This window comes from Ruegeria sp. BJ6 (assembly GCF_056537885.1).
Genome location: NZ_JBQFSG010000004.1, coordinates 223901 through 280937, shown reverse-complemented (window position 1 = coordinate 280937; position 57037 = coordinate 223901). Strand labels below are relative to the sequence as shown.

Here is a 57037-nt window from a genome sequence, read left to right as displayed (position 1 = left end):
GATTGAAAGGCAATTGTCAGATTTGGCTTACCGGCGGCGAACCTTGCAATCTCACCGGGCATAAATCCAAAGGCCATCGCATGGTTGGTAGCCACCTGTAGCTGCCCTGCTTTTTGGTTCTGCAAATCCAGCACGGCCTGATTTACGTGATCAAGGCCGCGGACAACCGTATCTATCTCCTCATACAGAACCGTTGCCTCGGGCGTTGGCAGCAACCGACCACGGCTGCGCTCGAACAGAGTAAGCCGAGTGTGGCGCTCCAATTGCCCCAAAAGGTTTGAAATTGCGGGCTGAGATACACCAAGCAGCTCGGCAGCGCGCGTGACGGTGCCGCTTTCGATGGTGGCGTGAAAGGCCTGATAGTGGCGGAAATATGAGGACATGCAGAACGTATATCAGTAAAACTTATGGTTTGTGCATAAATTTATATTGGAAATGATAGATCTGACTCATCACACTACCCTCAACTATAGGGAGGACACCGTGGGCGTGTTGCAAACCATCACAGGCTTTGACCTGTGGCATTTGGAATTGCCGGTCGTTTCGGCGCGCGATCATGGCATCGGGCGGGTCGAGGGATCTTGTGAAATCGTGGTGCTGCGACTTACGGCGGAAGGCGGAGCGCAAGGATATGGCGAAGCCTCACCTTGGTCCGTATTCACCGGGACACCCGAGGCGACCTATGCGGCGCTGGACCGGTATATCCGGCCCTTGGTGATCGGGCGGCGGGTCGGAGACCGCGCTGCCATCATGGCAGAGGCGACCCGGGCGGTCGCGCATTGCACCGAAGCCAAGGCGGCATTGGAAACCGCTTTGCTGGATCTTGCCGGACGCATCACCGACCAACCCGTCTGGTCATTGCTGGGTGGCAAATGCCGCGACACGATCCCCCTCAGTTGTTCCATCGCCAATCCGGATTTCGACGCGGATATTGCCCTGCTTGAGCGGCTGCGCGAAGACAAGGTCGGCCTGATAAAGCTCAAAACCGGGTTCAAGGATCACGCCTTCGACATCATGCGGCTTGAGCGCATTGCACAGGATTTTCCCGAGTTTCGTGTGCGGGTCGACTACAATCAGGGGCTGGAGATTGAACGGGCCATTCCACAGGTTCTGGATGTCGCCGGGTTCTCCCCCGACTTTATCGAACAACCTGTCCGCTTTCACCACTTTGACATGATGGCGCAGTTACGAAGCATGACCGATGTGCCCCTGCTTGCCGACGAAAGCGTATTCGGGCCAGAAGATATGGTCAGGGCCGCGCGCGAAGGCATCTGTGATGGCGTTTCGGTCAAGATCATGAAGTCCGGCGGCCTGGCCCGTGGCCAGACTGTTGCGCGAATGGCTGCCGCAAATGGCCTGATGGCTTATGGCGGTGACATGTTCGAAGCTGGGCTGGCGCATCTTGCCGGTACCCACATGATTGCTGCAACGCCCGAAATCACACTGGGATGCGAATTCTATCAGGCCTCGTATTTCCTGAAGGAAGATATCTTGGAAACGCCTTTTGAGGTCCGCGACGGTCAGGTCGTTGTGCCGGATGGGCCGGGCCTGGGGCAGCGGCCCGATACTGACAAGCTGAATCATTACGCTGTTCGGAGGTCAGCGTGAGGCCCGTTGCCTCAAAACGCGGTGGCCGCACGCGCGGCCTGGTCGTACTGGCCCGACATCAGACGCAGCAGGCTGGAAACACGACCAAGCTGTTCGGGTTCGATTCCGCATTCCTGCATAGCCTCAAGCAAAAGGGTCTCGCGTACCTCTTTATAGCGCGCGCAGGCGGTGACACCTTCGGGCGTCGCCTCGACCGTCTTTTCCTTGCCTTGACGGCCCACCTTCACCAATCCGACCTTGCTCAGTTTCTTGACCGAATAATTGACCGTGTGCGTGTCCTCGACGTTCAGGACAAGACAAATATCGGCCAGCTTTTTCGGCTTGTCCCGGTGCCGGACAGTATGCAGCACCAGCACATCCAGCGCAGAAAAGCCGGAATAACCTGCTGCATCCATCGCCCTCACCATCCAGCGCGCGTTTGCATGGCTTACAACGATCAATCCAAATTCGAATTCGGACAGTTCCGGGAAAGGTCCGTCGGCAAGATGGGCAGAGGACACGATTGGGCCAAATGTAGATCCAGACATAGGTGGAGCCTATGAGATGCGCGCATTTTGTCAACAATTTGTTGACGTATTGTCAAAGTGTGTCACTCTGCCCGGAACGGATTCGCGAATTGGGCGCAAAATGTGCGCTCGGAGAAAGCAATGACTGAGCAACCCAAGACCATCGCCATCATCGGTGCCGGAATTGTCGGCGTATCCACGGCCATCTGGCTGCAGCGCGATGGTCATCAGGTTGTGCTGATCGACCGCAAGGGACCGGCCGAGGGGACCTCGTTCGGTAACGGCGGAATTCTGGCATCCTGCTCGATCGTTCCGGTAACGGTTCCGGGCCTACTTAAAAAAGCGCCACGGATGCTTTTTGACCCTAACCAGCCGCTGTTTCTGAAATGGGGGTATCTGCCGAAACTGGCGCCGTGGCTGATGAAGTATCTCAGCCATGCCAATGCGAACGAAGCCAGCCGGATAGCTGCCGCGCTTGCTCCCATCGTCGGCGACAGCCTTCAGGATCATCTGGCCTTGGCGGAAGGCACAGGCGCCGAAAAGTGGATCGTGCCGTCAGATTACCTGTTCATCTACGACGACAGGAACCATTTTAAGGGTGATGCCTTTGGTTGGGGATTGCGGCGGCAGCACGGATTCACCTGGGACGAGATGGAGGGGGCGGAGTTTCACGAATATGATCCGGCCTTCGCGTTGGATCTCAACTTTGCGGCGCGGCTGAAAGACCATGGAAGGATCGCGGACCCCGGTCAGTATGTAAAAGATCTGGCGGGCCACTTTCAGGAGCAGGGCGGCCAGCTGGTCAAAGCCGATGCCGAGGATGTTGTACATGAAAACGGCAAGGTCATTGCCATACGCGCGGCAGGGCAGAATATCCCGTGTGACGCGGCAGTGATCGCCACCGGGGTCTGGTCTGGCCCATTGGCAAAAAAGCTGGGCCTGAACGTTCCGCTTGAATCTGAACGCGGATACCATCTGGAGTTCTGGGACCCGTCGATCATGCCGAAGGCGCCTGTCATGGTGGCTTCCCGAAAAATCGTGGCCACCCCGATGGACGGCCGTTTGCGGCTGGCCGGTGTGGTTGAATTCGGTGGTACCGAAGCCGGCGCATCGGACGCCCCGATCGAACTGCTGCACAAAAGTGCAAAGGCGGTATTCCCAAATCTGAAAGCCTCGAATGTCACTGACTGGTTGGGCCATCGTCCGGCACCAGCCGACTCCATTCCGGTGATCGGCGAGCTGCCTCACATAAAGGGCGCGTTCACTGGCTTTGGACATCATCACATTGGGCTGACAGGCGGACCAAAAACCGGCCGTCTGCTGGCTCAACTCATCTCGGGACGGCAACCCAATGTTGACCTGAGCGTCTATTCACCGGCACGGTATACGAAGGCCGGAAACTGAAAACAGGCACTAAGAACTAACCAAACAGGGAGAAAAGCATGAAGAAGATTGCTCAACTGATGACCGCAACGGCGTTGACCGCAGCGGCAGCCGCACCGGCATTTGCCGAAAAATGGGATATGCCCATGGCCTATTCCGGTTCGAACTTTCATTCGGTGACCGGTGCGGAATTCGCCAAATGCGTCACCACCGGCACGCAAGGCGAGATCGAGATTGTCACTCACCCGTCGGGTTCGCTGTTCCCCGGCGCACAGATCAAACGCGCAATCCAGACCGGCCAGGTGCCGATTGGTGAGCGTCTGCTGTCCGGCCACCAGAACGAAAACGCCATCTTTGGTGTGGATTCGATTCCGTTCCTTGCAACCTCCTTTGACGACGCTGACAAGCTGTGGCAGGCGGCAAAACCGACACTTGAAAAAGTGCTGGCCGATCAAAACCTGACGCTGCTCTACTCGGTGCCGTGGCCGCCGCAGGGGCTGTATTTCCGGGACGAGGTGAACTCGGTCGCAGACATGGAAGGCATCAAGTTCCGTTCGTACAACAACGCCACCGCGCGTCTGGCCGAACTGACAGGGATGCTGCCGGTGACCATCGAAGCCGCCGAAATCAGCCAGGCCTTTGCCACCGGTGTAGCGGATTCAATGGTCAGTTCGGGGGCAACCGGATATGACCGCAAGGTCTGGGAGAGCCTGAACTACTTCTATGAAGTGGATGCGTGGCTGCCGCGGAACTACATTATGGTGAACTCGGAGACATGGTCGGGCGTGTCCGACAAGAACAAAGCCGTGATTCACGCCTGTGCCGAGTTGGCGGAATACGCCGGAACATGGCGCGCCGTACAATATACAGACTTCACGCTCAAAGGTCTGACGGACGGCGGTATGACCGTATCCAAAGCCAGCGATCAGATGAAGGGTGAGCTGCAGCAGATCGGCGAAACCATGACCGCCGAATGGCTGGAAGCCGCGGGCGATGATGGCAAGGCCATTGTCGAAGCGTTCCAGGCATCCAAGTCGGAATAATTCCGGACCGGGGCGGGCCACGGGTCCGCCCCCAATCCCAAATAAAACAAACAGGGGGGCATCATGACCATGGCCCAGCGGCTTCGCTCCGCCCTTGATTTTCTGTACCTCGGCGCCGGTGTTATGGCTGCACTCTGCCTGATCGCGATCCTCGCGTTGATCGTGATCCAGATGGTGGCCCGCTGGACGGGTGAGGTATTTCCCGGCGCGCCGGATTATGCAGGCTATGCGATGGCAGCAGCCTCGTTTCTGGCCTTTGCAAACGCGCTCAATCGTGGCGCCCATATCCGCGTGTCGATCCTGCTGAATGCAGTCGGCCCCAAAACGCAAAGGATCATCAATATCTGGTGCTTTGCAATCGGCACGGCAATCGCCTGGTATTTCGTCCGCTACTGCGCCAAGTTCGTCTACTGGTCGTGGAAGTTCAACGATATCAGTCAGGGACAGGACAGAACCGCGCTTTGGATACCGCAATCCATCATGCTGATCGGCGCGGTGATCCTTGCCATTGCGCTGACGGACCACCTGATCAGCCTCATCTTCAACGGCGACCACCGGATCAAGCGTGATCTCGTCGATCAGAGCTTTGGAGAGTAAATCATGGAAGATTTTTCGATCATCATCCTGTTTCTCTTCGTTCTGTTCCTTCTGCTGGGCAGCGGCGTCTGGGTTGGCCTTGCCCTGATGGGTGTCGCCTGGGTTGGGATGGAACTGTTCACCACGCGCCCTGTCGGCGACGTGATGTTGACCACAATTTGGACGTCGTCGTCCTCGTGGACCCTGACCGCCTTGCCGCTGTTCATCTGGATGGGTGAAATCCTGTATCGAACGCGATTGTCCGAAGACATGTTCAAGGGCCTCGCCCCGTGGATGGCAGGCTTGCCCGGAGGGCTGGTTCATACAAACATCGTGGGCTGCACCGTGTTCGCTGCGGTATCGGGTTCATCCGCCGCAACGCTGACCACGGTCGGCAAGATGTCGATCCCCGAATTGCGCAAGCGCGAATACCCCGAGCCGATGATCATCGGCACGCTGGCGGGCGCAGCAACGCTGGGTCTTATGATCCCGCCCTCGCTGACGCTGATCGTCTATGGCGTGACCATCAACGAGTCGATTTCCAAGCTGTTCTTTGCAGGGATTTTGCCCGGTCTCGTCCTGGCGTCGATGTTCATGGCCTATGTGGCGATCACGTCGCGGGTGTCGAAGAACTGGAACCCGGCACAGGAGCCGCCTCTGACATTTGGACAACGACTATCGAATTCGCGCTTTCTGCTGCCAGTGATCTGCCTCATCCTTGTGGTGATCGGGTCGATGTATCTGGGCTATGCAACTGCGACCGAAGCTGCCGCGTTCGGCGTCATTGGAGGCCTGATCCTCGCCGCGTCACAGGGTTCGCTCACCTGGCAGACCTTCACGGAAAGCCTGATGGGGGCCACCCGCACCAGTGCGATGATCGCACTGATTCTGGCGGGTGCGGCATTCCTGTCGCTTTCGATGGGCTTTACAGGGTTGCCACGCGGATTGGCTGATCTGATCGCACAGCTGGAGCTCAGCCGGTTCGAACTGCTGATGGTGTTGCTGGTCTTTTACATCGTCTTGGGTATGTTCCTCGATGGCATCTCATCGGTCGTTCTGACGATGGCGGTTGTTGAACCGATGGTCCGACAGGCCGGCATCGACCTGATCTGGTTTGGCATCTTCATCGTCGTCGTGGTCGAGATGGCCCAGATCACTCCGCCGATCGGGTTCAACCTGTTCGTGTTGCAGGGCATGACGAACCACGAAATGGGCTTTATCGCCCGCGCGGCCTTCCCGATGTTCCTGATCATGGTCCTGATGGTCTTTGTGCTGATCGCCTTCCCCGAGATCGCGACCTGGCTGCCCGAGAATATCAGACAGGCGCCCGGCGGGGGCTGACGCGCTGACAAACGACACACGCTGGCCCCAATGGGGCCAGCGCATTCTTAATTCATCGGCCCGGGGCCATGATCCTTTCCTGCCTTACTTTCATCGCTCGCCACGGGAAACTTGGCCTGATCGCAGGTCTGGTTGCTGGTGTTGCATTCCCGGGCATGGCGGAAACGCTGCGACACTGGATTCCAGAGCTTGTGGCGCTGCTGCTATTCCTGACTGCATTCCGCATCGGTCCGGTGGAAACTGTCGAAAACCTTGGTGCGCTAGCCCGGACCACCATAACTGCATTGGCATTGCAACTGGCGCTGCCGGTGCTTTTCCTATCCGGATTTCTTGTTTCAGGACTGCCTTTAACACCACTGGCCCTTGCGGTCGCATTAATGCTGGCCGCCCCCTCTGTCACCGGCTCGGCCAATTTTTCGATCCTCCTGAATCATGAGCCCGCCCCGGCGTTGCGCCTTCTTATCGTAGGAACCGCCATTCTGCCGCTTACCTGCATTCCAGTTTTCTGGCTGTTGCCGCAGTTCGGCGCGTTGTCTTCGGTACTACTTGCCGCCATCCGCCTACTGGCGGTGATCCTGTTGGCCGCATCCTTAGGCTTCGCTTTGCGGCACTGGGGGTTTCGATCCATGAATGTCGATCAACGCAGGGCGACCGACGGTCTGACCGTCATCGTGCTGGCAATCGTAGTCGTTGGATTAATGTCCGCCATCCGCCCCGCATTCGAGCGCGACCCCGCCGAACTTGGCTTCTGGCTGGCCGCAGCGTTTGGCGTCAATTTCGGAATGCAGATTGTGACCTATGCCGTCCTGAAGGCGAAGGGGCGATCAGACGCGGTTCCTACAGCAATTGTCGCGGGAAACCGAAACTTTGCCTTGTTCTTTGTGGCCCTGCCGCCCGCAACGACTGATCCGCTGCTGATCTTTCTTGGCTGCTACCAGTTCCCGATGTATCTGACCCCTACCCTCATGCGGAGGCTGTATGACCCACGCTGATCTCTTTCCCATGGTGCGCAATGTCGGGCTGGACGGCATGCTTGTCACCTTCGCCAACACAATGACGGAAACGTCGAACCGGGCGGCGCTGGCGTTTCGCGGCGCCTTGGAAAGCCATGCGCTGGATGGTGTGATCGAAACCTCCACCTCACTTGCTTCAGCCTACCTGCGTTTCGACGTCACACGGGTGTCGCACGATACGATCAAAACGCAGCTGGCCAAGATTCTGACCCAGCGCGACTGGTATGCGGCACCCCTGCCCACGGGGCGCAAACTGTGGCGGGTTCCTACGGTCTATGGCACGGATCTAGCCCCACAACTGGATGAAGCCGCCGAAGCCGCCGGACTTTCCAGCGACGAAGCCGTGCGCAGGCTCAGCCAGACCCGGGTTCGCGTTCTGACAATCGGTTTTGCCCCGGGCCAGCCTTACCTTGGCCCATTGGGACCTGAATTCAACATTCCCCGCCTAAAGGAGTTGAACCCGATGGTGCCTGAAGGCGCTTTGGTTCTTGCGATCTCACAATTCGTGTTGTTTTCGGGCCCGACACCGACCGGCTGGCGGCACATCGGACAGACGGCGTTCCGGTGCTTTCGACCCGAAATGGAGCAGAGCTTTGCCCTGAATCCCGGCGACGAGATGCTGTTTGAACCGGTCAGCCGGGACGAACTGGAACGCATTCGCGACGACAACGGCGATGGTTTTGGCGGCGCGACCTTTCAGGAGATTGCAGCATGAGCCTGATCGTCCACCGAGTTGGCCCAGCCTGCACCATTCAGGATCAGGGGCGACAGGGTTATCTGGATCAAGGCCTTTCACGCTCGGGTGCTGCCGATATTCTGGCGTTGCACGAAGGGGCCGCCCTGCTGGGTCAGAGCCCGACACTCGCCGCGCTGGAAATGGCTGGAATGGGCGGAGAGTTCGAGGCCACCAAAGACACACGCATCGCATTAACCGGCGCGCCGATGCAGGCCAGCATTGATGGCTCACCGGTTCTCTGGAATGCCTCGCATCTGCTGACCATGGGTCAAAGACTGACGATCGGTTCGGTGCTAAAAGGCAGCTATGGCTACCTGCATGTTGGCGGCGGAATCGCCAGTGACGTTTTTCTTGGCTCCCGCTCGGCACATCTGACTGCCAAGGTCGGACGTGCAGTTGAGGCCGGGGACCTTGTTCCAACTGGCCGGGATTCAGGCGAAACTGGCATGAAGCTTTTGCCGTCCGAACGGTTCTCGGGCGGGGTATTGCGTGTCATCCCTAGTTTCCAGACAGCAATGTTCGACGAATCGACACTTGAGCGTTTCACCCAAACCGAGTTCAGTCGCGGACCACGTGCCAACCGGATGGGAATGCAACTGGAGAATGACGGAGAAGGCTTTGCCGCTACAGGTCAACTGAACATCCTGTCCGAGGTCATCACCCCGGGTGATATTCAGATGACGGGTACAGGTAACCCGTTCATCCTTTTGCCGGAATGTCAGACGACAGGCGGCTATCCACGAATTGCAACGGTTCTACCCTGCGACATGCCGCGCGCCGCTCAAACGCCTGCCGGAAACAGGGTCAGGTTCCAGTTCGTCACGCTGGACGAAGCAACGACGTTGCACACAGGGTTCACCAAAGACCTTGACCGGCTGGCGCGCCGCGTTGAACCTTTGGTCCGCGACCCGCATGACATCCCGGATCTTCTGTCCTACCAATTGATCGACGGAATGATCTCTGCCAACGACTGAGGAGTGTGCCGATGAGCCGCGTCGATTTGAATGCCGATATGGGGGAAAGTTTCGGCCCTTGGAAAATGGGTGACGATGCAAGCCTTCTGAAAATCATCACGTCGGCCAATATCGCCTGCGGCTTTCACGCAGGCGACCCGGACGTTATGTCGACGACGATGAAACTGGCCGCAGAAAACGGTGTCGGAATCGGTGCGCATCCCGGTTTTCCTGATCTGCAGGGGTTTGGGCGCCGCAACATGAAGGTGCCGCATGAAAGCCTGCGCAATCTGGTTCGCTATCAGTTGGGCGCGGCAAAAGGGATGGCTTCGGCAGTCGGAACCAGTGTACGACACCTGAAACTGCATGGCGCACTGGCCAATATGTGCTCGGTCGATATCGATATGGCCCGCGCCTGTTATCAGGGCGCTCTGGATGTGGACCCCGATATCATCATCATGGTTCTGGCCGTCACCAAACAGGAAGAGGCGGTTCGTGAACTGGGATGTAAATGGGTGGGCGAGATTTTTGCCGACCGCGCCTATAACGACGACGGCACTCTGGTCGACCGCAGCCTGCCCGGCGCGGTAATCCACGACCCCGAAATTGCCGGCCCGCGCATCCTGAACATGGTGCGTCAGGGCGCCATCATCACAGAAAGCGGCAAGCATCTGGAAACGTCGATCGACACCATCTGCCTGCATGGTGATGGGCCAACGGCCGTCCAGATAGCCCGTTCGGTGCGCGACTGCCTGATCGGAGGAGGCGTCGAGGTGACAAAGTTCACGCGTTGAGTTTCGGGTGTTTCACAGACGATTGGCACGACCAAACAAGAAACTGGCACCAAATCGAATGCAGGCTTCTGCATGGCGACCCAAATCTCTGGCATTGGTCAATTAATCCTGATGCCGGAGGTGCTTGATGAACCTGAATGCGGATCAAAATCTTTCCTTCCAAGACGGCCGGATGGAAATTGAAACCCTTACCTGCCAGCCTGACAAACTGCGAAGAAAACTCGCGTTGGTTCACCTGTCACGCGACCTTCAGGCCAGAGTATCCGAAGGCGACATTGTGCGTATCAAAGCCTCGCAAAAGACGGGCGCAAGCAGTTTGCCGGAGTTTTGGCAGATCGCGATGATCGAGAACAGAAAGGACCGGACATATGCCTATTGTGTTCCCGAACTCGCATTGAACTCTCGGGCGATGTTGTTGGTCTAACCCCTGCAAAAAAAGGGCTGCGAAATTTCTTTCGCAGCCAATGTTCTTCAGGAGAGAATGCCGGGTCTTATGATGGCCCGATCATGAAACAGGTGACGTTGCGGGCCTTCAGTCGGCGACAGGCCAGATCAGCCTGCTCCCGTGTCATTCCCTGGAACGTCGCATCAAAGCCACGAGAGCTTTGGTTCACTTTTCGCAGAGTGCCATCCAGTGTGGTCATTTCGGCCAGCGCTGTTCGCAGCAGAATTTTCTCGGCTTCATACCGCGTGGTGTAGCGACCGACATTCACACCCCAAAGATGGCCGCCCGATGTGGACAGGCGGGTAACGACCTCTTGTTCGGGCTCGGGCTGAGTGGCCGGATCGGTCGAAGCCAGAACCAGATTTTCCGGCCGCAGCGCCGGACGGGTGTCAGAGCTTTCGACCGGCGGTGCAGTGGGCGCGATGTCCGCAGCCGCAATTGCTGCGGCAATGCCCGCCTGAATGCGCGTGCCGTTCTTGGCGGCGGTTTCTGCAACCGTCCCAGCAATCTGAATCGGCGTACCGATGCCCGGCCGCAGAACAGGGCGAAGGCTTTTTTGTGGGGCGCCGACAAGACGCACGGCATTGCTCAGACCTTCCAGCCCGGCATTGCCCGCATAACGGGGCCGCGCAGGTTTGCGGATGGGCGCCCGCGAAGGAGCCCGGCGAAACCCGAGGTCGAGCAATTCAGCGACCTTGGCGTTACGGGACGCGCCGGATTTACCGCCAAAAACAGTTGCGATGACCCGTTCGTTCCCCCGTTTGGCTGACGCGACCAGATTAAAGCCGGCTGCACGTGTGTAACCTGTCTTGATCCCATCGGCACCTTTGTAGGCGGCCAAAAGGCGGCGGTTGGTGTTGGGAACCGTCTTGATCCCCGCGTGCGTCGATTGCCGCGAAAACAGGTTGTAGTATTGCGGATAGTCATACAGCAAATGACGACCCAAAGTGGTCATGTCACGGGCCGAGGACAGATGCCCGGCCTCGGTCAGACCATGCGCGTTCTTGAAGGTCGTTCGCGTCATGCCCATCGCCTTGGCCGTCCGTGTCATACGGCGCGCAAACGCCGCCTCGGACCCGCTGAGTGCGATACCAATTGCTGTCGCCGCATCATTGGCGGATTTCACTGCCGCGGCGCGGATCAAATACCGAAACGCAATGGTCTGGCCGCTGCGCAGACCCAGCTTAGACGGTGGCTCTGACGCGGCCTTCTGCGTAATACGAACCGGCGTATCCAACGTGATTTCACCGTTTCGCACCGCTTCAAACGCGATGTAGAGCGTCATCATCTTGGTCAGGGATGCCGGGTGAAGCCGCGCGTCAGCATTTCTGGAATGCAGCACCTCACCGGTGCGCGCGTCGATAACCATGGCCGCATATGGCGCGGCCATAACTTTCACCGGCATGATAAGAACAAGCCACGACAATACTATGAGAAATAGGCCCATTCGGGCCGGAACTGTCCGCCGAATCTGCACGATCTTTGCCTCTGTCTGCCTCGCGCCGCCAGGTTTTCCTGGTCGGCAAAATTGATTTTATTGTCTCAAGGCTATCACAGCAAAGCTGCGAAAGAAACTGTAAGCTGTGTTTTTGGGGATCAAATTATGTATTATGGACCTACGAAATCTTGTGCGTGTTACCCGGCAACACACAAAACCGGGGATGATGGCAGGATTTTGACCGAAGTCCGGTACATTTCCTGACGGATGGTACAGAACTGCAACAGGTCATGATAACGCCTTTACCAACACGGAGAGGCCTTTGAGGTCAGGCAATTGCCGATACCGTTGCTCGCCGTCCGGCACCTCGGCATGTTCGATTTCCCAAACCAACCCGTGCGGAACGTGAACAGCCCAACATCCAGCCCTAAGGGGTGCGACCACATCTGATCGCATAGAGTTTCCCACCATCATGGATGCGGCCGCGCCATGACCATGCCGCCGGAAGATGGTTTTGTACGTTTCCGGCGTTTTTTCGGAAACGATTTCAACTTCGTCGAACAACTCACCCAATCCTGACTGTGCCAGTTTTCGCTCTTGATCAATCAGATCGCCTTTGGTGATCAGAAGAACACGGTGTGTTTCCGCCACTGCTTCGACCGCCTCGCGGGCGTGGGGCAACAGTTCGATGGGATGTCTCAGCATCTCTTGCCCCGCTTCGATCAATTGTCGGATGACCGAGGCGGGAACCCGGTTGTCTGTCACGTCAATGGCGGTCTCGATCATCGAAAGCGTAAATCCTTTGACCCCATAGCCATAGTGGCGGATGTTTCGTTTTTCAGCCTCCAGCAGACGATCCATCAGATGATCCTTTTCTGCATAATCCGCCAGCAACCCGGCGAAATGAGTCTGAGTCAGCTGAAAGAACCGTTCGTTGTGCCAAAGGGTATCGTCCGCATCGAAACCCACAGTCGTGAGCTTTTGTCTCATACCGAACTCGCCTGCTTCCTCTTTTCTCTCGTTGCGCTAAGGTTATATAAGCGCTCTATCAATTCGAACCCTGAATCGGACAGTTGCAATCATGCTGCCAGAGCCTTGGAAAATGTCGGATAATCCGGACGACGATGACAATACGTCCGTCCTTGTACAGACGCGCCCCAAGACCAAGCGGCCTCCGCTTTACAAGGTGCTGCTGCTGAACGATGACTATACGCCGATGGAATTCGTGGTTCACGTGCTGGAGCGGTTCTTTGGCATGTCACATGCGCAGGCGTTCGAAATCATGTTGACGGTCCACAAAAAGGGCGTGGCGGTGGTTGGCGTCTTCAGCCACGAGATTGCCGAGACCAAGGTCGGGCAAGTCATGGATTTCGCCCGCAGGCATCAACATCCCCTGCAATGCACCATGGAAAGGGAAGACTGAGGCGGTTTTAGGGGCCGCACCGGCTCACCCCGAATGTCTTTGCGGAAATGATTATGTCCCCTCGTCTGAGTCTGGCTGTAGAACGCGGTCTGAACCTGCCCGGCCCCCTGTCGGTAATTTTGCCGACTCCGGCGCATGATCTGTCGTCCCTACCCCTCGGAGCCCAGATCGTTCAGCCGTTCAAACCCTTCCACGATCATTTCGCAGCGCAGGGTTTTGAAGTTGTACCCGAAACGGCCGAACCTTGCCGCGACGCAGTTCTATTCCTGCCGCGCGCCAAGGCACTGGCAAAGGCAATGATTTCCGATGCGTGTCGTCGGGCCTCGGGCCTTGTTGTTGTTGACGGTGGCAAGACGGACGGTGTGGACAGCCTGCTAAAGGAAATTCGCAAACGGGTTGCCGTTGAAGGTCCAATTGCCAAGGCACATGGCAAGATTTTCTGGTTTCCATCCGATGCCGACGCTTTCACAGATTGGGCCGCACCGGACACAATGTTGGCGGATGGGTTTCGGACCGCACCCGGAGTGTTTTCTGCTGATAGTCTTGATCCCGCCTCGGCCCTGTTACTGAAGGCGTTACCAAACAAACTCGGCCCCCGGATCGCCGATTTAGGGGCTGGGTGGGGGGCACTGTCGGCAGGGCTACTGCACGATGAAAGCATCACGTCCATTCATCTGGTCGAAGCTGATCACACTGCACTGAATTGCGCACAAGAAAATGTTCGGGACCCCCGCGCCCGGTTTCACTGGGCGGATGCCACAACTTGGACCGCGCCAGAACCCGTCAATACGATTGTAATGAACCCGCCTTTTCACACATCGCGGAGTGCAGATCCGTCATTGGGTCAGGGATTTATTGCAGCCGCCGCACGCAACCTGACGCGATCCGGCAACCTGTGGATGGTGGCCAACCGTCACCTGCCTTATGAAACCAATCTGACCGACGCTTTTGCACAAGTCGAGGAAGTGACCGGCGACAATCGGTTCAAGGTGCTTCACGCCTCTCGCCCCCGGCGGTGATCCCGGCTAACCTGCGCCGCAACTCAGGAGGAACTTCATGTCGTTTTCCATCGCGGGCAAAACCGCCATCGTCACTGGCGGAGCTAACGGCATCGGGCTGGCCATCGGTCGCCACTTTGCAGATGCCGGGGCGAATGTGATGTTCGCGGATATGGACGAAAAGCGCCTGACCGAGGAACTGGGCGAGCAGGCGGACGATAGCAATATCCGGTATTTTGCAGGCGATCTGCGCGAAAAGCTGACCATCGCCAATCTGCTGTCGGCCACCATCGACGCGTTCGATCAGGTAGACATTCTGGTGAACGGAGCCCGGCAAGTTATCCAGTCCGATCCGCTGGATGTAGAAGACGACTCGGTCCGAACCCTACTGAACCAGAACTTGATGCCAGCCCTGAGGCTGAGCCAACTGGTCGCCAGACGCATGATCAAGCAAGCCGGCGATGACGATGAGGAACCGGCAGGATCAATCATCAACCTGTCGTCTATTGCCGCGCGCCGCACACACCCCGACCTGATGGCCTATTCGGTTTCCACGGCGGCGCAGGATCAGATGACGCGCTCGCTTGCTGTAGCTCTGGCCCCCAACCGCATTCGCGTGAATTCCATTGCCTTGGGTTCGGTCATGAGCGCCTCTCTGCGCTCGACCTTGAAAGACAACCGGGACTTTCGCGAGGATATCGAAAAGCACACGCCCCTGTCGCGTATTGCAGCACCCACCGAGTTGGTGGAAACCGCGCAGTTCCTTGCCTCGGACGCGGCGGGTTTCATGACCGGTCAGATTCTCACAATTGACGGTGGGCGCACTCTGCTTGATCCCGTCGCAGCACCGGCACACTGATCCACGATGTTTGATACCGAAAAATCCACTGCAGCCGAGTGGTTCCGTGACCTGCGCGATGAAATCGTTTCCGCCTTTGAGGCTCTGGAGGACAGCCACGACACCGGGCCGTTCTCTGACGCCGATCCGGGCCGGTTCGAGGTCAGGGAAACCAGCCGCCAGTCCGATGACGGCTCAGATGCGGGTGGCGGCCTGATGTCGGTCATGCGGGGCGGACGGGTGTTCGAAAAGGTCGGCGTCAATGTCTCAACCGTTTTCGGTACACTCGGAGACCGGGCACAAAGCGCGATGGCGGCCCGAAAAGGTATTCCGGGCATGCAGGAAGATCCGCGTTTCTGGGCTTCGGGCATTAGCCTTGTGGCACACATGCAAAACCCGCATGTGCCCGCCGTCCACATGAACACACGCATGTTCTGGACACCGCATGCCTGGTGGTTCGGCGGAGGTTCCGATCTGAATCCATGCATCGAGTATGATGAGGACACCGCGCATTTCCATGCAACGCAAAAGGCCCATTTGGACCCTCACGGCCCGGGACATTACCCGCGCCTCAAGGACTGGGCGGACGAGTACTTCTATATTCCGCATCGAAAGCGTGCCCGGGGCGTCGGGGGCATTTTCATGGACGATTATTGCACCGACGACTGGCAGGCCGACTTTGCCCTGACGCAGGATATTGGCCGGGCCTTCCTGCCCGCATACCTACCTTTGGTTGAAAAACGCAGGGTTCAGGCGTTTTCGGATGAGGACAAGACCACCCAGCTGGTGCACCGCGGGCTATATGCCGAATACAATCTGGTTTACGATCGCGGAACCAAGTTCGGCCTGGAAACCGGCCACGACCCGGATGCAGTTCTCATGAGTCTGCCACCTTTGGCAAAGTGGGTTTGAATTCCCAATCGCCCAGAGGGTTCAAATCACCTAAAGCGTTTCGGGCCTAATTTGAGACACGAACACCGTGCCACACCCACGGCGTTCTCGGTCCATTCCTGTCGCAGAATGATTCAATTAAAAGCCGGAACGGTTTAGTTGAACCAGATTTCGTCCGCAGTGTTGTCGTAGCAATAATTCTGCGCCATCGCCGCGTTCATATTGTCGCCAATGCGTTTCACCTGCACTCCGAACCCGGGTTTGGTGTCTGAATCAGGGGGGGCCTGCAACGCGAACTGAACACCCTTTTTTCCAGGCTCGGAAACCGAAGGACCAACGGCCTTCCAAAGATACACACGCTGCGTTGCCGAAGTTCTCAAAATGCGGATCGCATAATCCCCTGCCCCGCACCAATAGTCGCGTGGCACCGACCCGTGATAGTTCACGACCTCAAAAACACCGCCATTCAGCGCATAGACCCGCGCCTTGTTCCACGCTTGAAAGGCCAGCGCCAGCCCGGGGGCAGCTATCAGAAGGGAAACCGCAATTGCCTTGACTACTCTGTTCATGATTGCCTCCGGCCAAACCACTTTCTTCAATTCCAGTATCGTAGCGTGATTTGCGGCAGGCGCCACTCACAATCGCTTGCAAAATCGGTCAACCCTTGCCGGAACAACAGTTTTTCAAAACCGGACCAGCGATGATCGAAATCGAAAGAAACATTTTTCAGATTGCATATTTAAGGCTATCGTAAACAGAAGCGTCCAAATTGGTGAGGGTGATTGAAAGGCTCCTTTCCAAAAGACTGGTTCGATCTGTCGCCCGAAACCTATGCTGATTTTGGGACCTTGTTCTATTTGGCATCTCTGACCGATACGCACAGACAGCGCAGCCTAGCACAGGTGCTGTACGCGTTCGAGACGCCTCTGCGACTTGGGCAATATCACATATTCCGGCAAAACGGCTTTCCTCGCGGCTTTGTGACCTTCGCGGGCCTGAGCCCGGAGGCCGAGTACAGATATGCCATTCAGGATCAACCTCTGACCGATGCCGATTTTACCAGCGGCCAATCTTTCTGGATCATCGACATGGTCGCGCCCTTTGGGCAATCCCGGCAAATGGTCGAAATCCTCAAGCGTGAGATACCGCATCCGCGCGTCAGGACAAACCGTATGGACAGTGACCTCAAGAACCAGCGGATCGTCGAGTGGACCCGCGATCAGGACGGAGACGTACAGATGCGGCTGATCAAAAAGAAGGTTTTTGAAAGGATGCTAAAGCAGGAGGGTCTCTGAAATGGTCTCGATCACCGGCACAACAACAGGGATCGTAACCGGAGATCCCCCCAACGTCGCGACAGGCGATCTGGACCCGAGCAGTCCCTTCACGATTAATTCAGAGGCTTGGTCAATCAGCAGCCCGCCCGCTCATGGTACGGCCAGCATCGACCCGAATACGGGAGAGTGGACGTATACGGTTGATCCCGCGTTTTTTGACTCGCTGGATTTCGGGCAGACTGTCCAAGACACCTTTACCGTGAGATTGGATGCCGTCGTTCAGACCTTATTGGGCCCATTCGCGGCCAGTGATACCGTAACCATCACGATCGACATTCAAGGTGTGTGCTTTACTGCCGGAACTTTGATTGAAACCGGTTCGGGACCGCAGTTGATCGAACACCTTGAGGTTGGCGATCTGGTCAGAACTGCGGATCACGGGTTGCAACCTATCAGGTGGATCGAAGCGCAGGAAATGACGACCAACCGATTGAAGGACAACCCGTCCCTACGTCCGGTGCGTATTTCCGCCGGAAGTTTGGGGCCGGATATTCCCAGACGGGATTTGTTTGTTTCGCAGCAACATCGCATGCTTCTGCGCGGCCCCAAGATCGAACTGTTATTCGGCACCAATGAGGTACTGGTCGCCGCCAAGCATTTGTGTTCATGGCCCGGCATTTCGATAGTGACGTCCCACCAACCCGTTGAATACATGCATATCCTGATGGACAGGCATGAGATACTGTTTGCCGAAGACGCACAGGCAGAAAGCTTGTATTTGGGTGAAGAGGCCCTACACGCCATGTCTTCCGAAGGGTTACAGGAACTGGCTGAGATTTTTTCAGGTGTGGAACACTTCAGTGGCCGGATATTCGGCCCGGCAGCCCGGATGATCCTGCGAGAGCGTGAGGCAATCGCACTGGCCTAGTTGTCGCTAGCAGCGATATGCCCGCCAACATCCTGAGGCGCGATTGCAACCGTCTTGATGACAGCATGACATTCTGCTCCTTCGGTAAGGCCTAAGGCAGCAGCGGAACGGCGTGTAACACGTGCCAGAATCGTTCCGGCGCGACACCGGACCGAGACAATCGCTCCGGGGCCTTCACCGGCACGGATAGCTGTGACGCGGCCCTCCAGTACGTTCAATGCCGACAACCCTTCGGGCTTTCCTTTAGAAAGGATGACCTCTTGCGCCGCGATCCGGACACGAAGACTTTCACCAACCCGATGAGGAACTTGCGGCAGGAACAACCGGTCACCGCCCGCATCCAGTTCCGTCAAACCATCGGTGTGGTGCGCAATTACTCTGGCCTGAAGAACCGCGCCTACCGCGCGAACACCAGCCGGGGCAACTGCGGGATCAGACAGGACTTCGGCTGCGGGTCCGTGTCTGGCCACCTTACCGTCCTGCAACGCTACGACGGATGTTGCCAGTCTGGCGACTTCGGCGGCTGAATGGGTGACATAGAGGATCGGGATCGAAACCTCGTCCCGCAACCGTTCAAAATAGGGCAAAATCTCAGCCTTGCGGGCGTCGTCGAGGGCCGCAAGGGGCTCATCCGCAAGGATCAGACGGGGCGAGGCCAGCAAGGCACGGCCAATGGCCACCCTTTGCTTTTCACCACCGGACAACAACGCGGGTCGCCGGTCCAGCAGATGACCGATACCCAGCATTTCGACCACATTGCTCTGGCTTTCCCGCCGCGCGTTTCGGGGAGCAAACCATCGGCCATAGGCAAGGTTCTGGCGCACCGTCAGATGCGGAAACAGGCGGCCTTCCTGAAAGATATAACCAAGCCTTCGACGATGTGGCGGCAGCCAAAAATCCCGCTGGATATCGAACAGAACCCAATCACCAACCGCAACCCGTCCCGCCGTCGGCTTCATAAGCCCTGCCACTGCGTTCACGACTGTCGTTTTGCCGGAACCAGACCTGCCGAACAGAACCGTCACGCCCGGGGGCGCATCAAACGTCACGTCAAGGTCAAGGTTCGGTAACTGTTGGGATACGTGAACGGATAAGCTCATGCCCCGGCTACCCTCTGCGCGGCGCGGCGACCGACGTATTCAGACAGCAAAAGTGCGCCCATGGCGATCACGATGGATATGATCACCAGCCGCGTCGCGGCAGTTTCTCCGCCCGGAACCTGCAAAAAGGCGTATACCGCCGAAGGCAGGGTTTGGGTCTGACCGGGAATGTTCGAGACGAAGGTGATAGTTGCTCCGAACTCGCCCATGGCCTTGGCGAAGGCCAGAATTGCACCGGCAACTATTCCGGGAAGGATCATCGGAAGGGTGATCGTCGCGAAGACAAATGGACGGGACGCCCCCAGTGTGGCACCCGCCTGTTCAAGTTTGGGATCAACCGCCTCAATCGACAACCGGATGGCACGCACCATCAGTGGAAAAGCCATGATGCCCGCGGCAAGCGCGGCACCGGTCCAGCGAAACGCAAAGACAATCCCGAACTGGGCCAGCATACCGCCTAACGGGCCTTGCAACCCGAATGTCAAAAGCAACAGATACCCGGTCACGACAGGCGGCAGGATCAATGGAAGATGCACCAGACCGTTCACCAACTGCCGCCCCGGAAACCGCCATCGCGCAAGTGCGTAGGCGACAAAAACACCAAAAGGCAGCGAGATGACCGTCGCCCAGAACGACACGCGAAGCGATAATGCAAGGGCATCCCATTCTGCCGGGCCAAGCCAGTTCATGGGCGTCACACCCCCGGCAGGGTGAAACCCTGCGCGGCAAATACGGCTTGGGCGGCGTCGCCTTGTAAGTAGTTCAAAAAGCCCTTTGCTGCGGCCTCATCAGATACAACTGCCGCCGGATAGACAATTGGCTGATGGGCGTCGGCGGGGAACTTCCCCACAACCCTTACCCGCCCGTCAGCCTGAGCGTCCGAGGCGTAAACCACCCCTAACGGTGCGGCGCCGGTTGCAACCAATGCCAATGCCGCGCGCACATTATCGGATTGTGCAACGCGGTCACTGACATCGTTCCACAACCCCAGATTCTCAAGCGCGGTACGCCCGTAGATTCCCGCCGGGACAGCATCCACCAAAGCCATCGCCAGATACCCTTCGCCCAGTCGGTCCTTCAGATTGAAGTCTGGCCCAAGCTCTGCTGTTTCCGTGCCTTCTGAGGTTCCTATCAGGACCAGAGTATTGCCCAGCAAGTCCACGCGCGCGGATGGATCAACCAGCTCTTGCGCCTCAAGCTCATCCATCCAATCCGTGTTGGCCGAAATAAAAACATCTGCCGGTGCACCAAGCTGAATTTGGCGGGCCAAAACCGAGGAGGCCGCGAACGACACCGTGATCTTGTTACCGCTTTGCTCTTCGTAATCCCGCGCAACCTGATCCAGCGCGTTTTTCAGACTGGCCGCCGCAAAAACAAGCACATCATCAGCCTTGGCCCGCAGCGCAGTCGCAAAAACGGTCAGGAAAACAAGCAGCGCGGCAACGCAATAACGCGCGCGGAACAGCGTCATGGATACTCCCATCGGGATCAATGTCTTTACTTGGGAATATCGGAGCCGGGCAGCAACAAGCAAGTTCATTTCTCATCGACAGGACAATGGCACGCCGCCGTGTCTCTGGCCCGTCAGAACCAAAACGTTGGCGCGGGCTTTTCTTTTGGTGTCGCAAACGGCATTGAGTATGGCAATCCTGCGGGTCAAAGCTGCTGCAAGGCCGCCGGTTCCGGTTGGCAGGAACACCGATTTCAACGACAGGACCTTGAGATGCTGCATGAAAAACCCGGCCTGATAGATGCCATTCGCGACCGCTTTGCCCATGTGGATACTTGCCCGTTTCAGGGACCCCGGATTTTCTTTGAAAATGCAGGTGGCGCGCTGACGCTGAATTCGGTTGTCGAAACATCGGCCAAGTTTGCGGCAATTCCGGACAATCAGGGTCGGGACAATACCGCCAGCCATGCGCTGGTCGATATCATCAACAAATCCAAAAGTGATCTGGCGACATTCATGAACGCCTCGTCAGGCCAGTTCTTTGTTGGTGAAAGCGGCACCGAATTGTTGTTTCGTATGATCCGAACGGCCTGTGTAAATGCCCCCAAGGGCACTAAGGTGATTGGTAGTTCGATCGAGCACCCGGCCAGCCGCAGCGCCGCGCGCCGCTGGGCAGATATCGCGGGGCTTGAGTACGTCAACGTCGAACACGACGATGAAACAGGCTCTGTAACCAAGGAAGATTACCTCGCCCAACTGACGCCGGATGTGTCAGTTGCCACGATTTTGCACGCCTCCCCGGTGACGGGCATAGGTATGGATGTCGCGGCCATTGCAAAGGCTATTCGGGAAATTGCTCCGGACTGTTTTATCATCGTAGATGGTATCCAGCACGCTGCGCACGGGCAACTGGACATCGACAGCTATGGCGTGGATGGTTACGCGATCTCTCCGTACAAGGTGTTTTCCCGCCACGGATACGGAATCGCCTGGATTTCGGACCGGCTGACAAATCTGCCCCATGATATGCTGATTGATGCCCCCGCCACGGGGTGGGAATTCGGCACCCGCGACACGGGTTCTTATGCCACCATGTCCGATGTGGTCACCTATTTCGATTGGCTGGGCGGCGAAGTATCGGATGCAACTGACCGGCGATCCCGAATCGAAGCAGCCGGGCAGGCAATACACGCTTATGAGACACATCTGACCGACGCCATGATAAACGGTACGGGAAACCTGCCCGGGCTGCGGGATATGGAGCACGTTTCGATTCTGTCTGGCGCTGATAACCCCGCGCGTGAGGGGCTGGTTTCAATCGTGGTGGACGGAATCCCTTCGGCGGATGTCGTGACCAGGCTCAACAACCATGGAATTCGTACACATACGCGAAAGGCGGACCATTACAGCGGAAACGTGCTGAATCCTCTGGGTTTGAGCGACTGTATCCGCATATCCCTTTGTCACTACAATACGGAACACGAGGTCGCACAGTTATTGGCCGTATTGAAGGACATCCGGGACTGATCGCGATTTGTAATTGGACCGGGGCCAATCCAGCGCAATATTTTGTGTCAGACCCTCTTGCGTCTGCGCGCTGGCTTGGCTACATCCCCCCTCACGGGTGATTAGCTCAGTTGGTAGAGCGCTTCGTTTACACCGAAGATGTCGGGAGTTCGAGTCTCTCATCACCCACCATCCTTTCCCCGCAATGTATCAAGGTCTTACGCGACTAGCACCTTTTGCTGTTCTGCGCATGAAACTGTGTCCGCTGCGCCTCCGCTGCACTTAAACGGAAAAGATGTCTCCAATACAGGAGATATGGGCCATGGCAACAATCGTAAAACGGCCTAGCGGAAAGTGGCAGGCGACGGTTCGGAAGGACGGGCAATCCCGATCCAAGTCCTTTCTAAAGCGTGCTGATGCGACGAAGTGGGCTCGTGAGACGGAGTTGAGCGCCGACAGGGGATTACTAACCCCAGACCTAAGTGTGAACGCATCCGAGATGACACTTGGTGAAGTGCTGAGAAAATACCGAGACGACGTCACGAGCGAGAAACGGTGCGCGGACAATGAAAGTTATGCAATCAACGGGTTCCTGCGTAAGTGCTCCAAGTTAGCCACCAAGAAGGTCGGCAAGCTGCGATCCGCTGATTTAGTCCACTATCGTGACCAGCGCATTAAATCCATGAAGGCTGCAACTGTAGTGAGGGAACTGGGTTGGTTGCAGCACGCCCTTGATGTCGCCTGTGAGGATTGGGGGCAGACCCTGCCACATGGGAACCCGGTCAAACCTGTCCGGCGGCCCAAGATCGACAACCGCCGCGAGAGACGATTGCAGCAAGGAGAATGGCAGGCTTTGTTGGAAGCCGTAAACCAAGCCCGGTCTCCGCTGATGAAACCGTTACTGACGCTGGCCTTGGCAACCGGAATGCGACGAGGAGAATTGCTGTCGATACAATGGAAGCACGTGGACCTTGAGCGTCGGACAGTTTTCTTGCCCCAAACCAAAAACGGTCGCGCCCGTACAGTTCCTCTCAGCCCAAATGCCGTTGCCGTGCTGATGGACCTGCCACGCAGTGACGACCGGTGTTTGCCCTTGTCTGGTAACTCTGTGCGATTAGCCTTTGAACGTCTCAGGCAACGGGCGGGCGTGGTTGATCTTACTTTTCATGACATTCGGCACGAGGCCGTGTCCCGCTTTGTGGAAAGTGGGTTATCGCTTGCACAAGTCCAGATGATCAGCGGGCATCGCGATTTGAGGATGTTGATGCGTTACACCCACCTGCAGACCGATGACATCGTGGCAATGTTGGCAGCCGTCGAACATGCCTAAATCGGCGTGATGCTGTGCAGGGTGGTTAAACTCTCCCCAGTGCGTCAGCACGGGCCACCCTCACCTGCGTCCAACGACAACAAGTGCCCCTTGTGTATTTTGGCTGTGCGGTTGCAGGAAGAGCAGCCCTCAAGCACTGGCACTCACGTTAGCCCTCCGTCTAATGAACATACAGGCGCTAACCCTTCCTCTAATGAACTAACAGGCGTCACCCCTCCCTCAATTGAGCAAAACCCCTCCGTCAATTGAGCAAACAGGTTGCGCTCGGTCAGCGTTGATCGGGGTACACAATCATCTTCGACTTTCCTCGCTCCAATGCGAGTGGAGCGGGCGGTCGTTAAGTATCTATAAATAATAACAAAATCACGCCGACCTGTAAGCAAAGGTACTGAATAGAGGGCTATTAATCCCTCCAATTTAGCCATTGTGTGTTCACCGGGATTTTTTCCCAGTCGCCCCAATGGGGCAAATCCATCTGCTCGGCACCCGTCAGAGCACTATCCCCAAAATAGGTCCAATGGACCAAATACAGGAGACCTTCATGTCCAATATTCGTCTTGTCGACATGCCATGTGGCTATGGCAAATCCACGCAGATCAACCGCAGCTTCAAAAAGCAGGAGAAGTACATAGCGGTTGTGCCTTACCTGAGTGAGGTGGAACGGTTCATCGAAGATGCCCGAAAAGGCTCCGATTTCATACTTACACAACCCGTTAACAAAGGTAGCAACAAAAGCGATCACTGCGAGAAGTTGATCCGGGCAGGCAAATCAATCGCTTGTACTCACGCACTTTTCTACCGACTTGGAACTCTGGCAACCCAAGACACAGGGATTGCGAGATGTACTAAGTTCGATAGCAACGGCATACCGACCATCAAAGTCGATCACCTACTTGATGGATACAACCTCATCATCGACGAGGTCATTGATCCCTTGAAGGTGGAACAGACAGTCCGAAAGGTTGACTTTGACGCAGCTTACCTCGGCCTTGGCATGGCAATAGAGGAGCCTGACGGACGTATTGTTCCAACGGGAAAGTGGGATGAGCTATACCGCATTGGGGACAAGACATTTGACCGATCACTCTATGACAAGGCCAAGTCGGGTGCACTGTATCGCATAAGCGAGAAGCTGTTCGTCCTCGCCATTCCCAAAGAACTCTTGCTCAAGCCCAAATCCGTGACGATTTACACGTACCTTTCGGAAGGATCGGTGCTGCTGCAGTACCTGCAAAAACTGCAGAAAGGCCACCCCGAATGCTTCACATTGGAGGTGGAGCGTCTGGATGCAGTAGATGAGGCAGCATGGCGAGAAGATGTTGCTAACGCGCTAACGGTTCTACCCATGCCCGAGTTAGGGAACCAAAAGTGGACGCATTGCGCACAGCTAAAAACGATCAAAACGCACCGTGAATGTTCTTCAGTTGGTCAGAAGCTACGCAAGTTCAAAGACAGAGAACTGTATGGAGTAAACCTCAAAACCGTTATGCTGACGTGTGCACGTGACCTGTGGCATGGGGCAGTAACAGGCCAAAAGCCAAAGGCAGGCAGGCTTTCAAAGCATACACGGCTGTTCGGTCGAGCGGTGAAGGAAGAAGTGTACAACAAGGACACGGAGACCTTTGACGAGGAGTGGACCACAAACGGTGTCAGCTTTGTGCCCAACACTACACGCGGGACCAATGACCATATCGGATGCACAACAGCGGTGTACCTATATGACCAAAACCCCAACCCACAACTGCTCACTTTCCTGGGCATGAAGCGCGACAGCGATGAGGCGCGTCGGTTCTCAGATGCCTATGCGTTGACCGAACTGGTGCAGTGGCTATTCCGATCCGCAATACGTGTAGGTGGGCTAAACAACACCGGACGAGCTTACTCGCCTAGGCGTCCGGTAACGCTCTACATGCCATCTCAGAGGATGCGGAACCTACTGCTGAACTGGCTGCTATCGGGTGAGGTCAATAGTGGACAGGTTTGTGCCAAGGGGCAAAGGCAGAAAGAGTTGCTTGCCCGGTTGGAGGGTCGCCAGGTGGCGGCAGCAGCATAGTGCCGTTTGACATAACAGCGGAACAGACATTCCTAACTCGTGAAGAGGCCGCCCTGCGCGGCCTTTCTCGTTTCTGGACGGGTCGTCCGTGTAAGTATGGGCACGTGTCCGAGCGGTACGTTAGCAATCGCCAGTGTGCGCAGTGTAATGCAGAGCAAACGGCGCACCGAGATCGGAGATGTCGAGCAGTCGACCCATCTTACCGGATGTACAGGTCGGTACTAAACCGGTCGGGACAAGTGCTGATGGGGCGGGCGAGCCCGTCTAATTCTGTTGGCTGCTCTCAGGAGGACTTGAAACAGCACATCGAGGTCCGGTTCTCAGACGGCATGACATGGGATCGGTATAGTCATTGGGAAGTGGACCACATTATCCCTCTCACGGCTGCCCGGTCTTTGGAGCACCTCATCGAACTTTGTCACTACAGCAATCTGCAACCTCTTTGGAAGCGGGACAACCTAGCAAAGGGCGGGGCGTAAGCCTCGCCCGTGCGGGCTAGCATCTATCTTCTTTGGATAAGATGGCTTTCCAAAGTGGGTCAGGCCACACAGATAAAGATAGCGAGTATTCAGCCAAAAAAAGGTAAAGCTGACCTTCGTCGAGTTTACGCCGAACTTCCGTTCTGCGGACAAAGCTGCCGCTCTTGACTCTGGAGGCAATGGTTGCGCTCAACTCGAAAGGGAGCCTTTATTACGCGGTTTTGCGTGTCCTAAGCGCATTGTCATCCACATAGGTAAAATGCCTGAAACGCGACTTAACCTCTCGGTTTTTTGGCGGATGAGCTACTCCGAGATCAATAGGTGAATGCTTCAACAATATGCGCCTTGAGTTTATAAATGGATTCCACGTTTGTAGCGCCGTCGTAGAAGGTAACATCGCTGATTTTGAGCTCATCTGACAGTTCACCTTCGATCCAAAATGCTTCGAAAATCGATTTAAATTCGACGCCTTTTGGGTAATCAACATGAATGATCTGGTTGGGTGGCGGCGAAGGTGTATGAACGCAAGAACCTGCAACCGGGACAAACAGGAATTCGGTTACAGTTCCTCCGTCGATTGTCAGTGGTACTATGTACCCGGGTAGCCTGATTGTCGTGCCCAGTTTTTCTAAATTTGGACCGCGCCCGATTGAGTTGTTTTGCGCAATGATTTTTCGGCGCTCTAGCATTAGCTTTTCTACGTCGACGTCATTTGCGGCCAGAACACCATTGGCCGCCTTGTATTCTTTAATTAGATCAGGATCAGAGCGCTCACTGGTACTGGATGTTCGCCAACGAACTTGCGTTCGCATAGCGTTCAACAACGGATCTGGCAGCGTTTCAAATGGGGTTTCCAGAGACTTTAGGGTTGGCTTCAAATCACGCCAACTAACCGCAACATGCTCCTGAATAGATTCATCTAACGTTTTGGAGCTAGCGGCAATAGCCAAATCAAGTAAGCGCTCAGACATGTCAAAACGCTTTGCCCCTGAAGGAGACGCTTGGGTAGCAGATTCTTGTGGGCCTTGGGCAACCTCTGCCTGAGCAGCTTGAATGTGTGCGAACGCAAAAACTGTAATTGCCAGAGCGATCAGGTTACTTGTCATTTCAGAGCTCCAGTTATTACTCCAAGTCGCGACGGGTCCAAGTTTTCGACCTAGGTCTAATATGCACGGGATCGTTCACTCTCGCGGTTTTTGTTGTTCTCAATCGCTGAAAGCCGTCTCTTAAATCATGCTTCCAAAGCGCCAATCAAAAAAAGAACGATAATCCTAGCTTGAGTTGTCTGTCTGGCCCGCCGTCAGGTTTGCGCTCCAATGTGTAATACCCAACACTTACATCCATCGCAGTACCTTTGGCCTCATTGATGATCGACGTTTTGCCAGCGGTCAAACCCAATGGAATTGCCCATGCTTCATCATTGCTGGCGGAATTCCAGTTGTACGAAACGACGTTGTTGTACCCAACGTACCAACCCTCTCCCAAACCATAGTTCAAAATAGGTTGAAGGATGGTCACGTTGAAATCGTTCTCACCCCACATATGGGCGATGACACCACCCCACGACAAGTCACCGGTTTGCCCAAACATGACAAAGGCAGGGCCAGCGCCCCAACCTGCACCTTGCAATGCGTCATTCGTGTGCGTTGGCAGGGAAACTTGAAGGCCGTAGCCGAGTGCGATTCCGCTTTCTCCCGGTGTAGGTGAATAAAACGCCTGAACAGTTGAATCGCCGATGCCCCAGGTCAGATCATCTTCTTCCGAGGGGTCGACAATTCCAGGCGGCAACACGGCTCCGGGCTGGACACCTTGAATCGGCACAATTCCCCGAAGCACCAATGTGGCGTCAGTCAGTGGAACTGAATAGACGGGCTGTAGCTGAAAATTGTAGCTGTCGTCATCATTCGTCCCGGTCCTGAAAGCGATCGTGTTGTCGGTGATCAGCGCTTTTGTGTCCGCAAGCGGGTTCGCGGCCTTCCGCGCTGCCTGACAAGCCGCGTCACAAGCTTGAGCTTCGTTGGGTTGAACACTCATCAGCCCAGCGAAGAAGACAGCACAAGTGCAAAGTCGGCTTTTCATCATTTGCTCCCGTGTTCCGCTTAGATTTTTCTGTAGACTTTTTCTGAACCTTCTTTGCCACCGCGCATTCATTTGGATGGCCCTTGCGCTGCAGCGGCAATTGGTTGGCCAATCTCTGCCCCAATGCTTCGGAACAGTTCCTGATGGTCATCCGTAAGCTGCGATAGGGTGACAATCTTCTCGAACTGCGCCAACTCAACCAACTGTGGAATGAAGGGCTCGATCAACGCTTCGTGCCGGGCGTGGGCAGCCACATCCACATAGCGTTCGTAGCCGTACACCGTCTCGCCAACTCGGGCGAACTCGTAAACTAAAAGCCCGTCATCGGTGGCAGATGCCTCAACCATGTCTCTGGCCAAAGCATCGAAATCCTGTGCGTTTTCAGCCGGAACGCTCAGTATGGCAATGAATGCGACTTCTTCTGCCTGAGCATGAGTCACCATTGAAAAACTTGCAGCCACCCAAAAAGCTGTACAACGAACCAGTTGTTTCAATTTTGGCCTCCTATCCGGAGTTTGCACGAGACGGCCAAGGGCGTTGTACGCCCCAGCCGTCAAATGCCGTCCCGATGCGTGAACCGCCCATCCATTAGCGTGCCCAACACCTTGATGTTCGAGATTTCGCGCGGTTCGACTGCAGTAATGTCCTGATCGAGAACAACAAGGTCGGCATATTTGCCCACTTCGATGGACCCTATCTTGTCCTCCATTGCCTGCTGCGCGGCAGGATAGATTGTGACCGCTTTCAAAGACTCTTCCAATGAGGCCGGTTTGCGCGACAATGGGAACGGTTTGCTGTCCGGATTTAGTGGGTCCTGCAAAGTCATCGCAATTTCAACGTTCAGGAGCGGACCGATCAGATCAATCGGCGCGGATGGCACATCCGAAGAAATCGAAACGTTGTGCCCCAATGCCATCAGCGACGAATAGCGGGCAAAAATCGCTTCGACCTTTGCGCGCCCCAACAGGTCCAAAGCGTTTACGTCCTGAGCTTCCCAATCGACATGGAAAAGCGGGGTCGTGTTCACCATGATCTCGTTTTCGATAACAGTCTCGTGGTCCTGATCAGATACCCAGAAATAGTGGTGCAAAAGGTTATTCGGAACATCGTACCCCGCGCCTCGCGCCGTCATGATCGCGTTAACCGTGTTGCGCACTGTTTGTGACCCATCGACGTGAGTGCCCACCGGAAGTCCGTTCTGATTGGCCTGCAGGTAGACCGAAGTTATCATTGGGCCTTCAATGGCAGCCGCACCGCGCGTCGCGGACCCATCAGCGTAATCGTCCAGCATCCAGGCAGTCTTTGAACTCCAGTTCCCTTCTGGATGGATTTTGATGCCCCAGATGCGCAGCATGTCACTGTCGTATTGCTCGCGTAATTCGAGTGTGTGTTCTACGATTTCGTTAGCAGTGGCGGTCGGGTCCTTGAACCCCGTCGCTACAAAGGTACGGATCGTTAGCTCACCGTTCTTTTCCAGTTCGTGTAGGTGGGCCAGCGCGAGTTTCTCGTCATCTTTCACGAGGGACAGATCGGTAACTGTCGGCATAGCCATCAGAGGCACGTGAACGGCTGTAATTCCAGTTTTGACGGCCTGATCGTAGAGGTTTTTCTGGATGTCAGGAATTTCACCTGCCGGGTCCCAAGCACCTGCATTTCTAAATGCCGCAGCCCACTGGAACTCAATGCCGATTCCTGTCTGGTTGCCTTCGGCGTCGCGCTGCCAGAACATCACACCCGGCACCTGATCCTCTTCATCAGGGCTAACTTGACCCGCTTCAAAGGCTTTGGAGTTCATCCAAACATCGTGGATTGTGAAGTCGAGGATAAAGACCGGACGGTCAGAAACCACCGAATCCAGATCTTCTTTTGTAGGCCACCCGCCATAAGCCACCTGATTGAACCCATAGCCAAGGATCAACTCCTCGTCAGGGTTTGCATCGGCATATTCCTTGACTGCGGCCAAGGCCTCCTCAAGCGTTTCAATTCCAAACAGACTTACACCGCGCGACGTCCAGCCCGATGCAACGATGTGATCGTGCCCTGACACAAAGCCCGGCAGCAGGGTATCCCCGCCCAAGTCCAGAACTTCGGTGTTATCACCGATCAGCGCCTCGGCCCCAGCAACATCACCAACGTAGCTTATCTGGTTGCCCGTGACCGCAACGGCCTGCGCGGTCGGCGCATCGTCATTCATGGTAAGCACGGATGCGTTGGTAAAGACCAGATCGGCGGCCTGCGCATAGAGAGCAGTTGAGGACACCAATAGCGCAGCAATGGAAAGTGTAAGCTTCTTCATGAGGCACTCCGAGGACATTGACAGGTTTTCTGTGTTCGAGATCGATAGTGTAACCTGAGTTTAGGACTGGCTATCCGAATCGTGCAAACTATTATGAATAATTGAATTTCATTGTGCTACTGCCAGAGCTGGTCGCAGTAAGGGTTAACTGAGGCGCTATGTTACTGTCCAAGAAAATACGTTCAGTGGATCACCTGCCTGATTACACTGGCGTCCAACTCGAAGCGCTCGCTCTCTCTCCACAGGGTCCGAAGCTGAATTGGCGCATGGCCCAACACAATGGTTTTAGCCTTTATTGCGAGGAATATTTTTCGCGTATTCGTTTCCAAGAAGTTCAACACGGCGACACAGTCTTTCTCGGTTTAGTCTTGCCCAATGGCGAACCGGTTCGATTTCAGGGAACTCTATATGAGGATCCGTTTCTTGTGTTCTGGCAAGGGCAAAAGCCAACAGAGTATGACTACGTAGCCGAAGCTGGCACTCAGATATACCTGCTGGAAGTTCCATGGCTACAGGTCGAGAAGCGTGGATGGGCAACGTTTAAAGCACCCATCCGCCTGTCCAGATCCGACGCTCTGAGTGCTTATGCCCAATGCATTGAGAAATGGCTTTGCCACAAACAAACGACCGCGGATGGGACAGATGCTTGGATGTTAAATGACATCCTTGTAAACCTCGAAAACTTGGCAGGTGAACTCCTTTACCGTACCGAACCACAAATGGGCGCCGACAAGGCGAGCTATAGTCAATGGAAGACCGTTGCGGCGGCTGAAGCGTATTTTTCAGAAAACCCGGCTGGCACGAAACTAACCGTTCAAGAACTGTGCCGCGAACTCGGGGTATCGAGGCGGTCACTCTTTTTGGCCTTTGAAAAACAACTTGGTGTTGGCCCAAGCAAGTTTCAATCGATTGTCCAGCTGCATCGACTAAGGTCGCTTCTGCTGGAAAGCACCTATGAGAAAGGTGCCATTTCCACGCTCATCGGCGAAGCCGGTTTTAGCCACCTAGGCCGGACATCAGTTGCCTACCGCCAATTCTTCGGTGAGACACCGATAGAAACGGCAACGCGACCAAAAAACGGTTCATCTAAAGGGGTTTCTTTAGACGAACGTCCGCTTCGGGACCGAACGAAAATTGACGGCACATTTTTTTGGGAGGGTATCTAACCGTACTGTGTAACCAGTTGCCCCCATACCCCCCACGGCAGGTGGCAACCGCTGCGCCTCCGCTGTAAACGCGCTGCTGCTCTTACTGGTTTACATGGTTTAGGTTGGGGCAAAGCACACTTTCAGTATTGCAGTGCTTTGTCGACTGTGAGAGTGATAAGCTACTGGCAACGCAAGACATCTTTCAATGAGGTGTTGGTGGCGGCAGTGGAAAACAGCAACTTGTTGCACGTGCGGATTGGGATAGAGCGCTTCGTTTACACCGAAGATGTCGGGAGTTCGAGTCTCTCATCACCCACCATTCTTTCTTCACAAAGCATCAAGGTCTTGTGCGACTAGCACCGCCCGTTGCGCTGCGTATGAAACTGTGTCCGCTGCACTAAAACGGAAAGGATGTCTCCAGTGCAGGTGAAATACATCCAGCACAACTGCGCAGCGATGCTTTTGAGAGGGAGAGCCCGCGGCCTGTCTTGAACGTACGCCAAGCGTTTCTGCAGCTTGGCATAGCCGCGACAACAAGTTCGAGTATCTGGCTGCTGAGGACGACAATCGTACAGGCGGCTTCGAGCCCATTGCTGCCGCTGATCACACTTTAGTCTTTTGCTCATGCAGTAAGTCGCCAACCGCGCGTTGCCACCTTTTGCGTCGGACAACGGCAATGTTCTTGCCTGCCGCACTGTCGCAGGTCCGATTTGAGCCCTAAGCGCACGTTCGTATGGATAGAGTATGCCAACCGATATGAACCGGGGGTACAGGCATCAGTGGTGACAAACGTGAGTTTTTTGAAAGCCTCAGCCCTCGGGAGTATACCAAATTGGCGAAGTGTAGGCACGTTCCTGTGTTGACGTAGGTACCTCGGATGGTAGTTCGTCACCAAACCGGACGGCGTCGTAAATTGTCCACCTTGGTGTGGGAATTTCCAAGACGCGAACATAGTAAAAAGCGGGCGTTGAAGGATCGAACTCTGGGTCTGTCCAAAGGGTGATCAATTCCGGCGACCCTATTGAATTGGTAAACGTTCCCGTTGCAACATCCACGGTGTTTCCCACCGCTGGTAGTTTGCCGTCCGCGTCAGGTTCTCGGTCTCCCGACCAAGCCACGTCAAAAACCCGCTCTTCAGTGTCGCCGTTGGCATTCAACCAACCTTTCACAATCTGAATACGGTCGAGATTGCCGGAAAACGGGTCTTTCAGGGCAGCGATGAGGAAAGTTGGGGCGTCCGCGCCCTCAGGAGCTTCTGAGAGGTCTCCACCCATCGGAACGCCTTTTTCATATCCGATTTCGGCGGGCAAACGAGATCTTGCATCAGCTTCCGTAAAATCCCATCCACCAAAGAAGCGAACCACGATGCGACTACCAGTTGTGCCATACACCTCTTTCCGTTCCATGGCGTCGAATATGGCTTCGCGTGTGTTATCTTCGGCCCAGACCGCTGCGTAGCCAGAGGCTGCCATTTCCCATCCAAGGATCCTCAACGCATCAAACTCGCCGACGACGTGCTGCCAACGACCGGGCTCTGGCTCGACGCCGGAGTGTTTGCCGAAGAAGTTGTCCTCTTCCGCCGTTGCCAACGCAGTATGACTGTCGGTCGAACCCACTACTCCGAACTTATATGGATTGGTGCCTAGCTGAGCTTCTAACTTGAGACCGTTCTTCAAGGCCTCACGGGCATACTCATATTGGAGCATCCAATCTTCTTTGGGAGTCGGGCCGAGGTTGGATTTGTCCCAGGTTTCATAGTCTGCGAACTCGTCGTTCGGGCTGAGAAACGGATGAGTTTCGCCATCACCCTTGATCTGGGTAATCTCATACATCGGCTCCCATTTCGCGCGCCGTTCAGCGTAGTCTGCTGTCAAAGGCTCACCCGTTTCCGGGTTGGTTTCGACTGGGAACATTAGACCGTTGGAGACGTTGCCGTTGTGGGCAAGGGCCAGTACACGACCGCCAGTCTCTAGTTCATATGTTTCCATCCAGTCCCATAACCGCTCCGGATTATAGGTTTCTGCGGTTGTGAAGGGCAGCATCTGACGTGCGCGAATGGCATCATCTCGGTAGATCACGTTGCGGTGGAGGTTGTTGCCAGCTTCGGTGGATGTCCACTCGTATCCGATGAACGCAGTAAATGTTCCGGGGGCGTTGTGATGATCCGCAGTTTGCGTGAATTCGTCCCATACGGTTTGTACGAACCTACGATCTGAAACAGCCTCGGGAAGAGCGTCTCCGGTGATGCCCGCAAAGGTTTCAATGACTTCCATTGTGGCGCCGAGAGCGACGTCCCCACCGGCGTTGAGGCGTTCGTTCCAGTCTCGAAGCGTTGGGTCACGCATCAGCGTGGAGTTCCCTGCAACGATTTCATTCATGGCGCCCATGGCGTCAGAGTGATCGGATACGACAAGCCAGTCGAGCGGACGCGACAACTTCACACGGAGGCCATGCGATGTGGTAACTTCCTCACCACGTGCAAACCTATAGGCATCGTCGGGGCTCAGAATGACGCCAAATCCGCGGGCATCGAGCGAATTTGACGTGTGCAGGTGGGTGTCACCCCACAGCGGGCGTGTAGGAAAGTCTCGACCTGCATAAGGTGAGAATTCAGCAGGCGCGGGTTCACGCATATCATCAACCGATATGGTCATCTCTCCAACTTGCCCACCTTGTGCGGCCTCTTGAGCATTTGAAGAGCTTGTTATGAATGCTGCGGAAACTATTGCAGTCGATGTCGTCAGAAAAAACTTCATTTGAACCTCCGAGCCGAGCTGAATGCTAGCCAATGGCAACATCTGACTTAGCTGTTCGTCAAGGAAAACAATGGTTTTTCTTAGTTGGGCAAGAGCGACCCTTAATGAGGTTTGACCAATCCCGGACCGCAGTTTCGCCCGTAACTTTGACGTTCAGCCGCTTTATAAAACTCCGCAACGCGTGGACGTTCTTGACGACTGGTGACTTGGTTCTTCAGTCTTGAGCCCGTGATCTTGATTGGAGGCGTTGTCATGAAATGGTTTTCGCGCACATTCCTATTGTCCTTTTCTCTTCTATTTTCCACCGCTGTTTCAGCACAAGACAAACCCAACATCGTATTCATATTTCTTGATAATTTTGGCTGGGGTGAACCCGGGTTCAACGGTGGCGGCATAATCCGTGGTACGGCGACTCCCGAGATGGACGCCCTCGCTGCTGAAGGACTGAGGCTCACGAACTTCAACGTGGAAAGCCAGTGCACGCCTTCCCGCGCAGCGACCATGACAGGACGGTACGGTATCCGAAGCGGCAACCATACAGTCCCACTGGGAGGCGGCGTCTACGGTCTGACCCAATGGGAAATCACGATGGCCGAGATGCTAAAGGATGCAGGATACAACACGGCCATGTACGGCAAGTGGCACCTTGGATGGACTGAAGGGCGCTATCCAACGAATCAAGGATTCGACGAGTTTTACGGAGTTGAGACCACTGACGTTACAGTCTGGCGCACGCTTCCGGGATTTGCTGAAGCCAACATGGAGGAGCCTGTTGTGATGCAGGGTGTTGCGGGCAAGCCGGCAACCATCGCACGGGACTACGATCTGGACTATCGCGGCGAGATAGATGGCAACCTGACGAAAAAGGCTATCGAATTCATCGAAACAAAAAGTGCAGAAGACGCGCCGTTTTTCATCTATCTTGCATATACGCAGACCCACTATCCAAACATCGCGTCCGAGGAGTTCGATGGCGCCACTGGAAACGGTGTCTGGGCCGACATTCTACTTCAGACAGATACGTACATAGGTCGCATACTTGACGCGCTTGAGGCTGCTGGTGTTTCCGACAACACAGTGGTGATCTTTACGGCCGACAACGGCCCCGAAGCTCTTCCAGTTGGAAACGCAAATGTCTCGCCAGTGCCAGCGGTACATGGCACCGCCGGGCCTTGGCGCGGTACTCTGTTTACTAGCCTCGAAGGAAGCATGCGCGTGCCTTTTGCGATCAAATGGCCGGGAAAGATCCCCGCGGGTTCAGAAAGCAACGATGTTGTCCACTCGATGGACCTTTATCCGACACTTGCGGCATTTGCAGGTGGCAAGGTGCCTGATGACAGGGCCTTTGATGGCATCGACCAGTCCAAGTTCTTTCTTGGTGTCCAGCCAAACTCAAACCGAGAAGGCGTGATCGTGTACATGGGAGAGCAGATATTCGGCGTAAAATGGAAAAATTGGAAAGTTCTTTTCAAAGAGAATACGACGGCTTTCGGAGCTACGGAGTCCTTCGATACACCAAGGGTCTACAATCTTCTGAATGATCCGCACGAGCGTGAAAGCGTACTTTTCCCTCATACATGGGCAGTCGAAAAGGCGCTGCCTCAATTGCAAGAGCACATTGCTACGTTCGAGGAGCACCCACCAATCCCACCGGGAACGCCTGATCCCTATGAACCACCCAAAAACTGAACGGCGGTTTTGTCCGCACAGTGCCCGTCAGTGGGCTCGAGGCTCGCAGCCAAGGCAAACACTTGAGGCGGTAGAACAGAAGTAGCCATTCAAACCAAGAGGAATCCCTTAGAGCTTTTGTGTCGTCTTGCCTCTTCATCGATGTCAAAACTCGAAAGTTGCACCCAGAGCCAATGACCTCGGAAATCTCTCTGCGTGCCAGATTATTAACCCACGCGTTCAAATCAACGAGTTGGCGGCCAACATGGGTGTTCTTCGTCAACGACTTAGATATGCGTGTGTATCCGTAATCCTTGCAGGTACGGGTGGTCCAGTGGAAGATTTTGTGAGTGTGGGTAGGCATTTTAGGTTCGTCGCGAAGCCAAAGGCGCAGAGCGCAAACAATGCCGATGGCACCAATCAAAGCAAAAACAAGCAGCGCTTCGAATGTACCGCACCCGGTCACAGCCAGCCCCGCAAAGGGTGGGCACAGAGCCGTTCTCGTGCAAATCAAATCGAGCGCGACCAATAACTGCACAGCGGGGGAAACCGAAGCTGTTGCCGCCGTAAAGGTATGAGCCGTCGGTGCAGCTTGGACGCTTCTTGTTCCAAGTGGGCGAAGCGCGCGAATGGCGGGTAAAATTTGTGTTTCCATGACTGATCCTCCGATCTGCCATGCCCTCCCACAACGACAATCCAACAGTTACCAAGCCGATGCTACAAGCTTCCATCGCGCTATATCCTGGAACAAGGTGGCGAAGAAATCGTGCTTATGAATTTTGTATTTTTAGCGTTTCTCTGTATTGCGAGGGGGACTGATCGGCCCAACGCTTAAAAGACCGGCGGAATGCCCTGTCGTCAGAGTAGCCGAGTAACTGTGCAATGGCATCGACACTGAGGTCAGGATTTGCAAGCAGGCGTTTGGCATTTGCCTCGCGCACGTCTTCAAGCATTTCCCGCAGTTCCTTGCCGTGCTGGCCGACGAGCCTTTGCAGAGACCTCAGGCTAAGGTGAAGTTTTTCTGCAAGAGCCGCTGCGGCATATTCGCCAACGGCGGCGTTCTCGCAAATTGCGTCGTGCACTTTCTGCAGGTCTTGGATACCCAGATTCGAGAGGCCGTTCTCCTCATGCGCACGCTCCAAATGCGCGCGTGCGTAATCATACAAAGGTTTGCTGGATAACCGGCTAGGTCTATCAAGCGCGTCGCTGGCAATCACCAGCGTATTCCTCGGTTGTTCGAATGTTACTTTGGTACCGAAAAACTCTTCGTACTGTTCATGTTCCAGAAAAGGTTTATGCGCGAATTGGACTTCGGCAATTGCGTCGGCAAGGTCAAACCACTCGCACATTGTCCGGTACAACAACGCGCAACCGAACTCAGCAGTGCCACCATTATCCAGACCGTCCATCGGGTGATATATCCCAAGGCGCGTTTGTGTGGGTGTCTCTTCAAGAGTGAGATGCAGTCGATCCGAAAGGACCGATCGGTACTGAACCAGCATTTCCAATGCGTCTCGGACCGTTGGAGCAAACTCGACCGCCGAACTCACATAGCCGAGGATTGAAAACGGCGTGACTTTAGCCAGATCCAGTGTAAACGGCTCGCCCGGCAAAGACGCGGCCATCTTGTTCATGATCTTTGGGAAATCGTCCTCGTTAATCCTGGCATTCGGGTTGAGCAGTTGGGCCGGGTCGATGCCCAACTCTTCAACAATTTCCGTGACCGGAACTCCGCGCGAAATGGCATAACTTACCATGTTGGCGGCGGCCGCTGCGATGGTTTTGTGATTCAAGGGATTGTCTGCGTGCGGCACTTTGAGGGTCTTTGTTTTAGGCAGCGCATACGCTGCGTCGCGTTTTTAGTGGGGAAGTGAACTGGTCGTTGCCACAATAGGCATTCGTTCGTCTAGCGACCGGTTTGTGGAATGACAATCATTTGAACTGGAATTTCGCGCCGAGTGACCCTTCGGCCAGATCGCGCGCGCTAGAACGACAGATTGGCGCAAACTGTCCGGCTGTTTGCGTGAACTGTCCTTGATCGGATGGGGCTTGCCAAGTCTTACTATGCGTCAACTCTGAAACGAGTTCACTGAAAACAATAAACTCAAGGGTTGCAGATGCGGCGCGGCTTCAAAACGAAATGCCTTTCAAGTTCCAAGCGCTGCCCGGATCAGAAATCGGCCCAGCGTGCCGAATTTGAGGCTGTTCAGTAAGCTCAAGAATCAAAAGGTCTCCTGTGAATAATAGTAAAAGTAAGCGTCACGAACCGAGGGTCGTGGCTCGTGGCGGACGTCTTGTGAAGTGGAAAGGAAGGGTCGCCAGTGTTGCGCCATCCTTGTTTCTAACATCAGCATCCTTTGGTGTTCTGGGTGCGGATCTGGTTAGCGCAGAAGAGATCTCGGCCCCGCAAACCGCACAGGCTGTATTTGCCATCGACGAAGATAATAGCGTCACTTCAACGGGCGCAGTCACGGTAACTGCAGGGACAGTGACCACGACCGGCGCAGCCGCGCCCGCCGTTACGATCGACACTGATTATTCCAGCGTATTCACCAATGACGGAACGATTTCGATTGAAGGGGGCTCTGAAGCAACCCTCTATGGCCTGTTTCTGAACGGAGCACTGGGTTCGACGGGGCAGATCGTGAACAACAGTACTATCCTGGTTGACACCGACCGGTCGCCCTTTGCTCGTGCATTTGGCTTTCGGTTTGATCAGTCGTTTGCCGGCCAATTCTCGAATACAGGGGCCGTAACGGTATCTGCAACGTCTACTACAGCATACGCGAATGCCTTTGGTGCCCAATTTGACGAAGATGTCCTGGCGTCCGGTTTCGTCGAAAACTTGGGAACGTTCGACGTAACGGCCAATGGCGAAACCCAGGCCTTGGCGTCCGGCTTCTTCTTTTACGAAGAGATGAATGCCGACTTTCAGAACTCCAACTCTATTAATGTAAGTGCCAGCTCCGTGTCTTCGCGGGCAACGGCCTATGGCGTCCGCTATCGTCGCTCCGCATCGGGCAATTGGTCGAACACGGGTAACATCAACGTACAGGCTGAAGGCGCGGCAGATGCACTTGCTTATGGAGCCTATGTGCCGGGACAAATTACCGGGGATGTTACAAACGCGGGTACGATTACAGTAACCGCGACAGATAACGTCAATGATGATGCCAGGGCATACGGCTTATTCTCCTACAACGGCGTGACCGGGAGCATTCTGAACAGCGGCATCGTCGATATCCGCGCCAATGGATATTCTTCGGCGACCGCTGTGGGCTACTACGCCCTTGGTCGGTTGACCGGTGATTTCACCAACTCTGGTACGATCAATGTTGTTGCACAGGACCAGATTGCCAAGGCCGAAGCCTACGGTCTTCAAAGTGGAAGCGGCGTAGAGGGAAACCTCATAAACAGCGGCAACGTCAATGTCCGTGGCGTCGGGGCTACAGCAGCATCCGCCATGGGGCTGTATGTTGGAAACTATGTCGGCGGGGCTGTTGAAAACAGCGGAACCATTACCGTGGCCGCGACGGGGCAATCGGGGGTAGCATCCGCTTTCGGCCTCCACATCAATGATGATTTCAGGGACACGGTGACAAACAGTGGAGCAATTCAGGTCAGGGCCGTCGGTGAAGGGATTGGGCGAGCCGTTGGGATTTACGCCGCCGACGACCTTGAGGGCGATTTCGAAAACTCCAACTCGATCAGCGTTGTCACAAGATCAAACCGTGGGCCTGCCACGGCCAATGGTCTTGAGATCGACGACGATGCAAATGGTAACATAACGAACAGTGGAATTATCGGCGCGCAGGCCGATGGCGTGGGCTTTGCATCTGCCAGCGCGGTTAAAATTTCTGACAACCTGAACGGTGATTTCAACAACTCGCGTACGATTAGTGCCATAGCGCTCGGTCAATCATCCGAAGCAGATGCGTATGGTCTGCGTGTCGACGAAAACATGACCGGAAATATCACAAACAGCGGCACCGTATTGGCCTACGCTGATGGTGGATCATCCGCTACGGCAGCCGGGTTCAGCATTCGCGGCAGTTTGGGTGGCAACGTCAACAATTCCGGCACGGTTTCAGTCGTTGCCAGAGCAGCATCCGCGGATGCCGACGCTTACGGCCTTTATGTACGACAGGGTGTGGACGGTGGTTTCACGAACAGCGGAACCTTAAGCGCAACTGCAGATGGCTTTTCATCGGCAGAGGCATATGGGCTTTTCATCGTACGGGGTCTTGATGGGAATTTCACAAATTCCGGCACGATTCAGGCGTCAGCGGTGTCTCAGGCGGACGAAGCCTACGCATATGGCGTGTACGTGAGCAGTAGTGATGGCGCGACCGGGAACATCCTGAATGAAGGGTCGATCCATGTTTTGGCCAATGGTTTTTCCGGCGTATCTGCCGCGGGCGTTTACGCACCGGGGGAGATGGTTGAAAGTTTCACAAACACCGGAACACTCGTCGTAAGAGCGTTGGATCAATCATCCAGTGTAGATGCTTACGGGCTCCAACTTGAACGAGGTATGACCGGAAACATTGAAAACAGCGGTACAATCAACATAACGGCAAACGCGGCAACGGATGCGGACGCCAGAGCCTTTCTCATCGACGAAAATCTGGATGGCAATTTTACAAACTCTGGCTCGGTAACGGTCGACGCGACGGCCAGAGACAGCGAAGCCGAAGCATTCGGCCTTTATGTCGGTGATGAAATGAATGGCAACATCGCGAATAGCGGGGTCATTTATATTCAGGCCGATGGTTATTCTTCCGCAATCGCTGCTGGTATCAGTACCTTTGACAGGCTGACTGGCGATTTCAGCAACTCGGGTACGATCACTGCGTCTGCCACGGCAGAGGACTCGGAAGCAGATGCTTATGGTCTATGGGCCGACCAAGGCATGACTGGCAATATCGTCAATCAGGGGTCCATCAGCGCTCAGGTGGACGGCTACACGTCCTCGACCGCTGCAGGGGTTTTCATTTCACGCGGTCTTGCGGGGAATTTCGACAACTCCGGCACGATTTCCGCCTCTGCGTATTCGGAGAGTTCTGAGGCCGTATCTTACGGGCTGTTTGTCTCGGACGGCATGACCGGAGATATCTCAAACAGTGGGACAATCGCGGCTCAGGGCACCGGAAGCGAGACAGCCGCCGTTCACGGTGTGTTTGTTGCAGGCGGCCTTGATGGAGCAGTGCAAAATTCCGGAACTGTGGATGTGTTCGCGCAAGGTACAAAGGGTGATGCGTTCGGAATCGGATTTGCCGTCGTTGATGGGGACGCCGCAGGAAATGTTGACAATCTCGGCGCCATTTCCGCCTCGGCACACGGCGGCGACGATGCCACGGCGGCAGGATTTTACTTTGACGACAACCTGAACGGCGATTTTGGGAATTCCGGCTTTATCGCCGTCACAGCCAATGCCGAAACAGACGACGCCGAAGCTTTTGGCGCTTATGTCGGCATCGACCTGGTTGGCAATGTGAATAATGGTGGAAGTATCACAGCCACGGCATCCGGCGATGAGGATGTCACCGCAGGTGGAATTTCTGTCGACAATGATCTTAGCGGAAGTTTCTCCAACTCGGGATCAATCGCTGCAGAGGCCGTTTCCAATGCCGACGATGCGGCAGCCAACGCGCTTTACGTCGGCAGCAATTTTGCAGGCAATATAACCAATACAGGTTCAATGATTGCTCAGGCAGCCGGGGCACAAAGTGTAGAGGCAAACACAATATACCTTCGTGGCGAAGTCGAAGGCGTTGTTTCCAACAGCGGATATGTAAGCGCGACGGCCAGTTTGAACAACGCTACAAGCAGCGCCATGGCAACTGCGGCGGCGTTCAAATTCGAGGATTTTCAAGGCGAGTTTACCAACAGTGGAACAATTGCCGCGTCCACAACCGGCGCAGGTAATGCAAATGCCTATGGGATATATATCAAAAGCCGCGACAGGTTTGCTGGGGATATTTCGAACTCTGGCTCGATTTCTGCGCAGGCAGTATCCGAAAATGGAGATGTAAGTGCCTATGCTCTGCACTTGAGCGGCGATCTTATTGGTGATTTCGAAAATGCTGGCTCGATGACGGCCGAGGCGACCGGGGTGCAAAACGTCGTGGCAAACGCGGTTCAACTTGGCGGCGAAACTACCGGTGTTGTGTCCAATGCGGGATATTTGAGTGCGCGCGTTGATTTGGACAATGCTACAAGCCGCGCCAGCGCTGCTGCCTCAGCAATCCGTATCAACAATTTGCAGGGCGAGTTTGCAAACAGCGGAACGATCGAAGCGACAGCATCCGGTGGGACCGGTGCAAGCGCCCATGGTCTCTACATCGAGAACCATGGCGGGGTGATTTCGGATGTGGGTGCAATCTCGGCAACATCAGAAAGTGGCGAAGCCTACGCTATCTATTTGGAGACGGGTTCCGGGTCAGTAAATCTGGACACCAGTGACACAGTTACAGGTACAATCCGGGTCGCCGATCACGATGTGAATCTGGATGCACAGGGTAGAAGTGCGGTGTTCTATTTTGAGGATGCGGCCCCTGAGAATGGAACGTTCACTACAACGGTTTCAGACGACCGTTCCGTTTGGTTTGTGCAGGATGAAGGTGGCACAGACCCGGTTTATGCCGCCGTCGATTCCAGTGGGCTGTTCACTTCGCGCGATGTCATTGCGACTTACGGCGAGGCCATCGGCAGCGTTCGTGACGCACTGAGCTACGACGCAGTGCCGGAAGTTGGCAGAGCCTTGTCTTTCAGTGACACAGAAACCTTCTCTAAATCCGGTCTCAAGCCCTTTGCGATGATTGACGCCCAAGGGAAACGATTTGAGGATAGCTCCGGAGACAGAACCGACCTTAGTCTGATCAATAGCAGTGCCGGAATTACGGGGCAGCTGGAGAACGGAGTATCCTTGGCGCTAGGACTGGGGGTGTTCTACGCCGATGGCGACAGTGATAACTCTACCTTTGACACGAACACTGTTTACCTGAGCGTAGCCGCCGGACGTCAATTCGGAGAATATCTGGTCGAAGCTGATCTGGGTTTTGGATTTCTTTCAACTGACAGAACCCGAACTATCTCAGGCAGCCCGGACGCGGATGGAGAGTACGACAGCACTCTGTTTACAGTTCGCGTCGGCATTGAGCGGGAAATCAATCTTGACGCCGGCGTTGATCTACTTGGGTTCGGTAATGTTCGATATACCCGGCAGGACGATGACAGCTATACCGAAACCGGTTCTGACGTGAATGCTACAGTGGGTGAAGTAACGACAGAAGTGTTGGAGGCACGGCTTGGGCTAGAAGCAAAGAAGTCGATCAACGATGCCGGTACGCTCATTGGTCAATTTGGCGGTGTGCTCCGCCGTAATCTGGGGGACTCGGCGGCAGACGTTACTGTATTCTCCGATACAAACTCGCTGACGTTTGCTGCATCGGATTTTACTGGGGGCAATCTATTGCTCGGCTACGAAAAGGAGTTTTCGTCTGGAGCCAAGTTGGAGCTGACTGCAGAGAAAGAGTTCGGTGGCGGGGCTCAAGGACCCTACGTAAAAGCAGGTTTAAACTGGCAATTCTGAGCGGCTCGGATAGCGGTTCGAAAACGCGCAGCTAAACTGATGTCAATTGTTACCAGACAGTCGAAGTAACTCGTTGAGTGTCTGGTCCGTTGCGAGAATGTGAGTTCGATCGCCCCCAGTGTTTGCACCTGCAGCGATAGAAAGGAATGCGGGCTACCGATGCATTATGCAGATGTCCAAGCGGTGGTCGGCTTAGGGCCGTCCATTGAACTTTGCCAAGCCCGGTTTCTGCACTTTGTGGGGCAGCTTTGAAAAACTGGCAGCACATTTGGTGCAATGACTAATCACATCCTCTGGCTTGTGTACGGTCGACCGGAAGCCAGAGGTTTTGATGGTTCGCTGCGAGTAGCAACAATGGTTTCTCCGTTCGCATCGGGAACAAATCTCCAATTTGAGCCATCGGAATTGGAGCGAAATTTGAGAGAACCTATCGGAAAGACCTAACCACAGTGGTCTGAGTTTTTGATCTATTCGGAATAATCTCGAAATTCATAGTTAAGAATTGAAGGGCGGCTTGTGCTGCCCCGGTGCTGTTCGAACGAGAAAGCGATCCAGCATAGAGAGAAGAGTTTCTTCTACGACTTCAGACTTTTTAGGGATATCTGGTGCTGCTGGAGAGAATTGAACTCTCGACCTCTCCCTTACCAAGGGAGTGCTCTACCTCTGAGCTACAGCAGCGCTGTGGCGGGTGATTAGACTCAAACGAAACGCGGCGCAAGGGTGTCTGGACGGTTTTTTTCCCCTCCTGTAGAGAAAGGCCATGGCAGACAAAAGTTCACCAAAAAAACACGGTAAATCCGACAATGCCCGCGAAGATCGTCTGAAGGCCGCTCTCAAGGCCAACCTTGCAAGGCGTAAGGCGCAGGCAAAGGCGCGGGCCACGCAGGACGATAAGCCGGGTCAGGACGAGGGATAAGAGCAGATGGATTCGATTCTGGTAACGGGCAACGGGCCGCTTAACGGCCAGATTCCGATTGCGGGGGCCAAAAACGCGTGCCTCACGCTGATGCCTGCGACATTGCTGAGCGAAGAACCGCTTACGCTGACCAACGCGCCGCGCCTCAGTGACATCAAGACGATGACGCTGTTGCTTCAATCATTGGGGGCCGAGGTGTCGTCGCTGCAGGACGGTCAGGTGCTGGCGATGTCCAGCCATGACCTGACCAGCCATACCGCCGACTACGAGATCGTGCGCAAGATGCGCGCGTCCAACCTTGTACTAGGCCCGCTGTTGGCGCGGTTCGGTCAGGCTGTTGTGTCCCTGCCCGGTGGATGCGCAATCGGCGCCCGACCGATGGATCTGCATGTCGAAGCGCTTGAGGCGTTGGGGGCCGAAATCGAGCTGAAGGACGGGTACCTTCACGCGCAGGCGCCGGGTGGTCTGAAAGGCGCAGTGCACGAGATGCGTTTTGCCTCGGTCGGGGCGACAGAAAACATGGTCATGGCGGCCACTCTGGCCAAGGGAACCACAGTGCTGAAAAACGCCGCGCGCGAGCCCGAGATCGTCGATCTGGTCGAGTGTCTGCGCCAGATGGGTGCGCAGATCGCAGGCGAAGGAACGTCGACCATCGAAATTCAGGGGGTCGACCGGCTGCATGGCGCAACGCATCAGGTGGTAACAGACCGGATCGAGCTGGGCACCTACATGCTGGCCCCAGCCATCTGCGGTGGCGAGGTTGAACTGCTGGGTGGACGCAAAAAGCTTGTAGGTTCCTTCGTTGAGAAACTGGAGGCAGCGGGCATCAGCGTGGAAGAAACCGAAAACGGTCTGATGGTCGCCCGCAAGAATGGCCGCGTTCGGGCGGTGGATGTCACGACCGAACCCTTCCCGGGCTTCCCGACCGACCTTCAGGCGCAGATGATGGCCCTGATGTGCACCGCCGAAGGATCCTCGGTGCTTGAGGAGCGCATCTTTGAGAACCGCTTCATGCATGCGCCCGAACTGATGCGGATGGGCGCCCATATCGAAGTTCACGGCGGCACGGCAACCGTGACAGGCGTCGAGGGGCTGAAAGGCGCACCGGTCATGGCGACTGACCTGCGCGCGTCGGTCTCACTGATTCTGGCCGGGTTGGCGGCAGAGGGTGAAACAACGGTCAGCCGGGTCTATCATCTGGATCGCGGTTATGAACATGTAGTGCGCAAGCTGGAAGGCGTGGGCGCAAAGATCGAACGGATCAAGGGACAATGACGGACGCAACCTTTGAAGATGGGCGCGAGGCCCCACTGAACCTTGGCGCGGAGGATGCGGATGACCTGCAGGTTATCTCGACCCTCACGCAGGATGCCATTTTCCCGGTGACCGAGATGTCATGGCGCCCGTCCGAGCGGCGCTTTGCCCTGCTGCTCAACCGGTTTCGGTGGGAAGACAAGGATGCCGCGTCGCGCCGGGGCCGGGCGTATGAACGTGTGCAGTCCGTGCTGGTCTTCGACAATGTTCTGTCAGTTGCCAGTCAGGGCATAGACCGCAAGGACAAGGACGTGATCCTGTCGCTGCTGTCAGTTGATTTCGAAGCAGCAGAAGATGGCGCCGGGCAGATTCTGCTGACCCTTGCGGGCGACGGCGCGGTGCGGCTAGCGGTCGAAGCCGTAGAAGCAACCCTCAGGGACGTTACCCGCCCTTACCGGGCGCCATCGGGACACGCCCCGAACCACCCGGAATAGGTGCAGAACAAGCGCGGCATATCGCAGGCGTTTTCATCAGCGCCGGAGATTGAGTTGCGAAAGGCGGCGGTCTTCGACGCCTTCGACATGAGCCGTATCCTGATCCAATCCATCACCCGCCTGTGCGCGGCGGATCATGAAGGCGATCCCGAAAAAATCGCGCGCTGGACATCGAATAAGACGCCAGTGGATATGCTGAACTGGATCAGGGGCGATCATAGGTTGTGGCTCGCCGTGTTGCGCGGGGTGCCCGCGGGCGTCGGGGCCATTTCCCCCGAAGGGGAGATTTCCGTTCTTTACGTCTCACCTGAAAGCACCGGCAAAGGGGTGGGTTCTGCTTTGCTGTCCGGACTTGAGGAAGAACTGAAGCGGTCCGGTCACGCGGTCGCGGCGCTCAACAGCACAAAAACCGCGCGGGAATTCTATCTGAACGGGGGATGGCAACCCGATGGATCGCTAGAGGCCCCTAACGAAAACAGAATGATCAAACCGCTGTAAGATCACGCCGCCCTGCGCAAATCGCTGCACCCTCGTGGTGAAGGCTTGAGGAGACACTTGTCGGGCGATATGTCCCGGACAAACGCCAGAGGACCCGATCATGCCCGTCTTTCTAGATTCCACATCCCCCGACTTCGAATCTGCGTTTTCGGCCCTGCTCGGTGCCAAGCGCGAAGACAGCCCGGATGTGGATGCCGTAGTGGCGCAGATCATCGACGACGTGCGCACACGCGGCGATGCTGCCGTCATCGAACTGACGGCCAAATTCGACCGGCTGGAACTGACATCGGATTCTCTGGCCTTCAGCGATGCGGAAATCGCTCAGGCGGTGAACTCGGTCTCCTCCGAAGACCGCGCAGCGCTGGAACTGGCCGCCGAGCGTATTCGGGCCTATCACGAACGGCAGTTGCCGCAGGATCAGGAATGGACAGACGAAACCGGGGCGACTCTGGGCTGGCGCTGGTCGGCGGTTTCGGCAGCCGGGCTTTACGTGCCGGGTGGTCTGGCCTCATATCCGTCTTCAGTGCTGATGAATGCGATCCCGGCCAAGGTGGCAGGGGTGGAGCGGTTGGCGATTGTGGTGCCGACACCGGATGGACAGGTGAACCCGCTGGTCCTGCTGGCCGCGCAATTGTCCGGCGTAGATGAGATTTACCGCATCGGCGGTGCGCAAGCCGTTGCAGCCCTGGCCTACGGCACCGAAACGATCCGACCGGTGGACAAGATCACCGGCCCCGGCAACGCCTTTGTTGCCGCAGCCAAGCGACGGGTATTCGGCAAGGTTGGCATCGACATGATCGCGGGGCCGTCGGAAATTCTGGTAATTGCCGACAAGGACAACGATCCCGATTGGATTGCATTGGACTTGCTCAGCCAGGCCGAGCACGACGAAAGCGCGCAGTCGATCCTGATCACTGATGATGCCGCCTTCGGACAGGCTGTCGCGCAAGCCGTGGACAAACGTCTGGAAACCCTCGAACGGCGCGCGATCGCGGGGCCAAGCTGGCGTGACTTCGGCGCAGTGATCACCGTTCCTGATCTGGATACAGCCGCCGCCCTGTCCAACCGCATCGCGCCCGAACATCTGGAGCTTTGCGTCGCCGACCCGGTCACGCTCAGCGCCAAAACCATTCATGCAGGCGCGATCTTTCTGGGTCAGTACACCCCTGAAGCCATCGGGGATTATGTCGGCGGACCAAACCACGTGCTGCCCACTGCCCGCTCGGCGCGCTTTTCGTCCGGCCTCAGCGTAATGGATTTCCTCAAACGCACGACGCTCAGCCGGATGACGCCCGAGGCTTTGCGCGCTATCGGCCCGTCAGCAGAGCTTTTGGCGCAATCGGAAAGCCTTGAGGCGCATGGGCTTTCCGTGCGCGCCCGGCTGGACCGCCTGAACGGTTGATTTGACGCATCAGTCCGGCAAATGTGCCGGTTCCGTGCGTTGCCGATCGAATTTCGTTGATATAGGTCTGTCCCGACCCGAAAGGACCGTGATCAAAAGATGACTCGGATATCGCATATTGAACTGGATGACCGTAACCTGCCTCCGCCAACACCGGAGATCGAGCAGGAGCGCAAGGTCGCCATCTTCGACCTGCTCGAGGAGAACTCGTTCTCCCTGCCCAGTCGCGATGACCGGGTGGTGCCGGATGGTCCCTATCACGTGCAGCTTTCCATCCGCGAAAAGCGGCTGGTTTTTGATATCGAAACCGAAGACAGCCAGAAAGCGGCCGAGTTCCATCTGTCGCTTGGTCCGTTCCGGCAGGTGGTCAAAGATTATTTTCAGATTTGCGAAAGCTATTTCAACGCCGTGAAAACGCTGCCGCCCAGTCAGATCGAAACCATCGACATGGCCCGGCGCGGCATTCACAACGAAGGCAGCCGCGTCCTGCAGGAGCGGCTTGAGGGAAAGGCCGATATCGACACCGACACCGCCCGCCGCCTTTTCACGCTGATCTGCGTGCTGCATTTCGGAGGCTAACGCGTGCAGCCGCTTCCGCACTCGGTTCTATTCTGTTGCGACCACAACTCGGTCCGCTCGCCGATGGCCGAAGGCATCATGAAAAAGTTCTACGGAACCGGAACCTATGTTCAGTCGGCGGGTGTGCACAACGATCTTGAAATCGACGGATTCTGCATCGCCGTCTGTCAGGAGATCAATGTCGAACTTTCGCGCCACCGCTCGCGTTCCTTCGACGAGATGGAACAGTGGGGCGATGACCTTAGTTCCTTCGACCTGATTATCGCGCTGTCTCCGGCAAGTCAGCGAAAGGCGTTGGAACTTACGCGGTTTTTTCACCTCGATGTCGAATATTGGCCAATAATGGACCCTACCGGACTGGGCGAGGCGCGGGAACAGAAGTTACATCACTACAGACAAACCCGCGATCAGATCATCCAGCACCTCACGGACCGCTGGGGAGAACCCAGAGAGATATCATGAACCAGACCATCCAGAACTATTTCGAAGCCTTCAATGCCGGTGACGTTGACGGAATGCTGGCCTGCCTGTCCGATGACATTGCCCATCACGTGAACGAAGGTCAGATTCGCGTCGGCAGGGAACAGTTCTCTGAATTCTGCGCCCACATGAACCGCTGCTACAAAGAGCTTCTGACCGACATGGTCATATTCGAAGCCGAGGGCGGCACCCGCGCGGCGGCGGAATTCATCGTGAACGGCACCTATCTGGAAACCGATGCGGGCTTGCCCGAAGCGAACGGCCAGACCTACCGCCTGCCAGCCGGGTCATTTTTTGACCTGAAGGATGGCAAGATCACCCGCGTGACCACGTTCTACAATCTGGCGGATTGGGTAAAGCAGGTCTCGAATGGCTAAGGTTTCCGAGGTTCGCGCCCTGACCGGACCCGCGCTGGAAAACGCGCTGGACGACGTGGCGCGCCTTCGGATCGACGTATTTCGCGCCTGGCCGTATCTCTATGATGGCGATCTGGAGTACGAACGCAGCTACCTGCAATCATACCGCGACAGCGCTGGCGCCCTTGTTGTCGGCGCCTTTGATGGCGACACACTGATCGGCGCCTCAACCGGCGCGCCCCTTGTCGATCACGCCGACGACTTCGCGGCAGCGTTCGAGGGAACCGGACTGGACCTGAGCGACATATTCTATTGCGCCGAATCCGTCCTGCTACCCGCCTATCGAGGCCAGGGCGTCGGGCATAAGTTCTTTGACCTGCGCGAGGCCCACGCCCGCAGTCTGGGTTTTCACAAATGCGCCTTCTGCGGCGTTCAACGCCCCGCCGACCACCCCATGCGCCCGGACACCTATCGCCCGCTCGATGCGTTCTGGCGTGCGCGAGGGTACGAACCGCTGCCCGGAGCTATCGCTCAGTTCTCGTGGAAGGATTTGGGCGAAGATGAGGAAACGCTGAAGCCGTTGCAGTTCTGGATACGGGATTTATAGCCCGGCTCACTGATTTTGGGCGTTCACAGCCCGAAATCTGACAAGGATGCAGGATATTATCGACGTTGCCGGAGGATTTAGTCGCGCTGCAGCGGACCTATCTCAAGGCCGAGTTCATCCCCGTAATGGAATATTGCATCGCTAGGTTTTTGGACCAGAGATTGCCGGGTCGAAGTTCTTCTGAAAGAACCTTACTTTCGGCTTCCTCGTTGCCCGCTCAACAGGCGTAAGACAGGTAAACCAGAGCACTCCCCGGAAAATTGGATTGAGGGTGGCCGGACACCACCCTCAAATACTCTTTTATCGTGCAAACTTCTTATGCTTCAACCGTTTGGGTTCCAGCGCATCCGGTCCCAGACGGCGCTTCTTGTCTTCTTCATAGTCCTCGAAGTTGCCCTCGAACCATTCCACATGCGCATCGCCCTCAAAGGCCAGAATATGCGTGCAGATACGGTCGAGGAAGAAGCGGTCGTGCGAGATGACCACGGCGCAACCGGCGAAATCGACCAGCGCATCTTCCAGCGCGCGAAGGGTTTCAACGTCCAGATCGTTGGTCGGTTCGTCGAGCAGCAGGACGTTGCCGCCCTCTTTCAGCAGGCGGGCCATGTGGACGCGGTTGCGCTCACCGCCTGACAGCAGTGAGACCTTCTTCTGCTGATCGCCGCCCTTGAAGTTGAAGGACGAGCAATAGGCGCGGGAATTGACCTGCGCGTCGCCCAGCTGGATGATCTCGGCACCGCCGGTGATCGCTTCCCATACAGTGTCGTTATCTTTCAGGTCATCGCGGGACTGGTCGACATAAGACAGTTCGACCGTGTCACCCAGCGTGATGGTGCCACTGTCAGGCTGCTCCTGACCGGTGAGCATCTTGAACAGGGTCGATTTACCGGCACCGTTGGGGCCGATGACGCCGACAATGCCGCCGGGAGGCAGGGCGAAATCCAGCCCTTCGATCAGTTGCTTGTCGCCCATGTGCTTCGACAGACCCTCGACCTCGATCACCTTGCCGCCAAGGCGCTGGCCGTTGGGGATGACGATCTGGGCGCGGGTCAGCTTTTCGCGTTCGGACTGTTCGGCCAGCTCGTTATAGGCGTTGATCCGAGCCTTGGATTTGGCCTGACGCGCCTTTTGACCTTGGCGCATCCATTCCAATTCGCGCTGCAGGGTCTTCTGCTTGGACTTGTCCTCGCGGGCTTCCTGCTCCAGCCGTTTGGCCTTTTGTTCCAGCCATGCGGAATAGTTGCCCTCGTAGGGAATGCCGCGGCCACGGTCGAGTTCGAGGATCCAGCCGGTGATGTCATCCAGGAAATAGCGGTCGTGGGTGACGATCAGGATGGTGCCTTTGTAATCGATCAGGTGCTGTTGCAGCCAGGCGATGGTCTCGGCGTCCAAATGGTTGGTCGGTTCGTCGAGCAGCAGCATGTCGGGCGCTTCCAGCAGCAGCTTGCAGAGCGCCACGCGGCGTTTCTCGCCCCCCGAGAGGTTGGCAATGTTGGCGTCGTCCGGCGGGCAGCGCAGCGCCTCCATCGAGACGTCGATCTGGCTGTCGAGGTCCCACAGGTTTTCGGCGTCGATCGCGTCCTGCAGGGTGGTCATTTCCTCCATCAGCTCGTCCGAGTAATTCTCGGCGATCTCCATTGCGATCTCGTTGAACCGATCGACCTTGGCCTTTTTCGCGGCCACGCCCAGCATGACGTTTTCGCGGACCGACAGAGATTCATCCAGCTGCGGTTCCTGCGGCAGATATCCGACCTTGGCGCCTTCGGCAGCCCAGGCCTCACCCGAGAAATCGGTGTCCAGACCGGCCATGATCTTCATCAGCGTCGATTTACCCGCACCGTTGACGCCGACGACGCCGATTTTCACACCGGGCAGAAAGCTCAGGTGGATGTTTTCAAAGCACTTCTTGCCACCGGGATAAGTCTTTGAGACACCCTGCATGTGGTAGACATATTGATAGGCGGCCATGTCGCGTCCTCTGGGTCGGGGAAATCAGGTTGGAACGCTGGATATCTGAGGCGGGCGGGCGGGGCAAGCTGGTGGTTTTGTGAATTCTGACAGGTGTAGAATTCAGTTAGATTAACTTCGTAAAGGGAAGGCGCGGTTTGTCAGAACTATCAGAGTTGATTGCCAGTTGGGCACAATCCGGAAGTATTTACTGGATCGGCCTGCGACCCGAGCGTCGGGTTAAGATGTTCGTAGTGGATGAGGCAAATATCTCAATCAGCGGACTGGATGACGACCGCAGCCGTGCGGGCAAACGCGCAGTGACTTTGATCCAGCAGGAGCATCTGGCGGCGATTGGCAGCTTTCTCGGACAGCGGCCGGTCACGCCGGACATACTGAGGCGTAATCTGGTCGTGTCAGGCATTAATCTGGCTGCACTCAAAGGGCGTGAGGTACAGGTGGGCGAAGCCATATTGCGCCTCACCGTCATCTGCGCGCCGTGCAGCCGGATGGAGGAGGCGCTGGGTAAGGGCGGCTATTCTGCCGTGCGCGGGCATGGGGGATGGTGCGCCGAGGTGGTGCGGCCCGGCCGGGTCAGGCTGGGCGATGCGGTGCAACCGATTGATTGACAAGCCCTGCCGAATTTGAACATCAGCAAAGGATGATGCGGTATTCGATCCCTTATGCGCGACCCGGGCAGGTCGTGGGGCTGTTCGGCGGGTCATTCGATCCGCCACATCAAGGCCATGTGCACGTAACGCTGGAGGCAATGAAAGCCTTTGGGCTGGATCGGGTGTGGTGGTTGGTTTCACCGGGCAACCCGCTGAAGAAGAAAGGCCCTGCACCGCTGCCGCAACGAATCGAGGCGGCGCGACAACTGATGCGACACCCGGGTGTCGAGGTGACGGGGATTGAAGCGCTGACAGGGACCCGTGCTACGGCCGATACGCTTACCGCTTTGAAAAAACTCTATCCCGGCGTGCGGTTTGTTTGGCTGATGGGGGCCGACAATCTGGCGCAGCTTCACCTTTGGCAGGACTGGCGGATGATCATGGATACGGTTCCCGTGGGTGTTGTGGCGCGTCCGGGTGATCGGATTTCGGCACGCATGTCTCCTGCGGCGCGTGCCTATGGTAGATACAGAATTGACGGTCAGGCCCGGCGCCTGCTGGGACGGGCTGCGGCACCTGCATGGTGTTTCGTGAACGTGCCGATGGTCAATCTGAGCTCGACCGAGATTCGCACGCGCGGCGACTGGAATTCCGGGTTGTTGCGGGAATAGCAACGTTGCGCGCATAATACGGGAAACGCTGTTGCATGGCGGCAGTCTCTGGGATTTTATTTACCCATGGTTGATCGGATTTCACGTCGGCTATTTCTTGCAGGTCTGGGCGCTGTTCTGACCCCGGCTGCGGGATTGGCCAATGCACCAGCAGTTTCTCTAAGACCCCAGTTGCGCGCGACCGACCTGAACGGGGTCGAACGGTTTGTCCGCTCGGCCGGACTAAAAGGCGAAGTTGTCTTTGCTGTCGCCGATGTCGGAACCGGATCGCAGCTGGAGGCGTTCGGGGGCGACGAAGGGTTGCCGCCGGCAAGCGTCGCCAAGGCCCTGACGGCGCTGTACGCTTTGGATGTATTAGGGCCAGATCATCGTTTTGAGACGCGGCTGATGGCTGACGGCGAGATCGAGAATGGCATATTGCATGGTGATCTGATCTTGGTCGGTGGGGGCGATCCGCTGTTGGATACCAACGCCCTTGCCACCATGGCCGCCAATCTGAGAGAGGCCGGTATCACCGAGGTCCGGGGGGCGTTCAAAGTCTATGACGGAGCGTTTCCCTATGTATTCAGCATAGATCCGTCACAGCCGGACCACGTTGGTTACAGCCCGGCTGTCAGCGGGATTTCGCTGAACTTCAACCGCGTGCATTTTGAATGGAAGCGCGCAACCACGGGTTATGCCGTTTCAATGGATGCCCGCAGTTCCAAGTATACGCCCGCCGTTCAGATGGCGGACATGCGGGTCGCAAAGCGCGGCTTGCCGATCTACACCTATCAGGCCAGCGCGCGGGTCGACAAATGGACGGTTGCGGACAGCGCGCTTGGCAAGGGTGGCGCGCGCTGGTTGCCAGTTCGCAAACCCGCCCTTTACGCGGGTGATGTGTTCAGGACCCTGGCGCGGGCCAACGGCGTTGTTCTGGGCCGCGTTCAGCTTATCCGTGAGGTTCCGCACGGTACCGTTCTGACGGTGCATCAAAGCGCTCCACTGAACAGCATTCTCAAGGGGATGTTGAAATATTCAACCAACCTGACCGCCGAGATGGTCGGCATGGCAGCGACGCGGGCGCGGGGTGTCATGCCTGCGGACCTGAAAGGATCGGCCGACGAGATGAACCGGTGGGCCTTCGAGAAATTCGGGGCATCCCGGATAAGGATGGTCGATCACTCGGGGCTTGGCGACGCGTCGCGCATGGCGCCCGAAGATCTGGTTCTGGCATTGGTTGCCGCCCGCAAGGACGGTATGTTGCGCCCCCTGTTGAAATCATTTTCGTTGAAGGATGCCAAGGGGCGGCCAATCAAGGGGCATCCGATCAAGGTTGCCGCCAAGACGGGGACCCTGAACTTTGTCTCGGGACTGGGCGGGTTCATCACCACGGCCGGGGGGGCGGAGCTGGCTTTTGCGATCTTCACCGCCGACATCCCGCATCGCGCCACGATCAGCCGCGAAAACCGTGAGCGACCGCAAGGCGCGCGCGCGTGGAACCGCAAATCGCGCAAGTTGCAGCAGGCCCTGATCGAACGCTGGGGTTCACAGTACGGCAGTTGAACCGGCCGATTGCAATGTCGTTTCGCCCGGCAAAATGAACATTCCGCGCGCGGCGGCGGATGAGCAAAGTTCCTCCAATATCCCGTCGTTAGCGGAACTTATGTGCTAACTTCCCTTGCTTCGTGCCCGGTGCGATGCCATATCCATGGGGCTTACGTTTTTCTATTTCGACCTACTGTCTCCGATTCCGGCGTTCAGTCTATCGATACAGACAACGACGCCAGGCTGTCACAATTCCGTGGGCAGCACCAATTCAGGAGACAACGGAATGCCCGCAGGCACCGTAAAATGGTTCAACACCACCAAAGGCTACGGCTTTATCGCACCCGAAGATGGCGGCAAGGACGTGTTCGTTCACATCTCGTCCGTCGAGCGTTCGGGCCTCACCGGTCTGGCCGACAACCAGAAAGTCACATACGAGCTGCGCTCGGGTCGTGACGGCCGCGAAAGCGCGGACAATATCGAACTGGCATAAGCCATTGCGAAGGTGGGCAAATTGCCCACCTTTCACTGCCCGACACCCTCCGCGCGCCCTGACTGGGTACGCGCTTGTGTGACGTATAAAATACATCACAAGTCAGTTACTTTTCGCCTCCCGATTGACCAAACCGGTTATCCTGCCAACACTGAATGATATTGGTTTGGCAAGCATATGAGGCCCGCATGATCACGCGCCGCAATTTTCTGGCCGTAACGGCGGCTGCAAGTCTCACCCCCGGGACATCAAGCGCCAAGAAGGCAACGGAATACGATCCGACCCCGCAATTCGTCCGGATCAAGAAACAGTTCCAGCCCGGTCAGCTGCTGGTCGTTCCAAGATCATTCTACCTGTATTACGTGACTGAGCCGCGCAAGGCCGTCAGATATGGCTGCGGTGTCGGCAAGGCAGGGCTGGAATTTACCGGCACCGCCACGATTGATGTCAAAAAGGAATGGCCCACCTGGCGTCCCACGGATGAGATGATCGAACGGGACCCCGTGGCCTATGCCAAGTTCAAGGACAACGACTATGTGCAGCCGGGTGGAGGTGACAACCCCCTGGGCGCGCGGGCGCTTTATCTGTTCCAAAACGGCGTGGATACGTATTTCCGCATTCATGGCACGACCCAGCCGCAGACCATCGGTCACGCCGTGTCGAATGGCTGTATCCGCATGCTGAATGAACATGTCATCGACTTGTATGAGCGTGTTCCGATCGGAACCGTTGTTTCAGTCGTCTGACAAGCCCTTTTTACCGCCCCATCCAGTCCACATCACTGGCTTCTTCAATCCGAAGCAACCCATTGGGCCACGGGCGAGCAAGCGACAGAGCCTGATCAGGATCACCACTCAGCCAAGTTTCGAAATCCGATTGATCCAACAGGACGCCCATCCTGTGATGGATCGGTCGCACGTCCTCATTCGGTTCACATGTAACGGTTGCAAACTGATCCACGCGCAGACCACCCGGAGCCTGCCAACAGTCGGTAATTGCGGCAAACCACAATGGTCCACCGTCTTTTGAGCTTATGCGCCACGCCGTTTTCCGGCGTTTTTCACCTGTCCATTCGTACCAGCCATCGACAGGCACGATGGCCCGACCGACATCCTTGAACGCGGTTTTGTCAAACACGGTTTCGGACCGGGCGTTGATGATCGTCTCCATGACAGGCCGTCCGCGTGCATTCACGCGCCCCACCGGGATCATGCCCCAGCGCATGGTGATCAATCCGGTATCTGTCAGGACGGTGACGTCTTCACCGGGCTTTATGTTTCGGCGCGGTCCTTCATCCGCGATCTGGTCGTCCGGCACTCCGAGTGTTTCGGCGATCTCAGAAATCGGTCGGGTTAGAAACAAACGCCCCGGCACGTGCCCCTCCCCCTATTCCCTGGCTTTGTCCACCAGTTGCAGAACCTGTGGCCCTAGATCCCGGACGATCAGCGCGACCCCTTCTGCATTCGGGTGAATGCCGTCAGGCTGCATGAATTTCCTCGCCGCGTTCGGATCGTTTTCTGCGTCGAGGCCCGCTAAAAAGTCTTCGGCATAG

53 protein-coding genes, 2 tRNA genes and 1 pseudogene (2 of these 56 cut by a window edge) are annotated in these 57037 nt (G+C 56.2%); 37 read left to right on the top strand and 19 right to left on the bottom strand.

What is annotated here, in order from left to right; all coding sequences use genetic code 11:
* Positions 1 to 383, bottom strand: partial view of a LysR family transcriptional regulator gene (locus tag ACR0D6_RS12060; RefSeq protein WP_480765669.1) — the 5' portion only. The gene continues 532 nt to the left of window position 1, outside the view; only the first 383 of its 915 coding nucleotides appear in the window; the start codon lies at positions 381 to 383; its stop codon lies beyond the left edge, outside the window.
* A 52-nt stretch (positions 384 to 435) separates the two neighbouring features.
* Here ACR0D6_RS12060 and ACR0D6_RS12055 point away from each other — a divergent pair, with 52 nt between their 5' ends.
* Positions 436 to 1608 carry an enolase C-terminal domain-like protein gene (locus tag ACR0D6_RS12055; protein ID WP_480765668.1) on the top strand — a complete coding sequence of 391 codons (1173 nt, stop codon included), beginning with the start codon at positions 436 to 438 and terminating at the stop codon, positions 1606 to 1608.
* An 11-nt stretch (positions 1609 to 1619) separates the two neighbouring features.
* On the opposite strand, the gene ACR0D6_RS12050 is transcribed toward ACR0D6_RS12055, so the two are convergent.
* Positions 1620 to 2135, bottom strand: a complete 516-nt coding sequence (locus tag ACR0D6_RS12050; protein WP_170657394.1) for a winged helix DNA-binding protein — start codon at positions 2133 to 2135, stop codon at positions 1620 to 1622.
* A gap of 120 nt (positions 2136 to 2255) precedes the next feature.
* Here ACR0D6_RS12050 and ACR0D6_RS12045 point away from each other — a divergent pair, with 120 nt between their 5' ends.
* The 9 genes from ACR0D6_RS12045 to ACR0D6_RS12005 all read left to right on the top strand — a co-directional run bounded on the left by ACR0D6_RS12045 (position 2256) and on the right by ACR0D6_RS12005 (position 10377).
* Positions 2256 to 3518, top strand: coding sequence for an NAD(P)/FAD-dependent oxidoreductase (locus tag ACR0D6_RS12045; protein WP_480765667.1), 1263 nt, complete (start codon positions 2256 to 2258; stop codon positions 3516 to 3518).
* Between the two features lie 38 nt (positions 3519 to 3556).
* Positions 3557 to 4540, top strand: coding sequence for a TRAP transporter substrate-binding protein (locus ACR0D6_RS12040; protein ID WP_480765666.1), 984 nt, complete (start codon positions 3557 to 3559; stop codon positions 4538 to 4540).
* A 63-nt stretch (positions 4541 to 4603) separates the two neighbouring features.
* Positions 4604 to 5137, top strand: a complete 534-nt coding sequence (locus tag ACR0D6_RS12035; RefSeq protein ID WP_170657384.1) for a TRAP transporter small permease — start codon at positions 4604 to 4606, stop codon at positions 5135 to 5137.
* Between the two features lie 3 nt (positions 5138 to 5140).
* Positions 5141 to 6457 (top strand): TRAP transporter large permease subunit, encoded by a 1317-nt coding sequence (locus ACR0D6_RS12030; RefSeq protein ID WP_170657381.1) that lies wholly within the window; start codon positions 5141 to 5143, stop codon positions 6455 to 6457.
* A 68-nt stretch (positions 6458 to 6525) separates the two neighbouring features.
* Positions 6526 to 7449 (top strand): hypothetical protein, encoded by a 924-nt coding sequence (locus ACR0D6_RS12025; RefSeq protein ID WP_480765665.1) that lies wholly within the window; start codon positions 6526 to 6528, stop codon positions 7447 to 7449.
* The gene (locus tag ACR0D6_RS12020) at positions 7436 to 8185 is read left to right on the top strand and encodes a 5-oxoprolinase subunit B family protein (RefSeq protein ID WP_480765664.1); all 750 of its coding nucleotides are present in this window, start codon (positions 7436 to 7438) and stop codon (positions 8183 to 8185) included. Before ACR0D6_RS12025 ends, ACR0D6_RS12020 begins: the two co-directional genes overlap by 14 nt.
* On the top strand, positions 8182 to 9180 hold the full coding sequence (locus tag ACR0D6_RS12015) for a 5-oxoprolinase subunit C family protein (protein ID WP_480765663.1): 999 nt from the start codon (positions 8182 to 8184) through the stop codon (positions 9178 to 9180). Before ACR0D6_RS12020 ends, ACR0D6_RS12015 begins: the two co-directional genes overlap by 4 nt.
* Positions 9181 to 9191: 11 nt before the next feature.
* Positions 9192 to 9953: a LamB/YcsF family protein gene (locus ACR0D6_RS12010; RefSeq protein WP_480765662.1), complete on the top strand. Its 762-nt coding sequence runs from the start codon at positions 9192 to 9194 to the stop codon at positions 9951 to 9953.
* A 127-nt stretch (positions 9954 to 10080) separates the two neighbouring features.
* Positions 10081 to 10377: a hypothetical protein gene (locus tag ACR0D6_RS12005; RefSeq protein ID WP_480765661.1), complete on the top strand. Its 297-nt coding sequence runs from the start codon at positions 10081 to 10083 to the stop codon at positions 10375 to 10377.
* A 67-nt stretch (positions 10378 to 10444) separates the two neighbouring features.
* Here ACR0D6_RS12005 and ACR0D6_RS12000 read toward each other — a convergent pair whose 3' ends face one another.
* Complete coding sequence (locus ACR0D6_RS12000; RefSeq protein WP_170657369.1) at positions 10445 to 11845, bottom strand: D-alanyl-D-alanine carboxypeptidase family protein; 1401 nt, start codon at positions 11843 to 11845, stop codon at positions 10445 to 10447.
* 279 nt (positions 11846 to 12124) lie between these two features.
* On the bottom strand, positions 12125 to 12826 hold the full coding sequence (locus ACR0D6_RS11995; RefSeq protein WP_480765660.1) for an HAD family hydrolase: 702 nt from the start codon (positions 12824 to 12826) through the stop codon (positions 12125 to 12127).
* 91 nt (positions 12827 to 12917) lie between these two features.
* On the opposite strand from ACR0D6_RS11995, the gene clpS reads away from it, so the two are divergent.
* The 4 genes from clpS to hemF are packed head-to-tail and all read left to right on the top strand — an operon-like array spanning position 12918 to position 16007.
* Positions 12918 to 13259, top strand: coding sequence for an ATP-dependent Clp protease adapter ClpS (clpS, locus tag ACR0D6_RS11990; protein ID WP_170657365.1), 342 nt, complete (start codon positions 12918 to 12920; stop codon positions 13257 to 13259).
* A 53-nt stretch (positions 13260 to 13312) separates the two neighbouring features.
* The gene (locus ACR0D6_RS11985; RefSeq protein ID WP_480765659.1) at positions 13313 to 14278 is read left to right on the top strand and encodes a class I SAM-dependent methyltransferase; all 966 of its coding nucleotides are present in this window, start codon (positions 13313 to 13315) and stop codon (positions 14276 to 14278) included.
* Between the two features lie 37 nt (positions 14279 to 14315).
* The gene (locus ACR0D6_RS11980; protein WP_480451342.1) at positions 14316 to 15116 is read left to right on the top strand and encodes an SDR family NAD(P)-dependent oxidoreductase; all 801 of its coding nucleotides are present in this window, start codon (positions 14316 to 14318) and stop codon (positions 15114 to 15116) included.
* A gap of 6 nt (positions 15117 to 15122) precedes the next feature.
* Positions 15123 to 16007, top strand: a complete 885-nt coding sequence (gene hemF, locus ACR0D6_RS11975) for an oxygen-dependent coproporphyrinogen oxidase (protein WP_480765658.1) — start codon at positions 15123 to 15125, stop codon at positions 16005 to 16007.
* Positions 16008 to 16141: 134 nt separating this feature from the next.
* On the opposite strand, the gene ACR0D6_RS11970 is transcribed toward hemF, so the two are convergent.
* Positions 16142 to 16555: a hypothetical protein gene (locus ACR0D6_RS11970; RefSeq protein ID WP_480765657.1), complete on the bottom strand. Its 414-nt coding sequence runs from the start codon at positions 16553 to 16555 to the stop codon at positions 16142 to 16144.
* A gap of 213 nt (positions 16556 to 16768) precedes the next feature.
* On the opposite strand from ACR0D6_RS11970, the gene ACR0D6_RS11965 reads away from it, so the two are divergent.
* Entirely contained in the window at positions 16769 to 17281 is a 513-nt protein-coding gene (locus ACR0D6_RS11965) for a toxin-activating lysine-acyltransferase (protein ID WP_170657355.1), read from the top strand.
* A 1-nt stretch (position 17282) separates the two neighbouring features.
* Positions 17283 to 18191 carry a Hint domain-containing protein gene (locus ACR0D6_RS11960; RefSeq protein ID WP_480765656.1) on the top strand — a complete coding sequence of 303 codons (909 nt, stop codon included), beginning with the start codon at positions 17283 to 17285 and terminating at the stop codon, positions 18189 to 18191.
* On the opposite strand, the gene modC is transcribed toward ACR0D6_RS11960, so the two are convergent.
* The 4 genes from modC to ACR0D6_RS11940 form a co-directional block, all read right to left on the bottom strand.
* Entirely contained in the window at positions 18188 to 19291 is a 1104-nt protein-coding gene (gene modC, locus ACR0D6_RS11955; RefSeq protein ID WP_480765655.1) for a molybdenum ABC transporter ATP-binding protein, read from the bottom strand. The two genes, ACR0D6_RS11960 and modC, sit on opposite strands and share 4 nt — an antisense overlap.
* On the bottom strand, positions 19288 to 19980 hold the full coding sequence (modB, locus tag ACR0D6_RS11950) for a molybdate ABC transporter permease subunit (protein WP_480765654.1): 693 nt from the start codon (positions 19978 to 19980) through the stop codon (positions 19288 to 19290). The genes modC and modB overlap by 4 nt, the downstream gene beginning before the upstream one ends.
* A 5-nt stretch (positions 19981 to 19985) precedes the next feature.
* Entirely contained in the window at positions 19986 to 20762 is a 777-nt protein-coding gene (gene modA, locus ACR0D6_RS11945; RefSeq protein WP_170657346.1) for a molybdate ABC transporter substrate-binding protein, read from the bottom strand.
* Positions 20763 to 20834: 72 nt separating this feature from the next.
* The gene (locus ACR0D6_RS11940; RefSeq protein WP_170657343.1) at positions 20835 to 21023 is read right to left on the bottom strand and encodes a hypothetical protein; all 189 of its coding nucleotides are present in this window, start codon (positions 21021 to 21023) and stop codon (positions 20835 to 20837) included.
* On the opposite strand from ACR0D6_RS11940, the gene ACR0D6_RS11935 reads away from it, so the two are divergent.
* The 4 genes from ACR0D6_RS11935 (at position 21015) to ACR0D6_RS11920 (ending at position 25630) form a co-directional block, all read left to right on the top strand.
* Positions 21015 to 22268, top strand: coding sequence for an aminotransferase class V-fold PLP-dependent enzyme (locus ACR0D6_RS11935; RefSeq protein ID WP_480765653.1), 1254 nt, complete (start codon positions 21015 to 21017; stop codon positions 22266 to 22268). The genes ACR0D6_RS11940 and ACR0D6_RS11935 overlap by 9 nt on opposite strands.
* A 95-nt stretch (positions 22269 to 22363) precedes the next feature.
* A tRNA-Val gene (locus ACR0D6_RS11930) sits at positions 22364 to 22439 on the top strand.
* 130 nt (positions 22440 to 22569) lie between these two features.
* On the top strand, positions 22570 to 23577 hold the full coding sequence (locus ACR0D6_RS11925; protein ID WP_480729490.1) for a tyrosine-type recombinase/integrase: 1008 nt from the start codon (positions 22570 to 22572) through the stop codon (positions 23575 to 23577).
* Between the two features lie 541 nt (positions 23578 to 24118).
* Complete coding sequence (locus tag ACR0D6_RS11920; RefSeq protein ID WP_480765652.1) at positions 24119 to 25630, top strand: hypothetical protein; 1512 nt, start codon at positions 24119 to 24121, stop codon at positions 25628 to 25630.
* Positions 25631 to 26423: 793 nt separating this feature from the next.
* On the opposite strand, the gene ACR0D6_RS11915 is transcribed toward ACR0D6_RS11920, so the two are convergent.
* The 4 genes from ACR0D6_RS11915 to ACR0D6_RS11900 all read right to left on the bottom strand — a co-directional run bounded on the left by ACR0D6_RS11915 (position 26424) and on the right by ACR0D6_RS11900 (position 30484).
* A complete protein-coding gene (locus ACR0D6_RS11915) occupies positions 26424 to 27215 on the bottom strand; it encodes a DUF3299 domain-containing protein (protein WP_480729488.1) in 792 nt (263 codons plus the stop codon).
* A gap of 145 nt (positions 27216 to 27360) precedes the next feature.
* The gene (locus ACR0D6_RS11910) at positions 27361 to 28143 is read right to left on the bottom strand and encodes a hypothetical protein (protein ID WP_480765651.1); all 783 of its coding nucleotides are present in this window, start codon (positions 28141 to 28143) and stop codon (positions 27361 to 27363) included.
* Positions 28144 to 28256: 113 nt separating this feature from the next.
* On the bottom strand, positions 28257 to 28682 hold the full coding sequence (locus tag ACR0D6_RS11905; RefSeq protein ID WP_480729486.1) for a putative quinol monooxygenase: 426 nt from the start codon (positions 28680 to 28682) through the stop codon (positions 28257 to 28259).
* A gap of 59 nt (positions 28683 to 28741) precedes the next feature.
* Positions 28742 to 30484, bottom strand: coding sequence for an amidohydrolase (locus tag ACR0D6_RS11900; RefSeq protein ID WP_480666274.1), 1743 nt, complete (start codon positions 30482 to 30484; stop codon positions 28742 to 28744).
* A 158-nt stretch (positions 30485 to 30642) separates the two neighbouring features.
* Here ACR0D6_RS11900 and ACR0D6_RS11895 point away from each other — a divergent pair, with 158 nt between their 5' ends.
* Positions 30643 to 31650 carry a helix-turn-helix domain-containing protein gene (locus tag ACR0D6_RS11895; RefSeq protein WP_480729485.1) on the top strand — a complete coding sequence of 336 codons (1008 nt, stop codon included), beginning with the start codon at positions 30643 to 30645 and terminating at the stop codon, positions 31648 to 31650.
* A gap of 791 nt (positions 31651 to 32441) precedes the next feature.
* On the opposite strand, the gene ACR0D6_RS11890 is transcribed toward ACR0D6_RS11895, so the two are convergent.
* Complete coding sequence (locus ACR0D6_RS11890; RefSeq protein WP_480765650.1) at positions 32442 to 34388, bottom strand: DUF3604 domain-containing protein; 1947 nt, start codon at positions 34386 to 34388, stop codon at positions 32442 to 32444.
* Positions 34389 to 34640: 252 nt separating this feature from the next.
* On the opposite strand from ACR0D6_RS11890, the gene ACR0D6_RS11885 reads away from it, so the two are divergent.
* Positions 34641 to 36077: an arylsulfatase gene (locus ACR0D6_RS11885; RefSeq protein WP_480765649.1), complete on the top strand. Its 1437-nt coding sequence runs from the start codon at positions 34641 to 34643 to the stop codon at positions 36075 to 36077.
* A 749-nt stretch (positions 36078 to 36826) separates the two neighbouring features.
* Here the strand turns inward: ACR0D6_RS11885 and ACR0D6_RS11880 are convergent.
* Positions 36827 to 37813: an AraC family transcriptional regulator gene (locus ACR0D6_RS11880; RefSeq protein WP_480765676.1), complete on the bottom strand. Its 987-nt coding sequence runs from the start codon at positions 37811 to 37813 to the stop codon at positions 36827 to 36829.
* A 539-nt stretch (positions 37814 to 38352) separates the two neighbouring features.
* Between ACR0D6_RS11880 and ACR0D6_RS11875 the strand changes: the two genes are divergently transcribed.
* Positions 38353 to 43650 (top strand): beta strand repeat-containing protein, encoded by a 5298-nt coding sequence (locus ACR0D6_RS11875; protein ID WP_480765648.1) that lies wholly within the window; start codon positions 38353 to 38355, stop codon positions 43648 to 43650.
* 603 nt (positions 43651 to 44253) lie between these two features.
* Here the strand turns inward: ACR0D6_RS11875 and ACR0D6_RS11870 are convergent.
* Positions 44254 to 44328: transfer RNA gene (locus tag ACR0D6_RS11870), tRNA-Thr, on the bottom strand.
* A gap of 82 nt (positions 44329 to 44410) precedes the next feature.
* On the opposite strand from ACR0D6_RS11870, the gene ACR0D6_RS11865 reads away from it, so the two are divergent.
* From ACR0D6_RS11865 to ACR0D6_RS11825, 9 genes and pseudogenes are all read left to right on the top strand, one after another.
* Positions 44411 to 44566: a hypothetical protein gene (locus ACR0D6_RS11865; protein WP_480451376.1), complete on the top strand. Its 156-nt coding sequence runs from the start codon at positions 44411 to 44413 to the stop codon at positions 44564 to 44566.
* A 6-nt stretch (positions 44567 to 44572) separates the two neighbouring features.
* A complete protein-coding gene (gene murA, locus ACR0D6_RS11860) occupies positions 44573 to 45841 on the top strand; it encodes a UDP-N-acetylglucosamine 1-carboxyvinyltransferase (protein WP_480765647.1) in 1269 nt (422 codons plus the stop codon).
* Positions 45838 to 46314, top strand: a complete 477-nt coding sequence (locus tag ACR0D6_RS11855; protein WP_480765646.1) for a DUF2948 family protein — start codon at positions 45838 to 45840, stop codon at positions 46312 to 46314. Before murA ends, ACR0D6_RS11855 begins: the two co-directional genes overlap by 4 nt.
* A gap of 54 nt (positions 46315 to 46368) precedes the next feature.
* Positions 46369 to 46812 (top strand): GNAT family N-acetyltransferase, encoded by a 444-nt coding sequence (locus ACR0D6_RS11850; RefSeq protein WP_480765645.1) that lies wholly within the window; start codon positions 46369 to 46371, stop codon positions 46810 to 46812.
* A 100-nt stretch (positions 46813 to 46912) separates the two neighbouring features.
* Complete coding sequence (gene hisD / locus ACR0D6_RS11845) at positions 46913 to 48214, top strand: histidinol dehydrogenase (protein ID WP_480765644.1); 1302 nt, start codon at positions 46913 to 46915, stop codon at positions 48212 to 48214.
* Positions 48215 to 48310: 96 nt separating this feature from the next.
* A pseudogene (locus ACR0D6_RS11840) lies at positions 48311 to 48793 on the top strand (UPF0262 family protein); the annotation flags it as partial.
* 3 nt (positions 48794 to 48796) lie between these two features.
* On the top strand, positions 48797 to 49255 hold the full coding sequence (locus ACR0D6_RS11835; RefSeq protein ID WP_170654841.1) for an arsenate-mycothiol transferase ArsC: 459 nt from the start codon (positions 48797 to 48799) through the stop codon (positions 49253 to 49255).
* Positions 49252 to 49650 (top strand): ketosteroid isomerase-related protein, encoded by a 399-nt coding sequence (locus ACR0D6_RS11830; RefSeq protein ID WP_480765643.1) that lies wholly within the window; start codon positions 49252 to 49254, stop codon positions 49648 to 49650. Before ACR0D6_RS11835 ends, ACR0D6_RS11830 begins: the two co-directional genes overlap by 4 nt.
* Positions 49643 to 50236: a GNAT family N-acetyltransferase gene (locus ACR0D6_RS11825; RefSeq protein ID WP_480765642.1), complete on the top strand. Its 594-nt coding sequence runs from the start codon at positions 49643 to 49645 to the stop codon at positions 50234 to 50236. Before ACR0D6_RS11830 ends, ACR0D6_RS11825 begins: the two co-directional genes overlap by 8 nt.
* A 300-nt stretch (positions 50237 to 50536) precedes the next feature.
* Here the strand turns inward: ACR0D6_RS11825 and ettA are convergent, their stop codons facing one another.
* Complete coding sequence (gene ettA / locus ACR0D6_RS11820) at positions 50537 to 52204, bottom strand: energy-dependent translational throttle protein EttA (protein ID WP_170516801.1); 1668 nt, start codon at positions 52202 to 52204, stop codon at positions 50537 to 50539.
* A 137-nt stretch (positions 52205 to 52341) separates the two neighbouring features.
* Between ettA and ACR0D6_RS11815 the strand changes: the two genes are divergently transcribed.
* The 5 genes from ACR0D6_RS11815 to ACR0D6_RS11795 all read left to right on the top strand — a co-directional run bounded on the left by ACR0D6_RS11815 (position 52342) and on the right by ACR0D6_RS11795 (position 56231).
* On the top strand, positions 52342 to 52812 hold the full coding sequence (locus tag ACR0D6_RS11815) for an MOSC domain-containing protein (protein ID WP_480765641.1): 471 nt from the start codon (positions 52342 to 52344) through the stop codon (positions 52810 to 52812).
* 35 nt (positions 52813 to 52847) lie between these two features.
* Complete coding sequence (locus tag ACR0D6_RS11810) at positions 52848 to 53465, top strand: nicotinate-nucleotide adenylyltransferase (protein WP_480765640.1); 618 nt, start codon at positions 52848 to 52850, stop codon at positions 53463 to 53465.
* A gap of 66 nt (positions 53466 to 53531) precedes the next feature.
* A complete protein-coding gene (gene dacB / locus ACR0D6_RS11805) occupies positions 53532 to 55010 on the top strand; it encodes a D-alanyl-D-alanine carboxypeptidase/D-alanyl-D-alanine endopeptidase (protein WP_480765639.1) in 1479 nt (492 codons plus the stop codon).
* Positions 55011 to 55278: 268 nt separating this feature from the next.
* Positions 55279 to 55485, top strand: a complete 207-nt coding sequence (locus tag ACR0D6_RS11800) for a cold-shock protein (RefSeq protein ID WP_155149991.1) — start codon at positions 55279 to 55281, stop codon at positions 55483 to 55485.
* 188 nt (positions 55486 to 55673) lie between these two features.
* Positions 55674 to 56231, top strand: coding sequence for a L,D-transpeptidase (locus tag ACR0D6_RS11795; RefSeq protein ID WP_480765675.1), 558 nt, complete (start codon positions 55674 to 55676; stop codon positions 56229 to 56231).
* A gap of 10 nt (positions 56232 to 56241) precedes the next feature.
* Here the strand turns inward: ACR0D6_RS11795 and ACR0D6_RS11790 are convergent, their stop codons facing one another.
* Positions 56242 to 56859, bottom strand: coding sequence for an SOS response-associated peptidase (locus ACR0D6_RS11790; RefSeq protein WP_480765638.1), 618 nt, complete (start codon positions 56857 to 56859; stop codon positions 56242 to 56244).
* Positions 56860 to 56871: 12 nt separating this feature from the next.
* On the bottom strand, positions 56872 to 57037 hold the 3' end of the coding sequence (locus ACR0D6_RS11785; RefSeq protein ID WP_480765637.1) for an arylesterase. Its footprint extends 470 nt past the window's final position; the window shows 166 of its 636 coding nt (coding positions 471–636); its start codon lies beyond the right edge, outside the window; it ends in the stop codon at positions 56872 to 56874.

Bases quoted from the DNA above. Each gene is read 5' to 3' on its own strand.
- ACR0D6_RS12055 (WP_480765668.1), top strand. From the start codon at position 436: ATGATAGATCTGACTCATCACACTACCCTCAACTATAGGGAGGACACC.
- ACR0D6_RS12050 (WP_170657394.1), bottom strand. From the start codon at position 2,135: ATGTCTGGATCTACATTTGGCCCAATCGTGTCCTCTGCCCATCTTGCC.
- ACR0D6_RS12045 (WP_480765667.1), top strand. From the start codon at position 2,256: ATGACTGAGCAACCCAAGACCATCGCCATCATCGGTGCCGGAATTGTC.
- ACR0D6_RS12040 (WP_480765666.1), top strand. From the start codon at position 3,557: ATGAAGAAGATTGCTCAACTGATGACCGCAACGGCGTTGACCGCAGCG.
- ACR0D6_RS12035 (WP_170657384.1), top strand. From the start codon at position 4,604: ATGACCATGGCCCAGCGGCTTCGCTCCGCCCTTGATTTTCTGTACCTC.
- ACR0D6_RS12030 (WP_170657381.1), top strand. From the start codon at position 5,141: ATGGAAGATTTTTCGATCATCATCCTGTTTCTCTTCGTTCTGTTCCTT.
- ACR0D6_RS12025 (WP_480765665.1), top strand. From the start codon at position 6,526: ATGATCCTTTCCTGCCTTACTTTCATCGCTCGCCACGGGAAACTTGGC.
- ACR0D6_RS12020 (WP_480765664.1), top strand. From the start codon at position 7,436: ATGACCCACGCTGATCTCTTTCCCATGGTGCGCAATGTCGGGCTGGAC.
- ACR0D6_RS12015 (WP_480765663.1), top strand. From the start codon at position 8,182: ATGAGCCTGATCGTCCACCGAGTTGGCCCAGCCTGCACCATTCAGGAT.
- ACR0D6_RS12010 (WP_480765662.1), top strand. From the start codon at position 9,192: ATGAGCCGCGTCGATTTGAATGCCGATATGGGGGAAAGTTTCGGCCCT.
- ACR0D6_RS12005 (WP_480765661.1), top strand. From the start codon at position 10,081: ATGAACCTGAATGCGGATCAAAATCTTTCCTTCCAAGACGGCCGGATG.
- ACR0D6_RS12000 (WP_170657369.1), bottom strand. From the start codon at position 11,845: ATGGGCCTATTTCTCATAGTATTGTCGTGGCTTGTTCTTATCATGCCG.
- ACR0D6_RS11995 (WP_480765660.1), bottom strand. From the start codon at position 12,826: ATGAGACAAAAGCTCACGACTGTGGGTTTCGATGCGGACGATACCCTT.
- clpS (WP_170657365.1), top strand. From the start codon at position 12,918: ATGCTGCCAGAGCCTTGGAAAATGTCGGATAATCCGGACGACGATGAC.
- ACR0D6_RS11985 (WP_480765659.1), top strand. From the start codon at position 13,313: ATGTCCCCTCGTCTGAGTCTGGCTGTAGAACGCGGTCTGAACCTGCCC.
- ACR0D6_RS11980 (WP_480451342.1), top strand. From the start codon at position 14,316: ATGTCGTTTTCCATCGCGGGCAAAACCGCCATCGTCACTGGCGGAGCT.
- hemF (WP_480765658.1), top strand. From the start codon at position 15,123: ATGTTTGATACCGAAAAATCCACTGCAGCCGAGTGGTTCCGTGACCTG.
- ACR0D6_RS11970 (WP_480765657.1), bottom strand. From the start codon at position 16,555: ATGAACAGAGTAGTCAAGGCAATTGCGGTTTCCCTTCTGATAGCTGCC.
- ACR0D6_RS11960 (WP_480765656.1), top strand. From the start codon at position 17,283: ATGGTCTCGATCACCGGCACAACAACAGGGATCGTAACCGGAGATCCC.
- modC (WP_480765655.1), bottom strand. From the start codon at position 19,291: ATGAGCTTATCCGTTCACGTATCCCAACAGTTACCGAACCTTGACCTT.
- modB (WP_480765654.1), bottom strand. From the start codon at position 19,980: ATGAACTGGCTTGGCCCGGCAGAATGGGATGCCCTTGCATTATCGCTT.
- modA (WP_170657346.1), bottom strand. From the start codon at position 20,762: ATGACGCTGTTCCGCGCGCGTTATTGCGTTGCCGCGCTGCTTGTTTTC.
- ACR0D6_RS11935 (WP_480765653.1), top strand. From the start codon at position 21,015: ATGCTGCATGAAAAACCCGGCCTGATAGATGCCATTCGCGACCGCTTT.
- ACR0D6_RS11940 (WP_170657343.1), bottom strand. From the start codon at position 21,023: ATGCAGCATCTCAAGGTCCTGTCGTTGAAATCGGTGTTCCTGCCAACC.
- ACR0D6_RS11925 (WP_480729490.1), top strand. From the start codon at position 22,570: ATGGCAACAATCGTAAAACGGCCTAGCGGAAAGTGGCAGGCGACGGTT.
- ACR0D6_RS11920 (WP_480765652.1), top strand. From the start codon at position 24,119: ATGTCCAATATTCGTCTTGTCGACATGCCATGTGGCTATGGCAAATCC.
- ACR0D6_RS11915 (WP_480729488.1), bottom strand. From the start codon at position 27,215: ATGACAAGTAACCTGATCGCTCTGGCAATTACAGTTTTTGCGTTCGCA.
- ACR0D6_RS11910 (WP_480765651.1), bottom strand. From the start codon at position 28,143: ATGAGTGTTCAACCCAACGAAGCTCAAGCTTGTGACGCGGCTTGTCAG.
- ACR0D6_RS11900 (WP_480666274.1), bottom strand. From the start codon at position 30,484: ATGAAGAAGCTTACACTTTCCATTGCTGCGCTATTGGTGTCCTCAACT.
- ACR0D6_RS11895 (WP_480729485.1), top strand. From the start codon at position 30,643: ATGTTACTGTCCAAGAAAATACGTTCAGTGGATCACCTGCCTGATTAC.
- ACR0D6_RS11890 (WP_480765650.1), bottom strand. From the start codon at position 34,388: ATGAAGTTTTTTCTGACGACATCGACTGCAATAGTTTCCGCAGCATTC.
- ACR0D6_RS11885 (WP_480765649.1), top strand. From the start codon at position 34,641: ATGAAATGGTTTTCGCGCACATTCCTATTGTCCTTTTCTCTTCTATTT.
- ACR0D6_RS11880 (WP_480765676.1), bottom strand. From the start codon at position 37,813: ATGGTAAGTTATGCCATTTCGCGCGGAGTTCCGGTCACGGAAATTGTT.
- ACR0D6_RS11865 (WP_480451376.1), top strand. From the start codon at position 44,411: ATGGCAGACAAAAGTTCACCAAAAAAACACGGTAAATCCGACAATGCC.
- murA (WP_480765647.1), top strand. From the start codon at position 44,573: ATGGATTCGATTCTGGTAACGGGCAACGGGCCGCTTAACGGCCAGATT.
- ACR0D6_RS11855 (WP_480765646.1), top strand. From the start codon at position 45,838: ATGACGGACGCAACCTTTGAAGATGGGCGCGAGGCCCCACTGAACCTT.
- hisD (WP_480765644.1), top strand. From the start codon at position 46,913: ATGCCCGTCTTTCTAGATTCCACATCCCCCGACTTCGAATCTGCGTTT.
- ACR0D6_RS11830 (WP_480765643.1), top strand. From the start codon at position 49,252: ATGAACCAGACCATCCAGAACTATTTCGAAGCCTTCAATGCCGGTGAC.
- ACR0D6_RS11825 (WP_480765642.1), top strand. From the start codon at position 49,643: ATGGCTAAGGTTTCCGAGGTTCGCGCCCTGACCGGACCCGCGCTGGAA.
- ettA (WP_170516801.1), bottom strand. From the start codon at position 52,204: ATGGCCGCCTATCAATATGTCTACCACATGCAGGGTGTCTCAAAGACT.
- ACR0D6_RS11810 (WP_480765640.1), top strand. From the start codon at position 52,848: ATGCGGTATTCGATCCCTTATGCGCGACCCGGGCAGGTCGTGGGGCTG.
- dacB (WP_480765639.1), top strand. From the start codon at position 53,532: ATGGTTGATCGGATTTCACGTCGGCTATTTCTTGCAGGTCTGGGCGCT.
- ACR0D6_RS11800 (WP_155149991.1), top strand. From the start codon at position 55,279: ATGCCCGCAGGCACCGTAAAATGGTTCAACACCACCAAAGGCTACGGC.
- ACR0D6_RS11795 (WP_480765675.1), top strand. From the start codon at position 55,674: ATGATCACGCGCCGCAATTTTCTGGCCGTAACGGCGGCTGCAAGTCTC.